A 57671-nucleotide genomic window follows, 5' to 3' on the forward strand; every position below is an offset into this window, starting at 1 on the left:
ATCATGAACCGGATGGTTCACCGATCCGAATTACACCACCCCATGGGGCACTATCATCTTCCACTCCGAACTTGCCGTATGTACCTCGCGGGCTTACCGGGCTTACCGGGCTCTCGTGAGCTCTCCGCGGATGCGGTCTTCGCGGGGTGTTGTGGGGCAACAGTATGGCCGAAAGTTTCTTCGCTGATTTCAAAGAACGAATGCGTCTACCGAACGATCTACTCCACCAAAAGCAAAGCACGACAAGACATCGTCAGATACATCGACGGCTTCTACAGTTCACAACACCGCCATTCGGCGCTCGGGTACCGAACCCCGAACGCTGTCCACTACAGTTACGGGCAGTCCGCAAACGCGGCTTCAGAATAGTCATCTCCAGTGTCGGAAATCCTCGCGGCAGATCAACCCCACGCACGGCATCCGACCGTGATCGTCGGCGAACGCGGGTACAACCGCTGCCGTTGGTACCGTTGGGGTGAACCTCACGCCTCAATAACGTGTCCCTATGGTTTCTGTCAAGCTGCGTGAGCTGCGGGCGGTTGGTACAGGGTCTTGTTCTTGAGCATGGCGTACAGGACGTCGCATCGGCGTCGAGCGAGGCAGATGAGCGCGGCGTTGTGTTTCCTGCCTTCGGCTCGCTTGCGGTCGTAGTAGGCGCGACTGGTGGGGTCGTGCAGCGCGGCGAAGGCCGAAAGGAACAACGCGCGTTTGAGTTTGCGGTTTCCTGATCACGCTAAATGCTCACCTCGGATCGAGGTGCCGGATCGGTGGGTCACGGGTGCGATGCCGGCGTAGGCGGCCAGGTGTCCTGCTGATTTGAATGCCGATCCGTCACCGACTTCGAGAAGGATGCGTGCGGCAGTCCTGACTCCGACGCCTGGCATCGAGATCAGGAGCGAGGAAAGAGGGTGGGCACCGAGCATCCTCTCGACGTCCGAGCCAACTGTGTTGCGTTGCTGCAGTGTCTCTTTGAGCGAGTCCGCCAGTTTGGGTAGAACAGTCTCGGCAGCCGCAGACCCGGGCACTACTACCGTCTGAGCCTCGAGTGCGGCGTAGATCTCCGCAACCAGTCTTGCCCCCATCCTGAGCGCGTTTTTGGCGGCGAAGCGGTCAGTTTCCGCTTACCAGCAGCGCGGATGCCGCCGGGGCTACCGCAGCGGGACAGGATCTCGAGCACTGCCGGGTGTGTCACACGCGGTCCGAGGACTCGTTCGAGCGCGGGGTGAATGCCGGTCAGCAGTCCGCGGATTCGGTTGCTGACGCGGGTTGCTTCACCGGCGAGATCGTCATCGAAACCGATCAGCACACCGAGCTCGGCGAGTGTGTCATCACCGGTATCGACTCGTCGCAGCGTGTGGGGCATGGTCCGGGCCGTGTCGGCGATGTGAACGCAGGCCCGCGCATCAGTTTTGGCTTGCCCTGGATACAGATCTGCGATGCGGCGCATCGACAGACCCGGTAGGGACGCGAACTGGTGCTCGCAGGATCGGGAGACGGTGACCGGCAGGGCGTCGCCGATCGTATTAGGCTGATCGACGACGATCAACAGCGGCCCGCGCGTGGCGAGGCGGTCGAACACTGTGCGCAGGCGGGCCTCGTCATTGGGTAGGGCTTTGCCGTACAGACGGGTTCCGTCGACGGCGAGACCGACGGCGTGATGTTCGGATTTTCCCACGTCGATGCCGCAAAACACGGCGTAGCTCGTGGCCATGAAGCAGTCCTTCGTCCGGTCACCGATCCGACGTCAACACCCGGCGACAGCCCCCCACCCCCCCCCCGGATCATCGATGACAGGGGCGAGAAGTCATACCGGGTCTGGCTACCGTAGCCCTCGGTTTCAAGTATCAGCTAGAAGATAACGGGCCTGGCCCGATAGCGCACACGACGCGGCCGTCGAGCCGAAAACGGTGACCGCGAACATCGAAGGCTTCCGTCGGCGGCTGAATTGTTGTCGGCGCGGGGCAGAGATCAGGGTCTGTTGCCGAGCAACGACACGGCATCGATGCAGCGTCCACCGAGAGGCGTTCGACTGTTCCGTCCGGCAACTCTTCGGTCGTTCGGTGCCTCCGCACGCCTGCGGCGATCCGGCACGAGAGGCTGCAGCACAGTGCGATGCACCGTCTACCGCGCGCCGTCGAACGACGATGGGCATCATCTCGTGATGGCGGACAGCGAGCGTGAAGCAGACTCCAGGGACTCCACCAGGATCAGCTCGAGTGCAGGCAGTTCGGCAGCCGACACGGCCACCGCAGCTGCGCGTGTTCGCACATCGAGACCGCGTTGTGTTCCGGCGCGGGCAGTTTCGGTCCAGGCCTGGGCGCAGTGATCGGCGGCCACCGCGAGGTCTGCGGTAGCGGGATCCCCGGTCAGACGTGCAATCTCGGTACAGCCGTCGGCGAGAAGCCGACGAAAGAGCCCGCCTCCGGTTCCGGCCTTTTCGATGAAGATACCGAGACTGAACAGCAACGTCTCGAGGTCATCGGGCGGAAGGTCGACCCAGCTCTTGACGTCGGTTGCCAGCTGGTCGACCGCGGCCAATCCTTCGGCACCGGCCGCTGGTACGTGGTCGGCTATTCCCGGTGTCGATGGGGCGCGCATGCTGGCGGCGGATCGGGCAAAGGCCGCGGCCGCGGCAGTAGACACGGGCGGCAGTGTCTGCGGCCATGTGATTCGGTACGTGCAGTGACGTGTCGGTTGCGGGAACGAGGTGGAAGATCGCGCCCGAGCGAGCGCGTCGAGCGGGATCTCCTGCACATCGGCCCGATCGTTGTCGACGACCGAGGCAGTCCCCCCGATCTCGTCGTAGCCGATCACCACGATGTCGTGACGACTCATCTGCAGTTTCACCCGTAGGTAGGGCAGCTCAGCGATATCGGCCCAGACCAGACTGGGTCGTCCCGCATCGATGTCGTCGCGAACCCATGACCATCCCTCAGCGGGATCGTCGGTCGTGAGAACCTCGACTTGTCCGCCGAGCCTGCGCGGTAAGTCGATCTCGAAGTCGGCACCGCGGCCGACCAGGTACATCGGTGGGACCAGGTCGTCCGATCGCAGGTAGGACAAACCCAGATCACCACCCAGTGCGAACACCAACCCCTCGTCGGGTGGTCCGTCCCATCCCAGACCATGCCACTGGAGAAGGTCTCGCATTGCACCTGACCCGCAGTGCCCTCCCATCCGGTGGGGATAGTTCTCGATCAGAGTCGTGTGGGTCACTGTGGCTGCCTTTCGGGTGGATGGTCGAGCGCGCGTGTCGGCACGCTCAGCTGTTCCGGATTCTGTCGAGATACGTTCGGCGAGCAGCCATGTCGACGTCCGCGAGGAACACCGAATCTGTGTTCAGGGCCGCACCCAGTCCGGTCGCCAGACGCCGGGGGACGAATTTCACCGCCGCGACCATTGCGCCGGCGAGACGGGTGACGCGGACGAAGGGGCGTGGATTCTCGATCAGATCTGCTGTCGCGCGGGCGATCTCCTCCGGCTCGGCGTTGCGTAATCCCTTTGCGCCGGCGGTTCCGGCGACGAGTTCGGTGTTGGTGAACGTCGGGCGGACTGTGGACAGTCGAACCCCTGACTTGCGGTACTCCAGTCGTGCGGCCTCTGTGAATCCGATGACTGCGAACTTGGTAGCGCAGTAGGTCGCCAAACCAGGTACCGCGAGCTCGCCGGCCAATGACGCAGTGTTGATGATGTGTCCGGTGCGGCGCGGCAGCATGCGCTGAAGAGCCAGTTTGGTCCCGAAGATGACCCCCAGGACATTGATCTCGACTTGCCGCCGGGTTACTGCATCGTCCTCTTCGTGGGCGTGGCCGGTAGGCATGATGCCCGCGTTGTTGATCAGGATGTCGAGGGGTCCGAGTTCACGTTCGACCAGGTCCAGAAACGTTGTGAACGAGTCAGGTTCGGTGACGTCGAGTCGGGTGACGACCTTCACCCCGAGTTCGGCGGCGGCCTCCTTCGCACGTGCCTCGTCGATGTCGCCGATGGCGACCCGGTGGCCTCGTCGAATCAACTCCTTCGCTGTCTGATAGCCGATGCCGCGAGCTCCACCTGTGATCGCCACGGTCCTGGCGGGGGTGTGAGGTGCGTTGTTCATCATGCTGCGCTCCTTGCATAGATAAGAGACATCGGTAGACGCCGTTCGGGCCGCTCTCGCGGTAGCGGCTGCGCACACAGGAGAGGGATATGGGTATCGCGCGGCGTCTCGTGCCCGGGGAGGCGTTCGGATCGGTCGTTCATCGGCCGCAACCCCAGCGGCAGAACGGGTCTCGTCTGTTCGGTGCAACTTCCGGTGCCCGGCCTCAACACGGCCGCGCCGACGAGACAGTCATGTGGCACAGCTCTGCCAGCAGGTGTCGGCTCACCCGATTCGAAGGTGTCCGAGGCGGTCCGAGTGTTCACGATCGCGATTGTTCGCGGAGAGAGCTCCGACCGATCGGCAGTCGGCCGCGATACGGGGTTCGGCGCGTATGTTCTCACCGCTTGTGTTCATCGAGACTCCCGCGGCGAGTTTCGATCCCCGGGAGTTTCGCCCGGCCGGGTGCGGCCGGTGAAAACATCATCGAGTGGGTGAGCGCCCGTGAAGATCGTGGGGCCGTAGGCGTGCCGAAGCACCGTCAAGATCGCGTTCAAGGGTAGGTCATCGAAGACTCCTCGCTCGCGGACATACTCCATGTGCTGAGCTCCGTCTGCGGTGAAGGCATGCATGAGAGCATCGCGATCGCCGTCGAATTCCACTGGCGGCACGCCGAAACGAGCGCACAACTCGACATTGAATGCCGGCGTGGCCTTCAACCACCGGCCCTCGATGTAGAGGCGACTGTAGCCGTGGTAGACGAACAGATCGGTGCCGCCCATCAGCGCGCGCAACGTCTCGGTCTGCAGGTGATTTCGGACGTCGGCGAAACCGAGCAGTGCCGGGATACCCGCCGCCCGGCACACTGCGGTCAACAGCACCGCCTTCGGGACGCAGTAAGCGCGCCCGGTCTCGAGGACGAAGCTCGCTCGATAGTGGGCAGGATCGTCCGACACGGTGTACGGGTCGTACCAGATCCGGTCGCGGACGGCGGCGAAGAGGCGTCTGGCCTTGTCACGGTCGCTGCTCGCATCCCCGATTGCCGCGGCGGTGAACGCCCGCACGGATTCGTGCTCGATGTCGAGGAAGTCCGTTGCTCCCAGATACGCGTGCGGTGGCTGCGTCGTATGTGCCCCGGGCGGGCGGTCTGTCATGGTCATCGCCGATGTTCCCTTCTCTGAGCAAACCGGTTGCTGTTGTGTGCACAACGACCGAAGGATCGGTCAGTTGCGCGCGAGTCCGCCGAGCATCAGGTCTTCGCGTTGGACGGAGAGTCGCTGGGCGATCACCCGTTTGCTGTACATGAACTCGCGCGGGCGACCTATGCAGTCGGCGGCAATGAGCTCACCGGCCTGGAGATAGAAGCAACTGAAATCACTGTCACGGGTGGGATCACCACTGAGAACCACTTCGTCGTATCCAGTGTTGAGGCCGGCGATCTGCAGCTTGAAGTGATACTGATCTGACCAGAACCACGGCAACGCTTCGATTTTTCTGGACTTCCCGCAGGCGGTCGAGGCAGCGACTTTGGCCTGCTCTCCTGCGCTCGAGACGGACTCCAACCGTAGTCGACGGCCGTAACGGGCCATGTCGTGGCTCGCGCAGTCCCCCGCCGCCATGATGTCGGGGTCGTTGGTCCGAGTGTGATCGTCGATCACGATGCCGTTGTCGATGACAAGACCCGCGTCGGCGGCGAGGTCGGTGTTCGGCTCGACGCCGACACCGACGATGACCAGATCTGCGAGGATCGATTCCCCGCTGGCCAAACTGACTTCACGAACCTCACGGTCACCGGACAGGCCTTCGACCATCGCGTTCGTTCTGATGTCGACTCCCTGCTCGCGATGTATCCGCTCGAAGAACGTCGAAACCTCGGGAGCAGTGACCCGCTCGAGCACACGCCCAGTTGCCTCGAGAACTGTGACCTGCACGCCCAGTGCGCGCAGCGATGCCGCTGTCTCGAGTCCGATGTAGCCGCCTCCGACGATCACCACCCGCCGGCCAGGGCCGGTGGCCATACGGATCCTCTCGACGTCCGCTGCGGTACGTAGGTAGTAGACCCCGTGGAGATCGGCCCCGGGAACGGTGAGCCGACGAGGGCGGGCTCCCGTGCACAGCGCGAGCTTGTCGTAAGCCAGCTTCTCCCCGGTGTCGAGAACGACGTTGCCTTCCGACCGAACGATGGCCTCCACCTGCGCGTTCAGGAGCTGAATACCTTGCTTGGAGTAGAAGTCCGTGCTGCGAATGGCGATATCGTCGAGTACGCATTTGCCCGCCAGGTATGCCTTCGACAGCGGGGGGCGTTGATAGGGAGTGGCAGACTCGTTACCGATGAGGACGATCTCGCCTGTCCAACCTTCTTGGCGCAAACTAGCTGCCAGTTGTGCCCCAGCATGGCTTGCGCCGACGATGATCGCCCGTTGCGATGTCATGCGCTGGAAGTAGGCGTCAGGCGCACCATCATCTTGCTGATGCCCCGCACGAAATTCGACTGAACATACTCGGGGTCGCCGACGACCTCGATGTTCTCGAAGCGGGGAAGCAACTCCTCCCACAGAATCCGCAGCTGCATTTCGGCCAGCCGATTGCCCATACACCGGTGTACACCGAATCCGAACGCGATGTGATTGCGCGCATTGGCACGATCGATGATGAAATCATCAGGATTCTCGAAAACGCGTTCGTCGCGGTTACCCGAGGCATACCACATCACCAATTTGTCACCCTTGCGGATGAATTGTCCGTTCAGAACGGTGTCGGCTTTGGCAATTCGGCGCATGTACGCCAAGGGTGTTTGCCATCGGATGATTTCCGAGTTCATGTTGGGGATCAAATCGGGATTGGCCTTCAATTTCTCGAACTGGTCGGGGAATTGGTTCAACGCAAGAACGCCACCGCTCATCGAGTTACGCGTCGTGTCGTTCCCACCGACGATCAGCAGGACGAGGTTGCCCAGAAATTCCATCGGACGATCGATCAGATCCTTGGTGTCCTCGTTGCTCTGCAACATGGTGATCAGATCGAAACCGGACTCTTCCCCTGCAGACCTCCTGGCTGCTTTGTCATGCCAGAGAGCGCTGAGGCCACGGGCCATGTCACGCATGCCCTCGAACACCTCGTCGTTGTCCGAGGGCCCACCGTTGGCTTGCTCCATCGAGGTTGCCAAATCGGACCAGTAGACGAGTTTGCGGCGTTGTTCGTAGGGGAAATCCAGAAGAGTTGCGAGCATCCGAGCTGTCAACTCGATCGAGACATTCTGCACCCAGTCGAACGGCTCGTTCAAGGGGAGGTCGTCCAATACCTCCCGTACCCGCGATCGGATCAGTCCCTCCATCTCCCGGAGGTTCTTCGGTGCGACAACCCCCTGGACGGCAGCGCGCTGCTTGTCGTGGCGTGGCGGGTCCATCGCGATGAACATCTCGATATCGAGAAACCGGGGCGGGACGCCGATGACGATGAACGGTTCGGCCGAGAACACAGCGTGGTTCTTGTCGACGGCCACGATATCGGCATGGCGCGTGACCGACCAGAACGGGCCGAACGGACTGTTGGGTTGGTAATGAACCGGTGCCTCGTTCCGCACGCGCTCGAAGTACGACTGCCACCGCCCTTGTCTGTAGAGAAAGGGGTTACTGAGGTCGATGTCGGCGAGCTCGACATCCTCGACCGGTGGGATGGGACTTTCGACGAAGATCTTCTTGCCATTCGTGCCAGTCACCCACCGTCGGGTCTTGTCGTACAGATGAGCGCCCTGGATCTGCAGCCCTATAGGGATGGTCGACTGGACCTTGTCGGTGATCGACTCAGAAACTTTCATGCTGTCGTGCCTGCCTTTCACACATCACAATTGGAATTCAGGTGTTCGAACGATCAGGCCATCCCACGCTTTTGAGGCCACCATCTGGCACGACAACCGAGACGTGGGTTCACGCTCGGGGTTCATAGCCAGCATCTCCTCCTCGTTGGCACCGGACAGACCCACCTCTCCTGACCACTGCGGGTCGACGATCACATGGCAGGTGCCACAGGCCGTTTCGCCCCCACAGTCTCCATCGATCCCCGGCACAGCATTGTCGGTTGCAATCTGCATCAACGATCGACCTTCGACCAAGCCCGCCTCGTGCTTCCCACCATCGTGGGCGACGAAAGTTACAACTGCCATGTCAACTCCTCAATTTTCTTCGCGATTGATAACAGTGTCGCCGCAAACGTGAATGGCGGCCATGTTCCGTAGAGTCAAAAACTTGTGAATTCGGGTCAGACGGTTCGCCCCAGAGATCCGACCTGAGTCCACTCCAGATGTGGAGTGCGACAACTCTGCGCTCCGCACGAAGGCATCGAGCGGCTGGGCTCCTGTTTCGAAATGCGCGCTCACCAAGTACTTCTTTCACCGCGAAGCCGTCTCACCGGCGACCAGATGGCCATTTCGGATCTCGACGATAGGCAATCTCAGCCCACCCGGAGCGTCCACCGGAACAACGGGCGAGTTGGGGGCGATGGGATCGAGCCGCTGATACGGAAGCCCCTGTGCCGGACGAAGATCGAGCTCGCCCTTGTTCGGCCACAATGCGGCGGACCGCTCGGCCTGCGCGCTGATGGTCAGCGACGGATTGACCCCGAGGTTCGCCGACACAGCCGCCCCGTCCACCACGCTCAGCGTCGGGTATCCGTGGACGCGGTGGTACGGATCGATGACGCCGTGCGCCGAATCCGAGGCAATGGCGCACCCCCCGAGGAAGTGCGCGGTGAGCGGGATGTTGAACAGCTCTCCCCAGGTGCCTCCAGCGACGCCGCCGATCTTCTTGGCGATGCGCCGGGTGGCGTCGTTGCCCTCGGGGATCCACGTCGGATTCGGCTCGCCGTGGCCCTGCCTGCTGGAAATCTTGCGGCCGAACGGCCCACGCTTGGTGAATGTGGTGATCGAGTTGTCGAGGTTCTGCATCACCAGCGCGATGATGGTGCGCTCGCTCCAGTGCCGGACATTGACGACGCGAACGAACTGAACCGGGTGTGCGATCAACGCGAACACGAACTTGAGCCAACGCGGGATCTTTCCGCCGCCGTCGGTCATCAGGGTCTGCAGCATTCCCATCGCGTTCGAGCCCTTGCCGTAGCGGCACGGTTCGATGTGCGTGTTGGGGCTGGGGTGGAACGAGGACGTGATGGCCACTCCGCGCGTGAGGTCCATGTTCGGATCGACCGCAAGCTTGGCCGCTCCGACGATCGACTCGGAGTTGGTGCGAGTCAGTTCGCCGAGTGTGTCCGACAGCTTGGGCAGCGCGCCCGTGTCTTTCATCTTGTGCAGCAAATTCTGGGTGCCCCAGGTGCCCGCGGCCAACACGACATTGGCTGCGCTGTACGTCTTCTTGCCCTTGCGGAGCCGAGCGCCGGTGCGCTCGGTGTCGACGTCCCAGGTGCCGTCGGATCGCGGAACGAGACCGGTCACGGTCGTCATCGGCACGATCTCGGCTCCCGCGCGCTCGGCCAGGCCGAGGTAGTTCTTCAGCAGGGTGTTCTTGGCTCCGTGGCGGCAACCGGTCATGCACTCACCGCATTCGATGCATCCGGTGCGCTCGGGACCTGCACCGCCGAAGTACGGGTCCGGGACGGTCTTGCCGGGCTCGTCTCCGAAGAACACTCCCACCGGCGTCTGAATGAAGGTGTCGGCGACGCCCATGTCCTCGGCCACCGACTTCATGACCTCGTCGGCCGGGGTCATGTGTGGGTTGCGCACCACGCCCAGCATGCGGGTGGCCTGGTCGTAGAACGGAGAGAGCTCACTGCTCCAGTCGGTGATGTGCGCCCACTGCTTGTCCTCGAAGAACGGTGCCTGCGGCTTGTAGAGAGTATTGGCGTAATTCAGGGATCCACCGCCCACTCCGGCACCGGCGAGGATGAGGCAATCGCGCAGCAGGTGCACACGCTGGATTCCGTACAGACCCAGCTTCGGTGCCCACAGGAAACGCTTGAGATCCCAGCTGTTCTTCGCGAAGTCCTTGTCCTCGAAGCGTTGCCCGGCCTCGAGGATCCCGACGCGGTACCCCTTCTCCACCAGCCGCAGCGCGGTGACACTTCCGCCGAAGCCCGAACCGACGATCAAGACGTCGTAATCGATTGAACTGCTCGGTGGCGTCGCCATGGCGTCTCCTTCTGGTTCTTCAAACCGGATAACTGCTCCTCGCCCCAGGGGCCGGGACCCAGCGCGAGAGTGCGCCCCCTCGACGGTGAGACCAAAGCCGACCGCCTGCCTACCCGGGCACACTACTATACAGACGATGACTTTTTGTCCAATTAATTGACAGATGCAGCCTGCGTGTACAGATACTAGTGGTGCAGCTCATTAACCACAAGCCGCTGACGCTTCCGTCACCGGCGAGCCGAACCGAAAGGAGCCGGTGCGTCAGAAGCCAGCAAGGAGGGCTCTGACGAGAAGCCGAGGTGCACAGGCGGCGGGGCAAGCCCCGAGATCGACAAGGTAGATCCGCAGCGATCGTCACCGAAATGGCGCGCCGCTCCAGAATTGAACTACCAGGATAGGTATGACACTAAAATGATATCGACTCATTTGATGGAAACACTTGTGGACGAGATGGAGGACAGAAAGGCAGAGTTGACGGAGAATATCTCTTCATTCATAAGTGCATCAATCCATGAAATGAACGGCAATGCAGACGCAACCGGACTTCTACACACCAGCGTGAAAGCCAACATCAATGCGGCTATCGACTTCCTGGCCGACAGGACTGAGCACGACAACTTGCGAGCTCCGCATGCCGCCCTGTGCCATGCTCGCGTTCTCGCACACACGCATGTCCCGCTGACGGCGCTCGCGCGCGCTTATCACCTGGGCCAATCGAGATTTCTTGAGCATGTCCTGTTCTCGCTCTCGCGTGCTACGCACACGTTGGCCGCGAATCAACTTGCGCATCTGGTCAGCAGGTCTGCCGTCTTCATAGACCGCGTGTGTCAGGACGCATGTTCAGAATACGAAGCGGAGAAATCGAAGATACGTGAAGAAAATAGTTCTGTAAACACGGAACTCGAACGCGCAATGTCGACATCATGCACAGATTCTTTGGGCGCATACAAAATCGATTCATATTACAATCTCACAGGAAACCATATTGCCATTGAGTTTTGGACGAATGACCGGGAACCATTCCCGAGAAAGTCCTGGCACCAGCTCGTAGATACCGTTGGCGTCAGACTCGGTACGATCGGTCGACCGCAAGTCAACAGTAAAGGCGATGCCCGATCCCTGGTTTGGTTTCCGATAATTCACGCCGGAAGGATTTGCCTTGAAAGCGTTACAGACGTTCTTCAGAAGTACGGCCGAATTCGAGCAGCAATTGGAACCGTGCAGAGTGGTGAAAATGGTTTTCGGAAGACAGCCAGGCAGGCAGAGCGCGCGGCCCGCGTAGTTTCGGACGGCAAGGTCGACATCAGTCCGGTGGTAACTTTCGAGGAAGTTGCAGCCATCACTCTTCTGCTCGAAGATCCGGAAATCCTAAGGGATCTAGCGGAAGACTCACTCGGAGGCTTGCTTCTGGACAGTGCGCGGAACCGCAGGCTCCGCGAGACCTTACGAGTCTACCTAGCAAACAACTGTAGCGTTACCGCGACCGCTCACGATATGACGATCCATCGAAACACGGTCAAATACCGCATCCGACAAGCAGCGAAAGAGTGCGGTTGCAAGCTGGACGATGCCGGCATCCTCATGAACCTCAGGATTGCGCTGGATGCCGCGTGGTGGACACCCAGCACAGTACTCAAGTTACCCATACCGCTCGGCTCAGCAGACGCACGGTTGACGGTTTGAGCAGGGTGGCTGCGACCCGGCTCAAACCTTCCAGGTTTCCAGCGTCACGTTCGTCAGACTCCATTGCCATGCTGATTCACGATTGTTGCTATCAGAATATCGAATGCCGCATTCGGTGAAAGCGACTTGATTCGGTCATTCATATCCATTTCTTTGCCCTCGATTCCTTCACCTGTCGCAATGTTCGCCGCATTTGATTCGACAGATCCTTCGGACGTCTCCAAGATTCGACCGGCCCACACTCCGACTGGCGAAGGATCAGTAGCAAGATACTGCTCGCAGTCGGTCAGTATATGACATTTCATGCAAGAGTCTGCTGCAGTTTTATGACGCGCAGCTCGCTGAGCAACCGTCTCGTAGGGTGGATCGGATTCGTAGTCCCACAGTTCGGGCTCCCCCTGGCAGGGTGTGACCAGCACCCGACCACGAACTGCGAGACGGTCCAATGCTCGATTCAAGGTTGATTCCTTTAAGTACGGGAGCGAACTCGATACGACCTAGTTGTACGATAGCTATTCCTCATGTGTCAAAGAGGGAAGGATGATTTGTGCATAAAGAACAAGGACTCCTTGCGACTTTGGCCAACTTGGACATATCACAGAACGGTGCCGATCCAGTACGATCGACACCACGACGACGGCCCCTTCAGGCCTCCATGGCTGCAGTGGAAATCGAGGTATCGTGCTGGATTTTGCATTCTTCACATTGACACCGCTCCTACTGTTCATGTTGGCACCCTCGTGGAATCCGTTGACCTACCACGGTGCGCGAGTCGGATCGAACGCCGAAATATTCGCGACGTGAAAATCAGCCAGATGTAGGTCGAGCTACGCAGACGAGGGGTGTGCGTAGCCGACCTCTGCAATGGAGAGCTTTTCTGACGCCACACGCCGGCAGTTGTGCCGAATTGCATGCTCTGCGTTCGCTGCACGCCGCTCGGGAAACCTACCGAAAGAACAGATGAGTTCTTCGTAGGTGTTCGGCTCACCGCTGCGCCTGGTTCGTTCGCCCGCAGATAACGCCAATGGTCGCATCGCTGGCAGCATCGACGCGCTGGCGACAGCGACATCATCTCCCACCACCAATGTCCGAACGCGCCTAGACTTCTATTCATGAGTTCCGTCCACACTGCGCGCCCTGATGGTGGCTACCGGACAGCGGCAAGCACTCTCCTTCGTGCGACCGCGTTAGACGCATTGAGCGCTCTCCTGCTGCGGCAGAGCTGGAAGTCCGTGACCATGTCCGAGGTCGCGAAGGAAGCCGGTTTGTCTCGACAGACCATCTATAACGAGTTCGGGTCCCGGCGCGGTGTGGCGGAGAGCTACGCGATACGACTGACCGATCAGCTGGTCAGTGTGGTGGACGATGGCCTCTACACTTGCGTTGGTGATATCAGATTGGCGCTCGGCCGAGGCTTGGCTGCGTTTTTCGCCGTCTCCGAACGTGACCCATTGGTCAGATCGCTACGAGAAGAAGACGCATCCGCAGACCTCCTGCGGCTCATTACTGTTCACAGCACCCAGCTTGTCGAGCGAGCCGCAGATCACCTCTCTGCCACATTTCAGCGATGCTGGGTGCAAGCCCCGAAACGCCAAGCCGATATCCTGAGCACGTCCATCGTTCAGATGGCCTTGGCGTATGTCTCACGGCCCCCGACTGACGCAGCCCAGACCGCCACCGATATCGCAGACCTACTCGCTCCGTACATCGAGGGGTTCCAAGATTTTCAAGCCAATCCAGAGTTGAGCAAGACGACTCGATTCGGTCGACCGTAGCGACAGCGGTGTAGCGCCGCTAGCGTCGGTGTCACGCAATATTCCCATTCTCAAGACAAACGAACTTCCGGACAAGAATCCGTCCAGCTTGCCACCACCTCAGTTCCTGGCGTGATCGACGAAAGTGTCGTCGCAAACGTGGGTGACGGCTATGTTCGGTGGAGTCATAAACTTGTGAATTCGGGTCAAAGGAATCACCGTGAAGCTGAGCGACGAGGGCGTGCCACCGCTTGCGTTCGTGCAACTGCTCGAACGCCGCGCACTCGACCCTGACGCCGCCGCGCGCCTTCGTGCAATCATGCACCGCGAAGGAACCAGTGAAGCGACGCTCATTCAGCATGACGTCCAGGCACCGATACGGTGGTTTCGGGAGGTCTATCCCGAACTCGATATCGCCCACGCCACTCGACTCGGACTTGCGTTTGCCGAGCAGGCCCAGTTGACATCGTTCGGGCCCCTGAGTTCACCTTTGATCAGCGCTGGTTCGGTCGCCGAGATCGTCGATCTCCTGACATACCTGCCATTGATCTCCACGGCGTTGAAATCGCAGTTCCACACTGGCGACTACGGTCTGATCGTCGGGCTCACTGCGCACACAGGCGATTCCGCACTGGACTGCTTGGTCATCACCTACGGCGGGTCGGCGTTATTACGACTGCTGGACATGCTCGCCGGTGACATATCGCCGGTGACACTCCATCTGAGCTGGCCGGAGCCGACCGAGGTGAGCCACGACAAAGGTCCGGGGGCGAATCGCCGGTTCTTCGACGCTCCGATTTCCTTCGTCCACGTACCCGAGGACACACTAAACAAGGCTTGTCGGTTCTCGGACCCTCTCGCATATCGACTCGCTATCACTGATCTGCAGCGGACACTCGCCCAGCGGAGTGGGTCCATGTCATCCGCCGAGAAGGTGAGGCAACTGTTGGAAAAGGACCTCGGACAGCGAACCAACCATGATGTTGCACAAGCATTGTCGATGTCGAGCAGCACGTTGAAACGGCGGCTTGCCGAAGAAGGAACCACCTACAGCAAGGTCCGCCACACGCTGCTGTACGAACGCGCGATGCTACGGCTCCTCGATCGCTCGGTTTCGGTCAGCGAGATCGCTTCCGAACTCGGATACAGCGACCTCGCCAACTTCTCTCATGCCTTCAAACGCTGGACCGGGCGCTCTCCGAAAGATTTCCGAAACCCACGACTCTCGGACGACCCGGATTCGACGTAGACCACAGACGGGGTCAGATCGATGCCTCGTTCGTTCGCGGCCTGGTCGATCTTCATCTCGGAGATGTCGGAGACGTCACCGCCTCCCTGCCGTGAGAAGAAGAGTGTGTGCAAACCCGAGTACCAACCACTTGTCACTCGACGGTGTCGGCCGGCACGCGTGCGGTCTCCGATTCGAGAAAGTCGACGAGAGCTTCCAACAGGCTGTCCGCGCGGGTTTCGACATCGGCGAGGACGGAGTCCACTTCGTCGAGAAGACCGTGGGCGTGTCTACGCGCAAGCGTTCCGCGTTCGTAGTAGCCGGGGTCGAGTAGGACCCGCGGTACTGGATCCGGTGCCGCGATCTGCTCCGGATGTTGTGACCGCGCAGTGGGCTGCAGGTGGGTGGGTGCCCGTCCGTCCAGGTGCATTCGCACGATGCCCGCTACCGCACGGGCGGTCAGCGGGGTCGCAGCCAACGGGGTGTGGCCCCACCGGTCGATAGGAGTCGACAGCGGCTGTCGATCGGCCGGATCGAAATACCGGTCGTATCCGCCGAGCCCGGTACCGTCCACGGCATCGAGAGCGTCGGCGAGCATTCGGGTGCTCGCATACCGGGTCTGATGGCCGAGCACCTCACACCAGCGCTGGAACACCGTGCGCGGAGAAATGCCCGTCCCCGCCAGCGCGAGGGAGGTGAGGGTACGAACGCCGCGGCCTGTCTCGACGCGAAAGGCGTCGAGACCCGCATCGGCGGTGACATCGCATGCCCGCAGGGCCGCGATCTGCGTGTACGGCATCCGCAGGTGCCCCAAATCCTCAATGGACGACTCGGCGGGTTCTTCGCCACTTCCTGTCTATGCGGTCATCGCCTCACCATTCCTCGATGTCGCTGAAGACCGGCGTGGCGGTGCCGCCGTCCGCTCGAGGCTCCACCGGCGGGTGGATCGCCGGGATCGGTGCACACGCGGCGGCACCGGTGAGATGCATGCGGCGGGCACGGTTGCGCCGGGCTTTGCGGGTGGCTTTCTGCGAGCGGTCGGTGACCTCGCGCATCTGCTCGATCATCGAAAACAGAGCGCTCTCATCGACGTTCGACCGACCTTGTTCGCGGAGACGGGCGATAGCAGCTCGGTGCTCCCACAGTGTCACCGCGGGATGTGACATCGTCCGGTACGGCACCTCGACATAGCCGGCACCGTCTGGTTCGAGGACCCAGATTCTGCTCAAATCGCGTGGGTCACGTCGTATCACGAACCGCCCCAAATCCTCTCGCCGCGCAACCCACGGTTTGAGCGCGTTCGAGAAGTAGTGCACGTGATCGAGAACGAAGCCCGTCCGCGTCAGACGTCGCCGGATGACGGGAAGAAAGTCCACCAAGAACGCGGTTTCGCCGAGCACCACACGAGGGGCATGACCAACTGCGGCGACCCCACCGGCCCACACGGCGGCCGGAGTGTTCCCGATCCCTGCGTGAACGCTCGCGTGATACGAGGCTATAGCCAGGACCAGCCAACGCTCCAACTCACGCAATGTCAACGCCGCGTGCTTGTCCGAGTCGTAACTTCCTCGGTCCGCTGGGTTCGAGAAGGTGGTCCCAGGCAGCTCGTGCACCGCCGTCATCGCCGTTCCGATGATGCGTTCGACGATCCCGCCGTAGTGCGGTCGGCCCGGAGGACGGTACTCGAGGGTGATGGCGTGCTGGGCGCATCCGCGGCGCAGCGCTTCGCTTTTGAACTCGGAGGCGTTGTCGAGATACAACTGCTTCGGCTTCCCCGCCATCGGCCACTGCACCTGCTCCGCCAGCTCGCATGCCTCCAGCCACGTCTGCTTCCCGCAGCACACGCGGCCCAGGCACAACCCGACCGATATCGACGACGGCGGCTCCAGAGTGACGACGAACCCGAGTACGGAACGGCTGAAGACATCAACGGCGATCGTCAGGTAGGGGCGGCCGATCGGTTACCGCTCTTACTCGTCAACGACCATCAGATCGACGACGGTGTGGTCGATCTGGACCTGATCGAGAATCCCCGAAACCGTCGGTGGAACGTCGCCGGCGGACTGACGTGGGCGGGCGGCATCGGGTCCTCCGCCTGACCTGGCCACCGATGCCGGAGGGAGCGCGGCGATACGCGCAGTGACGGTATTTCTGGCCGGCACCGGCAAACCCGCGCGATGACACGCCAGTGCTATACGTCGGTGCAGCGCAGCGACACTCAGCTTCTGGCGGTGAAGAAAATAGCGGGTGAGATGATCGCCGATCACTTCCTCGACCTCAGCCGCTACTCGGCTGCGGCCACGCCCTCCCGACGAGACCTTCGTCAGAAGATCGGTGACTGTCCCCGTCCCGTTCCTGAGCCTGCCGACCAACGTGTAGACCTGCCGCCTGGACAATCCCAACCGTTGCGCGGCATCGTCGACCGCTTCCGAACGCACCGAATGCATCTCCAGCAAGGGAGCCAGGACAGCGAAACGGGCCTCGGCCTGGGACCACCGCTCCCCCGACGCTGTCAGCACACCGGTCTCCACGACGTCGAGCTTGTCGGGGTCCACCACAAGCCTCCCTGTCACCGAGAGCCGAACGTGCGACCGTGCACCGCACTTCTGACATCAGAATGTCAGAAGACACGTGCACTCACCCTCGAAACGCCTGCAAAGAGTGCAGCCGTCTTCTGAAGTTGACACCTCGGGACAAACAGGGTCGTTCGACGGTCTAGTCGACGTTCATGACTGCCGTGCAGCCCCACCCCCTACTGCAACCCGTACGCGACCCCAGCGGCGGCGACGCGGCAGCGGCGTGGGCGGCGATCGTGCGCGAGGAACCGCGGTATCCGCGAGTGTCGGTATCGGCGAACGTTCGTATCCCGATGAGCGACGGCACAGCGCTGCGCGCGTACGTCGTCCGCCCCGCCGACGCATCGGGTAAGGCGGTGACGGGGAGTTTTCCCACCGTCCTGAATCTGACGCCGTACAACAAGCTGCTGATCAAGAGCATCGACACGATCCTCGAGACCCCTGTTCTCGGTCGTGCGATCAGAGCCTTCTCGTCCGCGTTCGACCTCACCGGAACCCGTTTCGACGGCATCACCGAGATCACCCGAGTGGTTGCAGGCGGGGCGGCGGACCTGCTGTCGGTCAACCGGCACCTCGTCCGCAGCGGGTACGTTCAGATGATCGTCGATGTCCGCGGCACCGGCAGTTCCTCGGGCACCTGGGACGTGCTGGGCACCCGCGAACAACTCGATTCCCTCGAGGTGATCGACTGGGCCCGACGCCAGTACTGGTGCAACGGCAGGGTGGGAATGGCCGGCATCTCGTACTCGGCGATCAATGCGCTGCAGGCCGCAGCCAAGCAACCCGCCGGGCTCGACGCGATCTTCGCCGTCGAGGGCTCGGTGGACATCGTCCGCGAGATCTTCGCAACCGGAGGGGCCACCTCGGCGTTCATCCCGCTGTGGCTCACCGCCGTCAACGCATTGAAGTGGGCACCGGCCATCGGCGGCATCGACACGTTCACCTGGCTCCGCGATCGCACCCTGTCCCCCGCCACCAACCTGTTCGATCTGGCCAAAGGCTTTGTCACAGGACGAGATTCACGAATCTACGACGACGAGTACTACGACACCATCGACGCCGCCATCGAGGACATCGCGGTGCCGACATTCTTGTACGGCTGCTGGCACGACATCTTCGGCGGCTCCGCCCCCGACATCTACAACCGGCTGTCCCTCGAACGCGGATCGAAGCAGTTGCTCGTCGGTGACGGGTACCACGGCAACCCCGGAATCGGGTTCGGCGAACCGGGCTTTCCACCGCGTCTCGATATGCTCGAGCGAGCCTGGTTCGACAAGTGGCTACGCGACATCGACAACGGAATCGAGAACTACGGCCCCGTCACGTTGCGTCAACAGGGCGGCAATTGGACTGCGCACGGCCGCTTTCCGGCTCCGCGGGCGCAACCACGCAGGCTGTACCTGTCGGCGACGCCCTCAGGAACGGCAGCCCACGCCGTAGCCGACGGCAGCCTCACGACCGAACCGGCCACGTCCCGCGACATCCTGACGGTGCGGCCCTCGTTGCGGGCCGTCGTCTCGCGTGACACCACCCAGGTACTCGCCGGCGTGACGGCAGTGTTGGGGGGCGGATTCACCTACGACAACCGGTTCGCCGAAGGTGCCGCAGTCACCTTCACCACCGGTCCGGCCGAGTCGGACGCCGTTCTGTCCGGTCCGATGAATCTGCATCTTCGAGTGGTCTGCCACGCACGGGAAGCGTTGTGGGCCATCATGATCTGCGACGTCGCTCCCGACGGGACCTCGACGGTGCTCAGCAACGGCGCTCTTCTGGCCTCGCGTCGAGCCGTGGACGACGAACGTTCCTTGTTCGCGCCGAACGGCGACTACACCCGGCCCTACCACCCGCTCACCGAAGCGGCGCTGCTTCCGGTACCCATCGGCGAACCCATCGTTCTCGATATCGACATTCTCACCACCGAGGCCGTCATCGCCACTGGCCACCGACTCCGGGTCGACGTATTCGCCACCGACACACCACGGTTCATCCCGATCTTGCCGGACCTACTGCGCACTCGACTACGCAAACAGGACATCAGCATCGACCCGGAAAGCCCGAGCTACCTGGTGGTGCCCATACTCGGTGAGCCGGGCTGGTAGGAACGACATCATGAGAATCGAACAAGGCATCGCGCCGGCGAACTCCGTCGAGATCGCGTACGAGGACATGGGTTCGGTCGATGACCCTGCGGTCCTGCTGATCATGGGCCTGTCCGCGCAATTGACGTTGTGGCCCATGGATTTCTGTACCCGCCTCGTCGATGCGGGATACCGAGTGATCCGCATCGACAACCGCGACATCGGACTGTCCACGAAGATGACCGGGCAAAAGGTGCGGGGATCCCAGATCCTCCGAATGATCCGACACGAGCTCGGGATGTCTTCCGACGTGCCCTACACGATCGTCGACATGGCCGCCGACGCCGTAGGAGTACTCGATCACCTCGGCATCGATACCGTGCACGTCGTCGGTGCATCGATGGGAGGCATGATCACTCAGGTCTTCGCCGGTAGTTACCCCGAACGAACCGAATCGGTGGGCATTCTCTTCTCGAGCACCAACGAGCCGTTCCTGCCTCCGCCGGACCCACGCGCCCTGCTGCCCCTGCTCGGTGGCGTCGGGAAGGACGCCACGAAAGAGGAAATCATCGCGCATTCGGCAAAGACGTTGTCCACCATCGGCTCTCCCGGCTTCCGCACTCCGCTCGAGGAACAACTGGAGATCGCGCAGGTGATGTACGAGCGGAACTACAACCCCTCGGGCGTCGTGCGGCAGATGGCTGCGATCACCGGCACCGGCAGCCTGCGGCCGTACGCGAAGAAGATCACCGCGCCGACGACCGTCATTCACGGGACCGCCGACAGACTGGTCCGACCGTCGTGCGGCAAGGCCATCGCCCGCGCCGTTCCCGGTGCCGAGCTGACGCTGATAGACGGCATGGCCCACGACCTACCCGCCGCGTTGCTCGACCGCATCAGCGGCATCGTCCTGGCCAACTTCGCTCGCGCGAACGCGGCCTAGATCCTCGGCAAGACCCTACGACGAAGGCCGGCCTCCCTGGGGAGACCGGCCTTCGTTCGCAGATACGAAATTACGCGTTCGCGTCGTCCTCGAGGAGGTTGCGCGTGCGGTTCGGATCGACCTGGACGCCGGGTCCGGTGGTGGTCGAGACGGTGACCTTCTTGACGTAACGACCCTTGGCCGACGACGGCTTCGCACGCAGGATCTCGTCCAGCGCTGCGCCGTAGTTCTCCACCAGCTTGGTCTCGTCGAACGAGGCCTTACCGATGACGAAGTGCAGGTTGGCCTGCTTGTCGACGCGGAAGTTGATCTTGCCGCCCTTGATGTCGTTGACGGCCTTGGTCACATCGTTGGTGACCGTGCCCGTCTTCGGGTTCGGCATCAGGCCACGCGGTCCGAGGACACGGGCAATGCGGCCGACCTTGGCCATCTGATCGGGGGTGGCGATCGCGGCGTCGAAGTCCAGGAAACCGCCCTGGATGCGCTCGATCAGATCTTCTGCTCCGACGACGTCGGCTCCTGCTGCCTCGGCCTCTGCAGCCTTCTCACCAGCGGCGAAAACAATAACCCGAGCGGTCTTGCCGGTGCCGTGGGGAAGGTTGACGGTGCCGCGCACCATCTGATCCGCCTTGCGGGGATCGACGCCGAGTCGCACTGCAACCTCGACGGTGGGGTCGAACTTGCTCGACGCGGTCTCCTTGGCCAACTTGGCGGCTTCGAGAGGAGAGTAGAGATTGTCCTGGTCGATCTTTGCGGCCTGCTCGAGGTAGGCCTTGCTGCGCTTTGCCATGTCTTGCTGTCCTTCGTTCGAGTTCAGTGTGGTTGACGAGCCTGGCCGGCTCTCCCACGTGTACTTCGGTTACTGCAGAGAGCTGGTAATCAGCCTTCGACCGTGATGCCCATCGAGCGAGCAGTGCCGGCGATGATCTTCGCGGCCTGATCGATGTCGTTGGCGTTGAGGTCTTCCTGCTTGGTCTTGGCGATCTCGCGCACCTGATCCATGGTCACCTTGGCGACCTTGGTCTTGTGCGGCTCGCCGGAGCCCTTTGCCACGCCTGCAGCCTTGAGCAGCAGCTTGGCAGCGGGAGGAGTCTTGAGCTTGAAGTCGAACGTGCGGTCTTCGTAGACCGAGATCTCGACCGGTACGACGTTGCCGCGCTGCGACTCGGTCGCGGCGTTGTACGCCTTGCAGAACTCCATGATGTTGACGCCGTGCTGGCCCAATGCGGGGCCGACGGGCGGTGCCGGGTTGGCGGCACCGGCCTGGATCTGAAGCTTGATGATCCCGGCTAGCTTCTTCTTCTTCGGGGGCATTTCTTTTTCCTTGTATTCGCTCGGGTTTCTTGCGGTTGCTACTGCAAGTCTGTGCGCGCGGCTTCTAGATCTTGGAGACCTGGGTGAAGCCGAGCTCGACCGGGGTTTCACGGCCGAAGATCGATACCAACACCTTGAGCTTCTGCTGCTCTGCGTTGACCTCGCTGATGCTGGCGGGGAGAGTCGCGAACGGGCCGTCCATGACGGTGACCGACTCGCCGACCTCGAAGTCGACCTCGATGGTCGGCTTCGACGTGGTGTCGCCGCTCTGGTCGCTTGCGCCTGCGGTCGCTTTCGCGTCCTTCTTGGCACCTTCCTGCGGCATGAGGAACTTGACGACTTCGTTGATGGTCAACGGTGACGGACGCGACGTCGCACCGACGAATCCGGTGACGCCGGGAGTGTTGCGAACCGCTCCCCATGACTCGTCGTTGAGTTCCATGCGCACGAGGATGTAACCGGGCAGAACCTTGCGGTTGACCTGCTTGCGCTGGCCGTTCTTGATCTCGGTTACCTCTTCGGTGGGAACTTCCACCTGGAAGATGTAGTCGCCGACGTCGAGGTTCTGCACGCGAGTCTCGAGGTTTGCCTTGACCTTGTTCTCGTAACCGGCGTACGAGTGAATGACGTACCAGTCACCGGGAGCGCGGCGCAGAGCCGCCTTCATCTCGGCGACGGGATCCTCGGGCTCGGCTGTCACGTCGGCGTCGGCTGCCTCGCCGTCTTCGGCGGGAACGTCCTCACCGGCGGCAGCGGCAACGTCGGCCTTGATGGCTTCGTCGGTTTCGCGGTCCTGAGCGGCCTGCTCCGCTTCGAGGCCCTGCTTGGTCGCCTCGACATCGGCGTCGAATGCGGCCACTTCGGTGGCGTCGTTGTGCGGCGTGCTCACGTCAGCACCCTTTCTCTAGTTTCCTGCTCGGTTCGATCGTCGATAAGTCACGCAGCTGCGATCGGTCAGCCGAACAGCCAGCCGACGCCCTGGATGAAGAGCAGGTCGAGGCCACTGATGTACGCGACCATGAACGTCAGGAAGACGAGCACGACGCTGGTGTAGGTGACCATCTGCTTCTTGTTCGGCCAGATGACCTTGCGAAGCTCGGCGACGACCTCACGGAAGAACTGCAGCAGACGCATGAACACGTTCGGCCGCTTGTCGGCTTTGACCTTGCCCGATCGGGTCCTGCCGGTCTTGGTCTTGGCCGGCGCGGTGGATGCGGCCGGAGCCTTGGACATCGACACGCTCGAAGCGCTTCCGCGGGACCTGCTGGTGGATCGCTTGCCGGTGGGCACCACGGCGTCTGCAGCGGATTCACCGGCAGTGGTGTCAGCATCGGAAGGACGGCCCTCGGAGCCAGGTGCGACGTCGCCCGAAGCCGAGGAGTTCTCGAACTCCTCCTCCGATCGACCGTCGCGCTTACCGCGCTCCTCGCTCACGTCGTTCCTCTCAGTTGCTGACACCTTGGGCAGGGGCGACAGGACTTGAACCTGCAACCTACGGTTTTGGAGACCGTTGCTCTACCAATTGAGCTACGCCCCTTCGGCCGAAACTTCTCGGCCGCTCTGGTGTCCATCCGGCACTACACGGCCCACGCAACCTCCGGAGGAGGACGCGGGCAGCGCGGAGCGCCGAATTACCCCAGAAATCTCAGTGTACTGCACACCCTTCGGAACAGATAAATCCCGTCGTCCCGGCGGCGAACGACCTCCGCCGGATCGACCATGCTCAGGCCAAGCGCACCGTTGCGGTCGCTCGCCCGAAAATCTTCTTGCCCGCGGACTTCGCGACGATGGCGACGATCGCGGTTCGCTCGTCGCCATCCACGGACTTGATCTTGCCGGTGAATTCCACCGAAGCCGGGGCATCGGCCGGGACCAACACCGCACTGGTGAAGCGCACGTTGTACTCGGTGACCGCACCCGGGTCGCCGAGCCACGACGTGACGAAACCGGCACCGAGGCCCATCGTGAGCATCCCGTGCGCGATGACGTCGTCCAATCCGGCCAGCGCGACGACCTCGTCACTCCAGTGGATCGGGTTGGGATCGCCGGACACGCCTGCGTAGTTGACCAGGTCGCCGCGGGTCAGGGACACCACTCGCTCAGGCAGTTCGTCCCCGACCGATACGTCGTCGAAGTTACGAAGCGCCATGCCTGATCACTTCCTTCACCGCATGGGCGATGTTCTCGTCGATCTCCCCGCCGGTTCGCGCGACGATCGTCGTCCACGTGGTTTGCACGAGGTCGCCGTTCTGATCGGTGATGATGTTCTTGGTGGTCATGATGTCGCTGCCACCCATCTGCCGGAACGACTCGAGATACACGTCGCAAAAAATTCGATCGCCGACCTGGATCGGGCGATGGAATTCCAGTTTTTGATCGGTCTGCAGAATCTGACTCGGGTCGTAACCCGTGATGACCTCTTGCAACATCCGGGTCTGCGACATGATCCCGAGCAGGGAAACGAAGGTCAAGGGCGCGAGGAGACCGTCGTAACCGAGGCCCTTCGCTGCGTCCTCGTCGTGATGCGCGGGATGAAAATCCTGGACGGCACGCGCATACTCACGGACCTTCTCGCGGCCGACCTCGTAGAAGTCGTCGACGCGGAAATGACAACCGACCATGGACGCCGCGTGAGCGGATGCATCCATGGCCGGTACGTCATGTGGAGCTTGTGACACGGTGGAGACCTTTTCTACCCTGGACGCAAGAGCCGTTAGGGAAGAAAATGCGACCTAACGCCGGGCGCCGACGAAAAATCGGAACTGCGAACCAGCGAGCCGAGCAGACTAGCGAGATTCGCGGTGCGCCCGATGCGTTCCGCAGTTGGAGCAGAACTTCTTCAGCTCGATGCGGTCGGGGTCGTTCCGACGGTTCTTCTTGGTGATGTAGTTGCGGTGCTTGCAAACCTCGCAGGCCAAGGTGATCTTGGGCCGCACATCGGTGGAGGAGGCCACTGGACGCCTACTTTCGGGTAAATCTGATCAGGGTCAATCAGGACTGTTCATGAGTGCTACTGGTCGTGCTTGCCTACTGTGTAGCGGTGACCGGACTTGAACCGGCGACGCAACGATTATGAGTCGTTTGCTCTACCAACTGAGCTACACCGCCTCAGGTGCTCACCGTCCACCATCCCACGCGGGGAACGCGACGTCGAGCCATCCAATCCAGCGAGCCCCCTAACGGAATCGAACCGTTGACCTTTTCCTTACCATGGAAACGCTCTACCGACTGAGCTAAGGGGGCGGGATCAGAACACATCGAGCCGTGCGCTGAAGCCTTCAAGAGGTTACACATTCGGAGCGCCGACTACCAAATTGCGTGGTCAGCGAGCCGTTCCTGTCCCTCTTCACATGGAAACCCCAGCGAGAGAAATCCTCGCCGGGGTTCCAGGTGTGGCAGATGTAGGATTCGAACCTACGTAGGCATAAGCCGACGGATTTACAGTCCGCTCCCATTGGCCGCTCGGGCAATCTGCCGTGATGCGATCGAAGCCCGTACTGCTCTTCGGCGCGGTGAGAAGAATACAACGAACGTCCCCCCGGAACGCAAACCGGGTGGATACGGTCGGTAGCGGGCCGATAAAGTCCCTGCGGGATGTGGACCGACACCACCGCCAAACCAAATTTTCGATTCGACTGGAGAGTGTGAGAAGTGGCTGATTCGTCCTTCGACGTAGTGAGCAAGGTCGACCGACAGGAAGTGGACAACGCCGTCGGACAGGCCGCGAAGGAGCTGGCGACCCGCTTCGACTTCCGCGGATCCGACACCAGCATCGAATGGTCCGGTAGCGGCGAGTCGGAGACGATCGTCATCACCTCCGAATCCGAGGAGAAGGTCAAGGCCGCCCTCGACGTGTTCAAGGAAAAGCTGATCCGACGGGACGTCTCCCTCAAGGCCTTCGAGACCAACGATCCGGCCGCGTCCGGCAAGGTCTACAAGGTCACCGGCAAGCTGGTGCAGGGCATCACGACCGAGAACGCCAAGAAGATCTCCAAGAAGATCCGCGACGACGGCCCCAAGGGCGTCAAGGCGCAGATCCAGGGCGACGAACTGCGCGTGAGCAGCAAGAAGCGCGACGATCTGCAGGCCATCCAGCAGTTGCTCAAGAACGAGGACTTCGGCATCGCGCTGCAGTTCGTCAACTACCGATAGAGCGGCTTCTCACCTGGGTCGTTCGGCAGGCTCCACTCCTGTGCCGCATGTGAACGGAACCTCGTAGTGGACTACGAGTTTCTGCTCACATGCGGCGCGGCCGCTCAATACGGCCGGTGGCCGGCCATCCGCTCGAGTCGCTCGATGCGGTCGGCCATCGGCGGGTGGGTGGCGAACAGCTGCCCGGCCTTGTCGCCCATGCGGAACGGATTCGCGATCATCAGATGCGACTCCGCCGCCAACCGCGGCTCGGGCGGCAGCGGTGCCAGCTGCACTCCCTGCTCGAGCTTGCGGAGCGCCGACGCCAGCGCCAACGGGTCACCGGTCAGCTCGGCCCCGGACTGGTCGGCCTGGTACTCACGCGACCGAGAGACCGCGAGGCGAACCAGGCTGGCCGCAACGGGCCCCAGCATCGACACCAGCAGCAACGCGAGCGGGTTCGGGCCCCCGTTGCCACGTCCGCCGAAAATGTTGGCGAAGAAGGCCAGGTTCGCCAGACCCGAGATGACCGACGCCATCGCACCGGCCACCGACGAGATCAGGATGTCGCGGTTGTAGACGTGCGAGAGCTCGTGCCCGAGCACCGCGCGCAGTTCCCGCTCGTCCAGGATCCGCAGAATGCCCTCGGTGCAGCACACCGCAGCGTTGCGGGGGTTGCGGCCGGTGGCGAACGCGTTGGGGTTGTTGGTGGGACTGACGTACAGCGCAGGCATCGGCTGATGAGCGGCCGTCGCCAATTCGCGCACGATGCGATACATCGCCGGCTGCTCGAGCTCGGTCACCGGGACGGCATGCATCGACCGCAGGGCCATCTTCGCGCTGTTGAAGTACGCGTAGCCGTTGACGCCGACTGCCAACACGATGGAGCCGATGAGAATGGTCGCGTTACCGAACAGCGAACCGATGAACACGATGAGCGCCGACATCCCGACCAACAGGCCGAAAGTCTTCGCACCGTTCGCGTAACCGTTCATGACTGAAGATGCCTCCTCGTACCGGGTCTTCCTACCCGATTCAACGAAAACACCTGGACCGGCAGTTCCCGGCCCGAAGTCCGAGCCGACTACCCGACGCGCTCGACGGTGTAATTCACCAGGCGGCCGAGGGCATCGTTGGCCGGACCCTGCGGCAACAGGGCGAGTTCTGCGTGTGCCCGCGCGGCATATTCACCGAGTGTCTTCTTTGCCGAGACCATGCCGGGTGAGCGCTGCAGCAGCTCCAGAGCCTCGGTGACCAGCGCGTCTTCGGTGACCGGACCGGCGAGGATCTCGCGCAGCCGATCGCCGTCGGAACCTTCCTCGCGCAGCGCGAAGAGCACCGGCAGAGTGTGTACGCCCTCCCGCAGGTCGGTACCGGGAGTCTTTCCGGACTGCTCGGTTGCCGAGGAGATGTCGATGATGTCGTCGGAGATCTGGAAGGCTGTTCCGACGGCGTCACCGAGGCGCTCGAGGCGTCCCACATGTTCGGCGTCGCCGCCGCTGAACGTTCCGCCGAAGCGTCCGCAGGAGGCGATGAGCGATCCGGTCTTCTCCCACACGACCTTCAGGTAGTGCGCGACGGGATCGTCGGTGCTCTTGGCCCCGATGGTTTCGCGCATCTGACCGGTGACGAGTTCTGCGAAGGTCTCGGCGATGATGCGGACGGCGTCGGGTCCGAGGGTGGACACCAGACGAGACGCATGGGCGAACAAGTAGTCGCCTGCGAGGATCGCCACACTGTTGCCCCAGCGTGAGTTCGCGCTCTCGGCACCTCGACGCATCGACGCCTCGTCCATGACGTCGTCGTGATAGAGCGTCGCCAGATGAACCAGCTCGACGACCGTGGCCGCGGTGACGATCGCCGGATCGGTCGGCGACGGTCCCAGCTGACCGGTCAGCACGGTGAACAGGGGTCGGAAGCGCTTTCCGCCGGCCTTGGCCAGGTGCAGAGCGGCCTCGGTGAGGAACTCCTCACCGTCGGAGAGCTCGCTGATCATCAGTTCTTCGACGCGTGCGAGGCCGTCGGCGACGGTTCGCGCGAGCTCCGGGTCACCCAGGTCGACTCCGGCAACGACCGTTGCTACGGCAGCGTCGTCTGTACTCACGATGTTGGTCCCTGTCCTGTCGTCGACATGCCGGCGGCAGCGGCGAAGCGCCACTGCTCGCCTTCTACCGTAGTGAACCTAGCGTGCACACCGGTGGGACGGTGTCACCGACCACAGGTGACGCTTCACACGGCATCGACCGAAGGCCCTCGGCGCACCCGTTCGTAGAAATCGGGATACTGGAACACGTGACCTCTTCCCACCCGGCCCCACCCACCGCGACCGACGTTCTGGTCGTGGGCGCGGGCCCCGCAGGATCGTCCGCTGCGGCATGGGCCGCGCGATCCGGCCGCGACGTCGTCCTGGCCGACGCGGCAGTGTTCCCCCGCGACAAGACGTGCGGCGACGGGTTGACGCCACGCGCCGTCGCCGAGCTCGATCAGCTGGGTCTGGGCGAGTGGGTGCGCGGCAAAGCGCGCAACCGAGGACTGAGACTGAGCGGATTCGGGCAGGAACTGGAACTCGAGTGGCCGAGCAAGTCCCTTCCCACCGTCGGAAGTGCAGTTCCCCGAACCGAATTGGACGACAGGATTCGCGTCGCCGCAGTCGAATCCGGAGCCGTGATGGCCGAGGGAGCGAAGGCTGTCGCCGTGACCCGCGACGGCAATTCGGTCCGCTCGGTAACCCTGCAGACCGCCGCCGGCGCACACGAGATCTCCTGTCGTACACTGATCGTCGCCGATGGCGTCCGCTCGACTCTGGGCAAGCAACTCGGGCGGCAATGGCATCGCGACACCGCATTCGGCGTCGCCGCTCGCGCCTACATCGACTCGGGCCGCAGCAACGACGAATGGATCAGCTCGCACCTCGAATTACGTGACGCGGCAGGCACTCTGCAGCCCGGCTACGGCTGGGTCTTCCCGCTGGGCGACGGAACCATCAACATCGGCGTCGGCACCTTGGCCACCGCCAAGAGGCCGGCACCCGGAGCGCTGCGGCCACTGCTCGATCTCTACACCCACCAGCGCCGCGGCGAATGGGACCTCGGCGGGGAGTTGCGTTCGGTGGCGTCGGCGCTGCTGCCGATGGGCGGCGCGGTCTCGGGAATCGCAGGCACCAACTGGGCCATCATCGGCGACGCCGCAGCCTGCGTGAACCCACTCAACGGCGAGGGCATCGACTACGGACTCGAAGGCGGTCGCATGGTCGTCGACCTGCTCGATCACCCCGACCTCACCGACGCCTGGCCGACCCTGCTGCGCGAGCACTACGGGCAGGCCTTCTCCATCGCTCGACGCCTCGCCGGACTGTTGACGGTGCCGAGATTCCTGCCCGCGGCGGGACCGGTGGGCATGCGCTCACGGGCGCTGATGAAAGTCGCCGTCCGCTGCATGGGCAACCTGATCACCGAAGCGGACAGCGATCTCGTCGCCCGAACCTGGCGGGCATCGGGAACCGGATCACTGAAAATCGATTCCCGGCCGCCATTTACCTGAATCGCGTCAGGGCCGAGTTGCCTTGTGTAGAGCCACGATTCCACCGGTGAGGTTGCGCCACTGCACGTCGGTCCAGCCGGCGTCGGCAATGCGTTGCGCCAATTGCTCCTGCGTCGGCCACGCGCGGATGGACTCGGCCAGGTAGACGTAGGCGTCGGGGTTACTGCTCACGGCGCGAGCGACTTTCGGCAACGCCTTCATCAGGTACTCCATGTACACGGTGCGGAACGGACCGAACACCGGCGTTGAGAATTCCGAGACGACGAGCCTGCCGCCCGGCTTGGTGACGCGAGCGATCTCGCGCAGTCCGGCGTCGAAGTCCGAGACATTTCTGAGGCCGAAAGAGATGGTGGCTGCATCGAAGCTGGCGTCGGCGTAGGGCAGTGCCATCGCGTCACCTGCGACCATCGGAACGCCTCGTTGCAGTCCTGCCTGCAGCATGCCCTTGGAGAAATCCGTGGCCACGCACCAGGCTCCGCTGCGACCGAGTTCGACGGTGGAGACGCCGGTGCCTGCAGCGAGATCGAGTACCCGCTCACCAGGTTTGAGATCGAGGGCGCGCCGAGTCAGTTTGCGCCAACTGCGGTCCTGCCCGAACGAGAGAACCGTGTTGGTGATGTCGTATCGACGGGCGACGCCGTCGAACATCGACGCCACCTCGTGGGGCTCTTTTGCCAGGGTTGCGCGTGATGTCTGGGCCACGAAGTCCAGACTACTCAAGCAATCTTCTGCACCCGCGGCGCTGTGATGCCTTGCACGTCGTAGTAGTGCGAGATCAGCTCGTCGCAGATGGCAGGCCAGGTGCGGTGCAGTACCGATTTGCGGGCTGCGTCGCCGAAGCGGGCGCGGGTGGTGGGTTCGGCGAGCGCTCCGACGGCACTGGGCAGCAGTTCGGTGAACTTGTCGACCGGCAGCAGGTATCCGTTGCGGCAGTGCGAGACCAGATCGCGCGGGCCTCCCGCGTCGGGCCCGATGACGGGGACGCCGCTGGCGAGGGCCTCTTGCACTGCCTGGCAGAAGGTTTCGTGTTCGCCGGGGTGGACGAAGACGTCGAAGCTGGCGTAGGCCCGAGCGAGTTCGTCGCCGCCGAGTTGGCCGGTGAAGATCGCCCCGGGCATCAGGGTCCGCAGTGCCACAGTGTCGGGTCCGCCGCCGACGATCACCAGCTGGATCGACGGGTCTGCGGCCAGTACGGCGAGCCGCTCGACGTGTTTCTCCGGGGCGAGCCTGCCGACGAAGCCGACGATCAGCTTCTCGCCTGCTCCCCACTGACTTCTGAGCGTCTGCGATGCGGCCGAGGGTGCGAAGCGAACGGCGTCGACTCCCCTGGCCCACCGGTGCACGCGCGGAATGCCGTGCAACTCCAACGCGTCGACGGCCGAGGTGGACGGGGCCAGAGTGCGGGCCGCGCCTCTGTGCAGTCTCCTGGTCCAGCGCCACGCGGCCTTCGAGGTGAGGCCGAGGCCATAGCTGGCGGCGAAACCGGCGACGTCGGTCTGATAAACGGCGACCGCGGGCACGTCCAGTCGGTTGGCGGCGGCCAGCCCGCCCGCTCCGAGCAGGAACGGTGACGCCAGATGTACGACGTCGGGAGCGAAGGCGCGCATCGCCGAGACCATGCCGAGCCCGGGCACGCCGACGGGTAGCGAGCTCACTTTGGGGACCATGACGGACGGCACCCGGTGCACCGAAACGTTGTCGTGCCACGTCGCGGCTCTGGGACCGGACGGATTGTCCGGAGCGATGACGATGGCGTCGTGCCCCGTCTTGTCGAGGTGTTCGAGGACACGGATCACCGAGTGGGTGACGCCGTTCATGTTGGGCAAGAACGATTCCGCAACGATGGCTACTCGCACGATCCTCAGTGTGGGCGGCCCCGCCGTCGGCCAGGTATGGACAACGTTACGTGTGGGCCAACGTCACACGAATTGCGCGAGCACCCACGACGGATCCGGGTTGGTGCGATGTTCGGAGCCCGCGAACACCGTGGGAACCGTCTCGTTGCCGTCGTTCACCGATCGCACTCGCGCGGCCGCAGCGGGGTCCTGGCGGATGCTCGCCCACACGGCTTTCTTTCCGCGCAGCAGCAGCGCCACCCGCAACCGCAAGCAGAAGATGCATCCCGGACGCCAGTAGATCAACGGCACCGATTTCTCCGTTGCCTGATTGCGCGACGCGTCGTCGGACAGAGATCGCGGATACAGCACCGGCGTCGTCAGGACGAGAACGAACACCACGGCGAGCACCATCACCACGATCGAGGACGCAATGTTTCCGAAGTTCACCAGCGCGAACCCGGCGACCGAACCGAGGGCAGCGAGGACGAAATGCTTTGCGTTACGCATTCTCGGCCTCCTTGCGACGTAACCAGAACAGCGCCGGACCGGCGATCAGCCACGTGACGACGATGACGGATCCGGCCGGAACGATCGCGACGGTGGCGTCGCGGCCCGCGACGCGAACCAACTCGACGTCCGGGTCGGCCTTGTAGTACTCGACCTCGATGCGCTGGCCCGCGACGAGATTGGTGGGGTACAGCACGCCGAGAGGGGGGTTGTGCGTCACGCCGTCGGGGGTGATGAAGCTGACGGCCGAGCGCAGCTTGCCCGCGGACAGTACCTCGGCGGTGGCGGTGCCCTTGTCGGAGTCGATGGTGACGTCGTTGCGCCAGGCCCCGATGACGAGAAGCACGGCGAGGACAGAAATCGCGACGGCGACCACCAGCACGACCAGCCGGGCCCTGTGCAGCGTTCGGCTGCCTCTGTCGGTATCGGTCACAGCGATCAGGTTACTTCGCAGCCGACGCGACTCGGCTCGGGTAGCGTCTGGACTCATGTCGCGCAGCTTCGAGTTCACCGTCGAATCGTCCAATCCCCCCGCTGACGTGCACGCAGCACTCACCAGCGAGGACCAGTGGATGGCGCGCTTCGCCAAGGCGAAGAAGACCGACGGGTACGAGCTGACCAAGCACGACGACGGTGGCCTGACCGTCGACATCTCCGAAGAAGTCGGCACGTCCGAACTCCCCGGCTTCGTCACGAAGGTGATCAAGGGAAAGCTGATCGTCTCGCGCACCGATCACTGGGGGCCGCTCGAGGGCGACCACGCCGAGGGGACGTTGACCGGCGGCACCACCGGTCTGCCCGCGAAAGTGAACGGCACCCTGTCGTTGCGCCCCAACGGCACCGGCGCGAAACTGATCGTCAAGGGTGACTCGACCGTGAAGATCCCCATCGTGGGCGGCAAGATCGAGGACCTGATCAACAAGATGATCAAGGACATGATCGACCAGGAAACCGGCCAGACCCTCGAATGGGTTGCAGCGCAGGAGAACTAGAGACGCGCCCGAATCGCTGCGTGTAGATCACGCAGTCCCGATCGCTCCGTGGTCACTTCCAGCACCCTGATTCCCGTGGCATGTCCGGTGAGTTCGGTTGCCAGATCGGCCAAGTCGACCAGCCGATGCTCCACGCGGTAGGCACCGCACAGCGCGCCCAGGTCCATGCCGTGGGGCGTACCGAACACTCTCTCGAACACCCCCGCGTACTGAGGATCGCCCTGTTCGAGGAGCTCGAAGATGCCGCCGCCGTCGTCGTTGGCGACGACGATCGTCAGGTCTTCGGGACGCGGTTCACCGGTGCCGATCAGCAAGCCCGCTGCGTCGTGCAGAAATGTCAGATCACCGAGAAGTGCCACGGTGCGCCGCTTTCCGGCCATCGCGGCACCGATGGCCGTCGAGACGGTGCCGTCGATACCGGCCACGCCGCGGTTGGAGAGAACCTTCACGTCCGGGTTCGGAGTCGCCACCAGGGCCGCGTCGCGCACGGGGTTGGACGCTCCGAGCACCAGCTGATCTCCGGGCTGCAGCGCAGACATGACCACGTCCGCCACGTGCAGTCCCGTCGGCTTGGGGTGCTCTCGAAGTTGTTGATGCACAGCCAGTTCGGCTCTCTCGGAGAGCGCGGCGCAGCGGGCGATCCAGGCGGGGTCGGGCGCGCCCGTGGTGACCGCTCTGGTGCCGGTGGCCAGCACGTTGCCGGAGACGTCGGGCCAGCGCGGACCGGTGGTGAGCGCGATGACGTCCACGGCCGGATCGGCCAGCAGCGCCGAGACCTGCCTGTGCAGCGTCGGCCGCCCGGTGATGACGGCCTGGCGCGGCTTCAACTGCGCAAGAGCCAAGGGATGCAACGGGATTCCGTGCAGGGGGGCGGTCGGCTCGGCGACGGTCGGCAACCCGGCCAGCTCCGGACGCACGGCGCCGCCGTGACCGGAGACGACCACGGTGTCGACCGTCAGATCCAGTTCGACGGGGACGTCCAATGTCGCCTGCGTGGTCGAGGTCCACGGCAACCCGTCGGGCCGACCCTCCGGACGCGCGCCGGGGTCGCCGATCGCAGGCACCAGTGGCTCGCGCAGCGGGATGTCGAAGTGCACCGGACCGGCGTTGCCGGAGCGTGCGCCGCGCGCTGCGGCGATGACGCGGGAGACGGCGCTGCGCCACTGACTGTTCTGCTTGGGTCCTTCCTCGGCGAGTCCGAGGCTGATCGTCGCGCGTACCTGAGATCCGAACAGACCGAGCTGCTCGATGGTCTGGTTCGCGCCGGTGCCGAGCATCTCGTACGGGCGGTTGGCGCTGATGACGATCAGCGGGATGCGCGCGTAGTTCGCTTCGAGAACCGCAGGCCCCAGATTGGCGACCGCGGTTCCCGACGTCATGACCACAGGAACGGGCTGACCACTGCCCAGGCTCAGGCCGATGGCCAGAAAGCCCGCGGTTCGCTCGTCGATCCGCATGTGCAACCGCAAGCGGCCGGCAACGTCCGCCTCCTGCAACGCGAACGCCAGCGGGGCGTTCCGCGAGCCGGGGCACAACACGACGTCTCGGATCCCGCTGCGCGCCAGTTCGTCGACGACTGCGGTGGCCTGTGCGGTGGACGGATTCACAGAATCCAGAGTGTCAGATGCGTCGGTCAGCCGCCGCAACCGGGCTTTGACAGTATTGACGTGTGCGTACAGTCTTCCGGCCCGATGAGGTCTCCCCCCGCCGCTTCTACCAGCTCTTGACCGCGTCGGTGGTCCCCAGGCCGATCGCATGGATCTCCACCGTCTCGGCCGACGGTGTGGCGAACCTCGCGCCGTACAGCTTCTTCACGGTGTCCTCGGTGGAACCGCCGGTCGTGCAGTTCACCTCGGTGAGCCGCAAGGACAGTCTGCGCAACATCGAGGCCACCGGAGAGTTCGTCGTCAATCTGGCGACGGCTCCGTTGGTGGATCAGGTCAACGGCAGCTCGGCGAGCTTCGATCACGGCGTCAGCGAATTCGAGGAGCTCGGGATCGAGAGCGAACCCAGCACCGTCGTCACACCACCGCGCGTTGCGGCCGCTCCGATCGCCATCGAGGCGAGACTGCATCGCGTCGTCGAGGTGGGCAACTGCTTCGTCGTCATGGGCACCGTCGTCGCCCTGTCCGTGCGTCCCGAATATCTGGCCGAGGACGGACTGCCCGAGTTCGACGCCATCGCTCCGCTCAGCCGCCTCGGCCGTACCGAGTGGGGGTTGCCGCCCGAGGTTCGTGACATCGAGCGCCCTTCTTGATTCGCTGGTCGCTGCTGATTCTCGTCACGGTCGGCCTGACCGTCGGCGCGGATGCTCTGGGGATTCCGTCGGCAGCACTGTTCGTCGCGCTGCTGGTGGCGATGATCTTCGCGCTCGCCGGCTGGGCACCGACCACGGGAACCGAGCGCGCCCCGCTGCCGCGCCGACTCGGCATGGTGGCTCAGGCGGTGCTGGGTGTCGAGATCGGAACGCTGGTGCAGCGAGACACCCTCAGCTCACTGGGCGACGCCTGGTTGCCGGTGCTGCTGGCATGCGTCGGAACGCTCGTGTTGTCCATCGCTGCGGGCGCGCTGCTGGGACTGCGTAAGGACATCGATTCGCTGACCGGTGCGCTGGCACTGGTCGCGGGCGGCGCGTCGGGGCTGGTGGCCATTGCCCAGGAACTCGGCGGCGACGAACGCGTCGTGGCGGTGGTGCAGTACCTGCGGGTCGTTCTCGTCACCACCACCCTGCCGCTGGTGGCGACACTGGTGTTCCGCGCACAACCCGGTCAGTCGACGATGCTCGCCGATTCCGGCGCTCCGCTGTACGTGGACCTGGCCTTCGTTCTGGTCTGCGGCGGGGTGGGAGTCCTGCTCGCACTGGCACTCCGATTTCCCGCTCCGGCGCTGCTGGGCCCGCTGATCGTCGCCACGTGCGCCGACGTTCTCGGGTTCTCGTTCGACGCCAGTGTTCCCACGTTGCTGCTGTGGGCGGCGTACATCGTGATCGGGTGGCAAGCCGGTCTGCGATTCACCGTCGCGAGCCTGAAATCCATCTCGCGGGTGCTGCCGTCCGCGTTGCTGCTCATCATCGCCGTCACCGTCGGGTGCGCGATGTTGGGGCTGTGGTTGGCCTCGGCGACGGGCACCAGCGGATACGAGGGCTACCTCGCCACCACCCCGGGTGGGGTGTACGCAGTGTTGGCCATCGCGGCATCGACCGGTGCGAACGTGACGTTCGTCGTGGCCGCCCAGGTGATCCGAGTGTTCATGATGCTGTTCGCGGTGCCGATGGGAGCGAAGGTGGTCCAGCACTATCGGCGAGGGCGGCCCGAGTGAATCGACGCGACCCCATTCGTAGTTAGGGTCCACTAATCTCACCGGCATGGCCAAGTACCTCAAACCCGAGCACCCGGCGTTCTACCGTCTGCACGTTCTCGCAGCCGATCGGATCAGTTCCGGGTTCGTCAGAATCACCCTCGGGGGCGAGTCGCTCTCGAACTACCGGTACATGGGATACGACCAGTGGTTCCGCCTGTTCCTGCCGCAACCCGGCCAGCGCGAACCCCGCATCCCCAGCTCGACCTCCAAACTCTGGTACGCCCAGTATCTGACCTTCTCCAAGGACACCAAGCCGGTGGTCCGCAACTACACCGTCCGCAACTACCGGCCCGCAGGCCAGGGCACGTTCAGCGAGGGTGCGGAGATGGACGTGGACTTCGTCGTACACGGCGGCGAACACGGCGGTGAAGCAGGTCCAGCGTCGTCGTGGGCTGCGCACGCCGTTCCAGGGGACCGCGTCGCGATTCTCGACGAGGGACGCATCTACAACCCGGACATCGAGACCCCATGGCAACTGCTCGTCGGCGACGAGAGTGCAGCTCCGGCGATTCTCGGAATACTGCGATCCTCGCCCGAGGACCTGCGGGCCGTGGTGTTCATCGAAGTCCCCACCGAGGCCGACGTCCAGGATCACCACGTGCCGCCGGGCGTCGAGCTGAATTGGATCGTGCGCCCCAACTCGCACGCCAAGCCCGGTGATGCGGCGCTGGCCGCCGTGCAGAAAGCCGAACTTCCCGGCGGCACCCCGTTCGTCTACGTGGCGGGCGAGCAGGGCTTGGCGACGGGCTTGCGCAGATACCTGGTGAACGACCGCGCAGTGCCGAAATCCAGCATCTGCTTCACCGGATACTGGAAGTTCGGTAAAGCCGCCGGATAGCACTGGATTAGTGTCATCTCACATGTCCGGCTTGGGAAAAGGTCACACGGTCGTCACCGACTCGGTAGATGTAGACAGCGCGTCGTTCGCCTCGCTGCGCGCCCGTCCTCTCCCCCGCGCCGAACGCTACGAACTGGGTCGACGCCTACGCGAGAAGGTACCGATCGCCTCCCTGGGTGACTGGACCCCACCGGCGGATCGACCCGACCCGGTCAAGCAGATCGAATACTCGCACCAGGGCCGCATCGAATGGCTGATACCGACGCGCCTCGAGCGGATGGTCGAGTCCCCGTACGGATTTCTGCGGGGCACGGCCATCGTCATGGCTCGGGACGTGGCGATGCTGCCGTCGACCGGCATCAACCCGGTCATCAGTGGCGACGCCCACCTCGGCAATTTCGGCTTCTACGCCTCACCCGAACGCGACCTCGTCATCGACCTCAACGACTTCGACGAGGCCCACCCGGGTGCCTGGGAATGGGATCTACGACGCCTCGCCGCGAGCATCTGGGTGGCCGGGCGGCAGAACGGCCGCACCGAGGATCAGTGTCGTGATGCCGTCACCGCCTGTGTGTCCGCGTACCGAATCGAGGTGGCCAGACTTGCCGACGAGCCGCTGATGTCGCGTTCGTTCCAGCGTCTGACGGCCGAGAAGCTGCAGCGTGACGCCACCGAGGGGTCGTTGCGCAAGGAGATCAAACGCGCCACCAAGAAGGCGCGTCGACGCACCAGTGACCGCGTTCTGCCGCGTTTCACCGAGAAGCACGAGGGCAAGCGCAGAATCGTCGAGGAGCCGCCGATCACCACGCGCATCTCGGCGAAGGACGAGGAACTTCTCGCCGTCGGACTGGACGAGTATCTGCTCACCCTCACCCCGCACTGGCGTCGAGTGCTCGGTGGATACACGTTGATCGACGTGGCGCACCGCGTGGTCGGCGTCGGCAGCGTCGGCCTGCGGGCGTACGTGGCTCTGCTCGAGGGCACCAGCGAGGACGACGTCGTGTTTCTGCAGCTCAAGCAGGCCAGACGCTCGGTGCTTGCGCCGTACGTGCACGGCGAATCGGCCTGGCACGATCATCAGGGGCAACGCGTCGTGGAGTATCAGCAGGATCTGCAGACCGTCAGCGATCCGCTGCTGGGCTGGACGACCATCGCCGGACGGCAGTACTACGTGCGGCAGTTCCGCAACATGAAGGGAACGATCGACCTGTCGTCGATCGATGCACCCGCGCTGGTCGACTACGCACGGGTGGTGGGCCGACTGCTGGCCAAGGGACATGCGCGTACCAGTGGCGCGTCGATGATCTCGGGATACACGGGCGATTCCGATCAGCTCGACGTCGCTTTGGGCCGATTCGCGCAGCTGTACGCGGATCAGACGGAAGCCGACTGGGAGCGATTGAGCGCTACGCGCATGTGAGCGGAACTTCGTAGTCCACTACGAGTTTCCGCTCACATGCGGCGAAGCCGCTCAGGCGTGCTTGGCGACCAGGTCACCCACGCGCGGCAGTGCCTCGGTGACGTTCTTCTTCGCCGAGCCACGCAGGCTGCCGTAGAACTTCTTGACGACGGACTTGTCGGTCTCCTCGATGCGCGCATCGGTGACCGAGAGCAGCGCGTCGGATGCGGCGTCGCCGTTGGCGGCGAGGTACTGACCGAACGTGCCCTGCGGGGCAGCGTTGTACGACTGCCAGAACGGGTCCAGCTTGTCGACGAAATCGGGCCACAGAGCCGAGACCGCATTGTCGATGTACGACGGCCCGACCTTCTTCACCGCGCCGTATCCCCCCTTGACCGCGAGTCCACTCGCGCCCTTCTTGTCCGCGACCTCGGCGTCGATCAGTGCCAGGACATCGACGCGCAGAGCGTCGGCCTTCGACTCGTCGAGCAGCGAATCCTTGAGTGCAGCAACCACTTCGAACTTCCTCCCAGATGTGTCAGCGGCCCCACGCGGACCGGGCGCAAGACTACCGCAGAAGGGCGTGGCAGCGCCGAACTCGATCGATCCACCACTGCGTGCGATCGGCGTCGGCATCGAGCTCGATCAGTGCCTCGGCGTCGGGTTCGAGGCTGCCGACCGGATACGTTCCGTCGATCACCTCCGGCGCAGGTGCGACGTCTCGAACGAACAGTGCGCCCGTTCCCAGACCGCAGGCGAATTCGAGGTGCGGCAGCGCAGCGGCTGCGGCCAGCCCGGACGAGATACCCACCGCCGAGTCCAGAGCACTCGACACCACCACCGGCACGCCGTACTCCCCCAGCTCTCCGGCCAGCTCGAGCAGAGCCCGCATCCCGCCGAGCGGAGCCACCTTGAGCACCGCGATGTCGGCTCCGCCTGCTCGGACGACCTTCATCGGATCCTCGGCCCGGCGAATGCTCTCGTCTGCAGCGATCCGCACCCCGGGCACCCGACGCCGAACTTCGACCAGCTCCGGTACGGACGCGCACGGCTGCTCGGCATACTCGAGCGGACCGTCGGCGGTGAGAGCCGTCAGAGCCGCCACGGCCTCGTCGACGGTCCAGCCCCCATTGGCGTCGACCCGTACCCGCGGAACCAGCTCGCGCACGGCACGCACCCGAGCGACGTCATCGGCGAGGGTCTGCCCCTTCTCGGCCACCTTCACCTTGGCCGTCTCGGCACCGGGAGACCGGCTCAACACCGCTGCCACGTCGGCGGCCGCCACGGCAGGAACGGTCGCGTTCACCGGGATGCGTCGGCGCAACGGGCTCGGCGGGCCGTCCCACGCGGCCTCGATCGCCGACGCCAACCACGGAGCCGACTCGACGTCGTCGTACTCGGGAAACGGTGAGAACTCACCCCACCCGGCCGGTCCGTGAACGAGCATCACCTCGCGGGTGGTGATGCCGCGGAACTTGGTCCGCATGGGCATCGAGAGCACATGCGCGCCGTCCAGAACGTCGTCGATCGCGGGAATCATTGCTGCCCCGGGAGCAACTGCACCATCAACGCCTCGCAGTCGGCCAACAGGTTGCCGTCCAGATCCGTGAGCCGAGCGTTGATGAACGTCTTGCGTCCCTCGACCCGATCCACCGCGCCCTCGACGATCAGCTCGGTGTTCAGCGGCGTCACCTTGCGGTAGTTGATGTGCAGGTACGCCGTCCGGCTGATGGGCCTGCCGTAGGCGTGCTGGACGAGACCGAAGAGGTCGTCGAACAGCAGTGGCAGCGTGCCACCGTGCGCGGCGGAGTTTCCACCGAGATGGAAACGACGGAACATCCCCCGACTTCGGACACCGTCTGCGTCGATCTTCTCGATGATCCACGGCATCAGCAGCAGCGAACCGCGACCCGGCAGACGTGGAACTCGCCCGGCGGTCTGGCGGCCCTCGGCCACCACGTGCGGGGTCAACAGCTCGATCAGTTCCCGAGCCTTGTCCGCAGCTGCCTCGGTCACTTCGGCCGGCAACGAGGTGGACACCGCGAGATCCTGCACCGTGCGCAGGGCCTCGAGCAGCTGCCCGTACTCCGGCCCCACCTTCGCCGGCACGAAACGCGGGAAGCCTCCATGGTGGTCGTAATCGCGGTCGAGCTCGATCGGGTCGGTCATGACTGCACGCTAGCTGCACCGACCGTTCGGCACGGAGCCAACCCCGGCCACCGTTAAGCTGGCGCCCGTGACCTTCACTCCCGCACTGTGGCGTCCCGTTCCCGGCTTCGAAGATCTGACCGACATCACGTATCACCGCCACGTGTCCGACGCGACCGTCCGGATTGCGTTCGACCGTCCCGAAATCCGTAATGCATTCCGTCCACACACCGTCGACGAGCTCTACCGCGCCCTCGAACATGCACGGGTGAGCTCCGACGTGGGAACGGTGTTGCTCACCGGAAACGGACCGAGCAGCAAGGACGGCGGCTGGGCGTTCTGCTCCGGTGGCGATCAGCGCATTCGCGGTCGCAGCGGCTATCAGTACGCAGACGGAGAGACGGCCGACACCGTCGACAAGGCCCGCGCCGGGCGCCTGCACATCCTCGAGGTGCAGCGTCTCATTCGATTCATGCCCAAGGTGGTCATCTGCTTGGTCAACGGCTGGGCAGCAGGCGGCGGACACAGCCTGCACGTGGTGTGCGATCTGACGCTGGCAAGCCGCGAGCATGCGCGATTCAAGCAGACCGACGCGGACGTCGGCAGCTTCGACGGTGGTTACGGCAGTGCGTATCTGGCGAAGATGGTCGGTCAGAAGTTCGCCCGCGAGATCTTCTTCCTCGGCGAGACGTACTCGGCCGAGGAGATGCACCGCATGGGCGCGGTGAACAAGGTGGTCGATCACGACGAGCTCGAGAACACTGCAATCGAGTGGGCTGCGAAAATCAACGCGAAATCACCTCAGGCACAACGAATGCTGAAGTACGCCTTCAACCTGCAGGACGACGGCCTGGTGGGTCAGCAACTGTTCGCCGGTGAAGCGACCCGCATGGCGTACATGACCGACGAGGCGGTGGAGGGTCGCGACTCCTTCCTGGAAAAGCGCGAGCCCGATTGGTCGCCGTTCCCTCGGTATTTCTGACGCACTGGTGAATTCCACCCCGCACGGCCGCAGTCACGGCAGTTCTGCGGGTGCTGTCCGAGCCTGGTTCACTCAGCCCTACGACTACCGCTGGATGGCGGACTTCCAGAATTCCCGGCCCGCCGGAAAGCTCGTCCGGTGGGTGATGGCATGCCTGACGCTCAATTTCGGTGTGCTGGCGGTGGTGTCGCTGTTCTCCGAGGACACCTCACTCAGCCCAATTGCCGTCGCCTGGAAAGCAGGTCTGGTGGTGATGGTCGTGGCCGTCAGCGCCGCATGGATCACCAGACCGTTTCCCGGCCGACTCGGGGTGGTGGCTTTTGCGGTCTTCGCCGATCTGGGGACGGCATCGACGCTGTTGATCAACCCGCTCGCGGACGCCCTGCTGACGTGCACGCTGTTCGCCGTGATCGGGACGTTCTGCACGTTCTGCCTCAGTCCCCGCTGGATGGTGGCGCACCTGGTGTTCGCGGTGGCGTGCACGCTCGTTGCCGCGGCAGCGACGTACTCCAGCGAGGAGGTGGGCATCGCATCACTGATCTTCCGGACGAACGTCGTGCTGCTCACGATCGCCGCAGTTCCACTCGTCTCGCATCTGCTGATCACCACGTTGACCGACGATGCCCGCCGTTCGTTGCTCGATCCGCTCACCGGTCTGCTCAATCGTCGCGGTCTCGACGCGGCCATCGACGACGTGTGGCCACTGGGCCGAGAAGCCGATCAGTGCTCGGCGGCGGTGATGATCGACATCGACCGCTTCAAATCCGTCAACGACCTGTACGGGCACGAGGAAGGTGACGCGGTCATCGTGCGCATCGCCGAGCGTCTGCGCGCACACCTGGGCGAATACGGCGTGATCGCGCGCACCGGCGGAGAGGAATACCTCGCCGTCGTCTCGACGTCGCGACTCCACATCGATGCACTGGTTCATGGGGTACGCCGAGCACTGCATGATCCCGAGGATCCCGTCGCGGTGACGGTCAGCGTGGGGGCCGCGATTCTGCACGCGGATTCACCTGTGTGGGATCAGAACGTCGACATCGTGACGCGAGCAACGCGGGTGGCGGACTCGATGATGTACGAGGCGAAGGCCGCGGGCGGCAACCGAATCGCGACGACCATGCTCTGACCCACCACGTGGTATCCATGCGGGGTGGACATCCTCGCTTCTCGGACAATTCTCCGGCCCGTCGATTACCAAAGGACTCTCGAGTTCTACCGTGACGGTCTCTCGTTGGCGGTGTGTCGCGAATACCCCGGAGGGACGGTGTTCTTCGCGGGTCAGGGCCTGATCGAGGTCGCTGCGCACCATCGCGGCGACGAATCGGGGTCGTTCTCCGGTGCGCTGTGGTTACAGGTACGCGATATCGACTCTGCTACAGCGGAATTGACGGCCGCCGGCATCGAGATCGTGCGTGAGGCCCGAACCGAGCCGTGGGGTCTGATCGAGATGTGGATCGAGGATCCGGACGCGATTCCCATCGTGCTGGTGCAGATCCCCCAGGATCATCCGCTGCGGCGGGACAACCGCTAGCCCGTCGACGCGTCGTCGGCGATCGCGCGCAGTACGGCCGTTGCCGACTGCGGCCGCGACCACAGATACCCCTGAGCCAGGGTGCAGCCGAGTTCGAGTGCAGCGTCGGCCTGTTCGCGGCTCTCGATGCCTTCGACGATCATCGTCAGGTCGAGGTCTTTCGCCACTCCGGCCAACGACCTGATCATCGCCCGTCCGGCCACGGTGTCGACGAACCGCGTCAGGTGCCCGTCGATCTTGATGCCGTCGGGCTGCAGCGTCACCAGCCGTTCGAGTGAGGACCAGCCCGAACCGAAGTCGTCCAGCAGCACCCGAAAGCCCAGCCGATGCACGTCGTCGATGTGCCTGCGCAGCAGCGGCCCCGGCGTCACGGCAGTGGTCTCGGTGAGTTCGAGCGAGATCGACGACGGCGACACCCCGGAGGACGCGATGGCGCGCTGCAGCTGGCTGACGCCGTCGGGATGCGCGAGGTGGCGTCCGGAAATGTTGACGGTCAGCCGCAGGTCCGGACGGTGGACGTGCCACTTCTTCATTTCGGCCGCGGCCTGCGCGAGCACACTGAGGTCGACGTCGATGATCAGTTCACTGGCCTCGGCGAACGGTACGAAATCCGCAGGCACCACCATCCCCCGGGTGGGGTGGTGCCAACGCGCCAACGCCTCGAAGCCGACGATCTCCTCCGTCCGCAGATCCACGATCGATTGGAACCAGGGAACGATGTGGCCGTCGGCGATGGAGTCGGCGATGTCGTTGTCGCTACCGAGCCGGATGACGCCCGATCCGACGCGGCGGTGCAGGTCTAGTTGCTCCTCCAGTACCGACGCGAACTGTTCGAGTTCCTGCATCTGCTCACCCGAGAGCGAGCGCGGCGTGCGATCGAGCAGGCAGAGTGTGCCGATCACCAGGCCCTCGCGCCCGCGCAGCGGAACCGACGCGTAGGACGCGATGCCGTTGTCGTCGAGGATGGCGCGCTGCCGGGTGGTGGCGTGGACGCGTCCGTGCGCCACCACTGCGGGTTCGCCGGAGCGCACCACGTCGTCGCAGAGGGTGTCGGCCCGTACCACCGTGGACACCGGCGGTCCGCCGACGTTGACCAGCGTGTACTGAGTGTCTTCGTCGAGCACGTTGAGCTGGGCAATGGCGAATCCGACGCTGCGTGCGGCGAATTCGACCGTCGATCGCAGAGCGGGCGTCGTCGCCTCGACATCGAGGTATCGACGAGCGGAGTCGCTCTGCCGGCGAGACTGGGAGCGCGCGGTGTCCGCGACCTCACCGTCCACCGGCATCACCTCGCAACGAACAGCCGGGCCCGTTCTGGAACCGGATCCAGGTGAGCTTAACCGTGCCACATCTGCAGTTTCGACCGATAGCCCATCCGAGAGCGGTCACAACGACGGATAGCGAGTGTGCAGCAGCCGATGCCGCAGCACCGCCGCGGCGAGTCGCTTGCCTTCGTCGGTCGCGACCGAGCCGACCGGCTGCAGCCTCGACGCCTGGCCCGGGTCCGGCAACTCGAACGCCCCGAGGGCGCTCAGTTCGGCAACCAAGGTCCGAGCAAGCGGCTCGGCGTGCTCGGCAGCGGGCTCCTCGCCGGAATGAGTCCACCCCTCGGCGCGCAGCAGACGCGCCAGGTCGTCTGCTGTCGATTCCACGTCGGCGACATCGTGACCGACGATCATGCGGGCCAGAACGACCTCTGCGGCAATCGTGTCCGGGTGATATTCGGTGCCGACGATGCCTGCGGTGAGCACACGCCAGAGCCCGTCGGAGCTGAGCTGTCGAGTTCGGGCCGTCGGTACCAACCGCCCGGCGGAACGACGCAGCAGACGCACCCTCATCAGGAGGCGTCGGACGATCAGGACTTTCTCCGTGTCGAGTTCGCGGCCAACATGCGAGGGCCGTTCGGCCGCAGGAAACACGGTGTTCGCGATGCTCGCCACCAACTCGTCCGGCAGGTACCCGGCGTCGGTCAACGCGACCCCGTCCCCGATGCATCCGATGAAACTCTCGAGCCTGCGCACACAGCCGTACACCGGCTCGACGGCCTCGTGCAGCGTCTCGCGCAGCCCCAGATACAGCTCGGCCCGCGGTGCGCTGTAGTTGCTCCACAACTCGATGCGGTGGTCGAGAAGCTGTTCGAGCAGGACTGCCTCGGAGTCGTCCTTACCCCGATCGGACGTCAGCACAGCATCGGTGACGCCGCGTCGACGCATGGCCTGCGCGTTGGCACCGAGCGGTCGCCCACCGGGCTTCGACGGCTCGAACTCGCCGGCGATGGTCGCCACTTCCAGTGTCTCGCCGATCTTTTCGACGATGGCCCGCTCGACGCCGGTCGGGGCGTCCTGCCAGGTGACGAGCTCGGTATCGACGGCGCCGATGCCCGATTGTTCGGTGGCGGCGCGATAGTGCTGCAACCACTCGGCGTCGTCGGGTGTTCGCACGAGCTCCTCGGTGACGGCGCTTCGGGCGATCTCCGCGTACCCGACGCGTCCGAGCCGGTCGAGCAGGTCGCCGAGCGCACGGGCGATATCTACGGCGCGATCGGGCCCCTCGGCCGCGTGGCGCAGGTACACCCACAGGTAGGTCTGCACGGAATGTTGCGTCGGGCCCGCGGGCGGAGACACGTCGACCAGACCGTCCCACCCCAGGCGCGCGTCGGCGGCGAGCGCGGGATCGACGGAATCGAAGTACGACAGAGCTGCCCACACCGCGTCGTCCATGCCCGATCCCTTCACGGTGTTCCACTGTTCCACAGCGACTCGATGTCGGGTGACAACCGCGGGTGCGCCCGTCCGCGATCGAGCCGAGCGACTAGCCTCGAGTCCGTGCTCGAGAGCGTATCCATTCCGTCGGGGCCTGCAGCGGCGGAGATCATGCCGCGGCTGAGTCGCATGCTCGCCGGCGACGGCCCGGCCCTGCTTCCCGTGCCCGCCGACGACCCGCGTGAGACCGAGCGCCTGCACGACGCACTGACACCGGGAACCCCCATCGACGACGGCATCGCCCTGGTCGTCGCGACCTCCGGGACGACGGGTGTCCCCAAAGGGGCCATGCTGTCCGCGTCTGCACTGGTGGCGTCGGCGACGGCCACCGAGGAGCGACTCGGCGGACCAGGGTCGTGGCTGTTGGCGTTGCCCGCGCATCACATCGCCGGAATGCAGGTGCTACTCCGCAGCGTGCTCGCCGGAACCTCGCCCGTCGTCATGGACGTGTCCGGTGGTTTCGATCCCTCCGCTTTGATCGACGCGGTGGGATCGATGTCGGGACCCCTGCGCTATACCTCGCTGGTCCCCGGGCAGCTGGTGAAGGCATTCCAGATCCCCGAGGCGGTCGCGGCACTCGCCTCACTGGACGCAGTGCTGCTCGGCGGGGCCGCGACGCCGGTACCACTGCGAGAGAAGGCACACGACGCAGGAATCCGGTTGGTGCGAACCTACGGAATGAGCGAAACCGCCGGCGGCTGCGTGTACGACGGAGTTCCTTTACGCGACACACTGGTTCGAATCCACGACGGCCGGGTCGTGTTGGGCGGCAAAACCGTGGCCTCGGGCTATCGCGGACTACCCGACCATCCGGCCTTCGCCGAACCGGGATGGTTCCGCACCGACGACGCCGGAACCATCGTCGACGGGGTTCTCAGCATCTCCGGGCGACTCGACGAGGCAATCTCTACCGGTGGACTGACCGTCGTGCCGCAGGTGGTCGAAGCCGCACTGATCACGCATCCCGCGGTACTCGAATGTGCAGTCGTGGGATTGCCCGACGAGCGACTGGGCCAGAAAATCGTGGTCGCAGTCGTCGCCTCTGCTCCGGTGACATTGGCGGACCTGCGCTCCCACGTTGCCGCCTCGCTGGACATCACCGCCGCGCCACGAGAATTGTTTCTGCTCGACTCCCTACCCACACGAGGTCCGGGAAAACTGAATCGGGCGGAACTGCAAACTGTGCTGGAGAAGCGCTGAGTTGAGTCCCGTTCGGCGCTGCGTCCCGGGTTTGGCGCTGCGCCCCCGGTTGACCGCCGCGGCCTTCAGTTGACCGCAAACGCGCGCGCGTTCGTCAGGTGCGCGCGGAATCGTCAGCGAACCGGTGGCGAAACTGCGCGCGTTCAGCAAATACGCGCGCGTGTGCGCCGGAACGGTCATTGAGGCGGCGTGCCTTGATGGTGCACCAGTTCCCATCCGGTGTCCGTGCGCCGCCACAGCGAGGTTCTACGAGCGCGCATCTCCGACGTTCTCGAAATCCACTGCAGCAGAACATAATCTGGACCGATCACCCGTCCGACGGGTTCGATCACCTCGATCTCGACGGGGCTTTCGCTGCCGAGCATGTCGAGTATCGACGACTTGTCCCACATCGTGCCCGAGGCTCCGACCTCGGTGAAATCGTCGGCGAGCAGACGGGTCAGTCGCTCGCGATCGCGTCGACATTCGGCAGTCTGCAGCTCTCGTTCGAGCGCGAGAACCGTCGACAGGTCGTTGTCAGCGCTGGGTCGACCGGCGGAGGCAGGCGGCATGGGATGCGCTGTCTCACGCACGAATGCGCGGGCGTTTGTCAGGTGCGCGCGGAATAGACAGCGGACAGGTGGCGAACGTGCGCGCGTTCGGCAAACGCGCGCGCGTTTGCGGCGGAGGTGGGTAGGCGGTGGGTAGGGGCGAGCGGCGGGGGTCCGGCAACCGAGCAACCGCTCAGCCCGCCATCTTGTCGTACAACCGCTTCACGTCCGTCTCCGTCCAGCCCGGCGGCTCGAGGATGTCGGCCCACATGTTCACCGCGTCGGCTCCGTAGCTGTGGCCATGTCCGTCGTCGACGTTCGTGGAGAAGACTTGATCGAAGGTCAACTGCCAGAAGGTCACGAACGGGAACCACTGCACTCCGGGGTCGACGTCGGCACCGCGCGGTTCTCGTAGCCAGTCGGGCCGGTTCAGGATCAGATCCGGCGACCACCACACGATGGGATCGGATGCGTGCTGCCAGTACACAATTCGGGGCTCTTCCCACCGACCACCGATGTCGAGATCCCCGGACGAACTCGCGAAGCGAACGTGCTCTGCGCCGTCGACGACGGGCAGGATCTCGCGGGAACCGGCGTCGCGTCCGGCAGTGATGCGCGCCCACTGAGGCGTGAAGTTCGGGTTGCCGACCCACAGGGCACCGTCGATGCGCGCGATCATGTCCTGCGCGCCGCTGAACGCATCCTGTCCGCCGTAGGCTCCGAGACTCTCGCCGAACAGCACCAGCTTGGGTCGCGAATCCTCGGGGAGTTCGCTCCACACTTCGTACACCGCCTCGAAGAGGGCTCGTCCGGCATCCTGCGGAGTCTGCCGGTCGGCCAGAAATGCCATCGGGCTCGGCAGAAACGAGTACTGCATCGACGCGATCGCAGAATTGCCGTCGTACAGGTATTCCAGAGGGCGAGCGACGGATTCGTTGACCCAGCCCGTTCCAGTGGTAGTGGCAACGGCGAGTACCGGGCGCGAGAACGCGTCGGTGCGTTCGAGCTCGGCGACCACTCGGTCGGCGACACCCTCGATGGTCTCTGCCGACTCGACACCTGCGTACGCGCGAATCGGTTGCACCGCGGGCCTACCGGTGAATGTGCTGATCTCGTCCACGGTGGCACCGGACGCGACGAACCGTCGCCCCTGTTGGCCGAGCGAATCCCACGGCTCATTCGACGCGTCCGAACCGGAAAGCTCCACAGCGCTCGGCTGTTCCACTCCCTCGTCGGTACCACGATCGGCCGTCGAAGCCGACCGTTCGGCGACCGCCACGATGCCGCGAACGAGCGCGCCGTTGACGGCGAACACCACCAACAGGGCCACGACGATCACGCTGGTGATCCTTGCGACCGGCTTCGGCACGTACTGCTTACCCCACCGCGTCAACGCCTGAGATGCTCGCCGCAGCAGACGACCCAACGCCAGCACAGCCACGGCCACCACCAGGGAGACCACCAGCACCGCGATGTACAACGGCCTGCCGGGATCTTCCACGCCGACGAGCTTGCGGACGATCTGCTGCCACCACGATCCCAGGATCAGGAACAGCGGAATCACCACCGCCGCAACAACGGCAAACGCCCACCACCCGCGTCGACGCCACTGCTCGGACCAGTCCGGTGACACCCCACAGCGTCGCACCACCCACGCGATGAGGCATCCGACGCCGTATCCGATCGCGACGCTGATACCGGTGGCAACAGCCTGTAGATACCAGACGCGGGGCAACAGCGACGGAGTCATCGACAGCGCGAAGAACACCACGGCGAACAGCAGGCCCACGGGATGCAGCGCGCGGCAGTACCGATCCCCTCGCGAGCCCCGCCACCACGAACCGATCCGGGCCGACTGCCGTGTAGTCACTACCAGATCGTATTTCTCCGCCGACTGGGCTGCACCCACTTCGACGTGCAAGCATTCAGTACATGAGTGTCCTGGTTTGCTTCCACGCACATCCCGACGACGAGGTGTTCGGTACCGGTGGCGTGATGCGCCTCGCCGCCGATGCCGGCCACCGCGTCGTCCTGGTCACCGCGACCGACGGTGCCCTCGGCGAGTACCCCGACGGCATCCTCGCCGAGGGCGAGACGTTGGCCGAGCGCAGGCGCATCGAGCTGGATCGTTCGGCCGCCGCTCTCGGAGTCGCCCGCATCGTGCGGCTGCACTATGCCGATTCCGGAATGGCCAGTACTGCAGAGAACGCGAACCCGGACGCGTTCTGCAACGTCGACGTCGGCACTGCGGCACAACGATTGGCCGACGTACTGCTCGAGGAGCAGGCCGACGTCGTCACCATCTACGACCCTAACGGTGGCTACGGTCATCCGGACCACATCCAGGTGCACGTCGTCGGCAAGCGCGCCACCGAGATCGCCGGGACTCGTTTCGTGTACGAGACCACCACCAACCGCGATCACATGCGCAAGCTGATGGAAGCCAATCCGCACTGGGGCGAAGAAGCGTCACCGCCGGACATCGAGACCTTCGGCCTGCCGGAAACCGAGATCACGACGGTGGTCGACGTGTCCAGCGTGATGGCCGCCAAACGGGCAGCGATGGAAGCCCACGAAACGCAGGTCGGCGACTTCGGACCGTTTCTGCAGATGTCTCTGGAGGACCTCGCCACCACGTTCGGCACCGAATGGTTCAGAAAGCTACGCGGCACCGGGGGCGTCGGCCTCACGGAGACCTCGCTCCCGCTCTGAACTGGCCGGACAGCGGACGCAAGCGCGATGTACGCGTCGTGCAAGCGCCCGGGGTCATCGTTGGCCCCATGACCACACCAGCAATCGAGGCCCAGAACCTCGTCAAGACATTCGGTAAGCAACGTGCCGTCGACGGCGTGAGCCTGACCGTTCCCACCGGGGCGGTCTACGGCGTCCTCGGTCCCAACGGCGCGGGCAAGACCACGACGGTCCGCATGCTCGCCACCCTCCTGCGGCCCGACGGCGGCTCGGCTCGCGTCTTCGGCCACGATGTCGTCGCCGACGCCACCGCCGTCCGGTCACTCGTCGGCGTCACCGGCCAGTACGCGTCTGTCGACGAGGACCTCACCGCAACCGAGAATCTCGTCGTCTTCTCCCGCCTACTCGGGCTCGGTCGCCGCGAGAGCAAGGCCAAAGCCGTCGACCTCCTCGAGGAATTCGGGCTGACCGAGGCGGCGTCCAGACCATTGAAGAAGTTCTCCGGCGGCATGCGTCGACGCCTCGATCTGGCAGCGAGCCTCATCTCGGCACCACCGCTGCTGTTCCTCGACGAGCCGACCACCGGCCTCGATCCCCGCACCCGAGCGCAGATGTGGGACACCATCCGACGCCTCGTCGCCGAGGGCTCGACCGTCCTTCTCACCACCCAGTACCTCGACGAGGCCGACCAGCTGTGCGATCGAATCGCCGTCATCGACCACGGCCGCGTCATAGCCGACGACACCGCCGACGGGCTCAAGTCCTCGGTGGGTACATCCGCTCTCGCACTGACTCTGACCGACCGACACCAGATCGACGACGCACGAGCGTTGGTTGCCGAGCAGCTGGGCGTCGAGGTGGCCGTCAGCCCCGAGTCGGCTCGCCTCACCGCACCGATGGCCGACACGTCGATCACCCCCGACATCTTGATTCGCTTGCGCGATTTCGGAATCGACGTCAACGAAATCACCGTCACCAAACCCAGCCTGGACGAGGTCTTCCTGACCCTCACCGGCAAGAGCGCAGACGAGGACGCAGCATGACCACCACACTCACCCCGCAGTCTTCGACACACATCGACCCCGCCAACCGACCTGTCGTGCGCCACATCGGCCTGACCCGCACCGCCGCGCAGTCCGTCACCATGAGTTATCGGGGTCTGCTCAAGCTCCGGCACAACCCGGAACAGCTCGCCGATGTGGTCTTCCTACCGATCATCTTCACGCTGATGTTCAGCTACATCTTCGGCGGCGCGGTTGCAGGCGACGTCACCTCGTACCTGCCGTTGATCGTGCCGGGAATCCTGGTGCAAACGGTCATCACCGGCTCCGTCGTCACCGGTACCCAGCTACGCGAGGACATGGACAAGGGCGTCTTCGACCGATTCCGATCGCTCCCTATCGCCCGAATCTCGCCGCTCGCAGGCGCATTGATGGCCGACGTCATCCGCTACCTGATCGCCGCGGTCGTCTGCTTCCTCACCGGACTCGCGATGGGCTACCACCCGGCCGGCGGTGCGCTCGGTCTCGCTGGAGCGGTACTACTGGTGATGTTCTGCGCTTGGGCGATCAGCTGGATCTTCGCACTGCTGGGCACCCTGATGAGCAAAGCCTCGTCGGTTCAGGGCATCTCGATGCTGGTGTTGTTCCCGCTTACCTTCCTGTCCAATGCCTTCGTCGACACCAGCACGATGCCGAGCTGGCTAGGCGCATTCGCCGATGTCAACCCCGTATCCCACCTGGTGACGGCCGTTCGTGAACTGGCGAACAACGGACACTTCGGAATTCACGTCGTGTACTCACTCGTCGGCGGCGCCGTCATCGTCGCGATCTTCGCCCCACTGACCGTCCGAATGTACATGCGCAAGGCCTAGACAAGCGGAAGCAACCGCAGAATCTCCTGCAGCGCAATACTTCTGGTGAATACTGCGGCCCGAGCGAGCCCGGCGTCGACCTCACGGTCACCGGCAATCGCTCGGGCCGCAGCGACATGTCGATCGATCCGCATCGACGGAAAGTCCTGCCGACCCACCGCCCTGCTCGACACCGCCAGCAACTGCATCCCCAACGCCCGGTCTCCGCGGTGAATCTCGAACGAACCCACCGCACACGCAACTGCGCCGAGCATCGGAGTGTCGTAGAAACCGCCCGGCACCAACATATTCCACGGCTTGCGCGTCAGCGCCGCCACCGCATCGGCCATATCCTCGCCGCAACCGTGCAGAACGTGCGCACCCACGGCCGCACACACCAGAATGGTCATGAACGGATCACTCGGATCCTCCGACGGCCACCCACCCAACGCCAACGCGGCACGAAAACCCTCGAGACCCTGCTCGACGGGACCGTCCTCGAGATCCGCAGCAGCCCGCGCCGCCGTCAACGACGCGGAATTCGACCGCTGCTGAGCGCGATCCCAGCGGGCGCCGACGTCAGTGTCCGAGGGTGAATCGAGGGTGATCTCCTGCCCCTGCGCCGAGGCTTCCAACTCGTCGATCAGTCCCCGTCCCTCGTCCACGCGACCGGCTCCGATCAACGCCACCGCCAGAAAAGCGCGCGTCTGCATGCTCTCCTCGAACGCATGCATCTCCCACATGACGTCGGCCGAGGTTCGGTAGTACTCCACGGCCCGCGCGTAGTCACCCGACAGCCCGTACGAGCTGGCCAGCGTCTGCGACGTCGAGCCAACGGCCCACAGGTCGCCCCGACGCCGTGCGATGACGAGCGCCTGCTCGCCGTCTCGGATCGACTCGTACAGGCGGCCCGAGTTCTGAGCCAGCATCGAGCGAACGACGTATGCGTTGCAGCGAACGTCGTCGTACTCGGATCGAATGGCCAGGGCCAGTTTTCGGGCCAATCCTCGACCCCCGGCGTGGTGGACCACAACCTCCGAGTTGAAGCGCAACCCCGGCGACATCCCGGCTCGACTGTTCAGCAGGTGCCGGAGATCCATGCGAATGCGAGCTACCCGACGAAGATCCCCGCCGTAGGCGAAGTGGGCTGCCAGCACCAGCAGGGCCATCGCGGCATTGTCGTCGGGCGTGCCGACCATCCCGCCACGCATGCTTCTCGACACCCGGTCTGCCCAGTTGAGCACCTCCGAATGCGCCCCGCGCATGGCCCAGAAGTAGCCCAGTACCGAGAACAACGTGCACACGTGGTCCGAAAACTGTTGCACATGAGAATGTCTCATCACCGACAGCAGGTTGTCGTGTTCGGCCTCCATGAGCGCTACCATCTCGGCCGGACGCCCACCGGAATAGCCGGCGGACACCCGAACCGCGACGGACGTGGACCACTCACGCAGTCGTGCTGCGACTTCTTGGACCTCGCCGCTGGCGTCGAGCTGCTCCTCGCCGTACTCGCGCACCGTCTCGAGCATGTGGTACCGAATTCCGGTCGTCGTCTCGACCACGCTGAGCATGGACTGATTCACCAGACCGTCGAGCGCAGCTGAAACATCCTCCACTGCAGCCCATTGCGCCACCTGCCTCGCTGCGTCGAGATCGAATCCCGCTGGGAACCGGCACAGTCGACGCAGCGCCGCCTGCTCGGAGGCGTCGAGCAGATTCCAACTCCAGTCGATGACGGCGTGCAACGTCCGATGCCGTTCGGGCCTGGTTCGATCCGCCGATTTCAGTAGCGTGAAGCGACGGTCGAGCCTCGCGTCGATCTCCTCGACGCTCATCGACTTGACCCGTGCCGCAGCCAGTTCGATCGCCAACGGCAATCCGTCCAACGTACGGCACAGGCGGGCCACCGCGTCGGGTTCGAGGTGCGCCGACGGCCGGACTGCCCGCGCTCTGATGCAGAACAGTTCCGTCGCAGGCGAATTCGAGCCGATGAGGCCCAGTGACGGCAGCGGAAAGACCGACTCGGCCGTGATCCCCATCGGGGAACGCGACGTCGCCAGCACCGTCACCGCGTCGGTCGACGCAACCAGGGCGTCGACCACCACCGCGACCTCGTCGATCACGTGCTCGCAATTGTCGAGAATCAGCAAGCCCCGCCGCGTCGAGAAGACGTCGACCAGTCGTTCCCGAATCGAATGGACCCGGGCGACCGGAAGCCCACCGACCTTGACGTCGGCCTCGGTGAGGCCCAGGGTCGCTCCGATCGCCGAGGCGACGTCCTCCTCGCTGCGCAGCGATGCCAGTTCGACGAAAGCTACCGACATGTGGGCACCGGCGCGGCGTCCGAGTTCGTGTGCGATCCGCGTCTTACCCGCGCCGCCGGGACCGAGGACCGTGGTCACACGAGAACTGCCGAGCAGTACCTCGATCGCGTCGACGTCGTCGCCTCGTCCGATGAGTGCGTTCGGTGCGGCGCGCAGACCGATGGCCTGCAGCATCTTCGGTGTGGTGTGTCCCAGAATCTCGGTGTTCAACGCGGTCACGGCCGGCGATGGGTCCGTTCCCAGACGTTCGGCGAGTTCGGTTCGCAACGCCGCGAACAGCGTGAGGGCTTCGTTGGATCTGCCTGCGCCGTGCAATGCACGCATGAGGTCGGCGGTAGCAAGTTCGTCGGTTGGATCTGCGGCGACTCTCGCCCGAGCAAGCGGGATGGCGTCGTCGAAACGGCGCAACCCGAGCAGCGCCGAGATCTGTATGGACCTCAGCGCGACCTCGAGCAGTTCGGCCTGCACTCGGACCGATTCCGCAGGCTCCCCTCGCCACAGCCTCAGGGCGTCGAGCACACCGTCGAGAGCGTCCTGCCACTGCGAAGAAGCGAGCCGACCCTCCGCAGCGCGAGTGAGGACACGCGCGCGGCCGAGGTCGGTGTCGTCGGAGTCGAGAGCCAACCGATAGCCACCGCGGTTGCTCTCGAGAACGCCTGCGGGCAACACCGACCGCAGCCGAGAGATCTGCGTCTGCAGAGCGTTCTTCGGCGAACGGGGAGGCTCGTCGGGCCACACCTCGTCGATGAGCGCCTGCGCCGACCGCATCCGCCCCGGTGCCAGCGCCAAGGCCACCAGCAGGGCCTGCGCTCGCGCACCCGGTACCGCAACGAGATCGCTGCCGATTCGGGTCGCGACCACGCCGAGGATCCCCACCACCGGGAGATCGGTCGTGAGGTGATTCGTCCGAGGATGCGCGATATCGATGGGCACTGCCACCAGATCGTAGGCCGATGATGTGACCCCATCGACCTGACCTTCGGATTGTTTCGAGCCTCTAACCAAACCGCGAGACGGTACAGTGTTCACGTCGCCTGTCATGAGGGCGAGTTCTTCAGACCTGAACACCGTCACCGAAATGGAGAGGCCGGAGAAGCGATGCGTTCGTCAGTGGGGGTGTCCCTGGGCACGTGCGGCATTCGCACGGCACGGACCACCGAAGACGGCGCGTGGACCGACGGCACCCAGTTCGACGATTGGCAGCTCTCCCCCACCGCGTCCGACGTCGCGCGCGTCGTCCGCGGCATCGTCGACAGTCCGGACGCGCCCCAATCACTCGGCGTCGCGTATCGCACCCCCGAGGAACGCACCGGGATCACCGACGCGCTGGCCGAGGAGTACGTCTCCGACGTCCACCTCATCGACAGGACGGGCGCGGCAATGGAGTACCTGCGCCCGGGGCTTCCCTCCCATCACCGAACGGTCGCGCTGTTCGACGCGGGCGAGACCGGAGTCGACGTCGACATCGTGGACGTCGAATCCGGCCGCTCCTACGGTTCGGCGCGGACCACCGCCATGAGCGGTGCCTCCTTCGACGCTGTGGTCCGTGAACACATACTCGGACTCGGCATAGTGCGTCCGCCCCAATCTCCGGACGAAGACAGTGCGCTCACGGCGTTCTGCCGCGGGATCAAGGAAGCGCTGTCCTCGCACCTGACCACCAGCACTCCCGACGGCGAGCACATCCTCCTCGAGCGGCACATCTTCGAGTTGTCCATTGCACGCTCCACCGAAATGGCCGCCGAAACGGTGCGTCAACTCGGCCTCGAGGCCGAGTTCTATCCCGACGCCGTCATCGCCATCGGCGGCACGTCCAACGTTCCGTTGGTCCGTGCCACCCTCGAACGCTTCCTGCAACTGCCGGTCGTCGTCCCGGACAGACCAGAGCTGGTCGTCGCCGGCGGTGCCGCGGTACACGCCACCCACGTCGACGCGACCCACGTGCCGCCCCTCGTCTCGCACCGCCCCGCGTTGGCACGGCTGGGCATGATCGCACTACCGATCGCGGGCGTCATCGCCGCGATCGGACTGTTCACCGCACTCGGATCCAGCGACGAGAGTCAACCGCTGAGCACCCCCGCCAGCGTCGGTGAGTCGGTTCCGCAAACCACGACGCCTGCCGCCACCAGCACCACGACGGCCACATCGTCGCCGCCCCCCGACATCCCACCTCCCCCACCGACCACCACCGCACCTGCACCTGCTGCCGCCGATGCAGCGCCCTACGTGCAATACCAGCAGCCGCACTACTACCCGCCACCACCTCCGCCTCCCCCCACGGTGCCCCTCCCACAGATTCCCGGTGTCCAGATGCCCGTCATCCCGCTGCCGGTATTGCCGCGCCTGCCGTTCTGACCGGCCGCGTTCTCACCCGTCGGACAGATACGGAAAGATCGTCGCTCATGGCCACCACTGCGCAATGGATCGAAGGTGCGCGACCGCGCACACTCCCGAATGCGATCGCCCCCGTCCTCGTCGGCACCGGTGCGGCCGTATCGCTGGACGGAGGAGTGTGGTGGAAGGCGCTGCTGGCGTTGGTCGTCTCGCTGGCTCTGATAGTCGGCGTCAACTTCGCCAACGATTACTCCGACGGAATCCGTGGCACCGACGACGATCGAGTCGGGCCCCTGAGACTGGTCGGCTCGAAGGCCGCGTCCGCCGGGGCAGTCAAGAAGGCCGCCATCGGTTGCTTCGCAGTCGGCGCAGTGGCCGGACTGGTCCTGGCTGCGACCAGCGCGTGGTGGCTGGTCATCGTCGGGCTCGTCTGCATCGCCGGTGCCTGGTACTACACCGGCGGCTCGAAGCCGTACGGCTACAGCGGTTTCGGCGAGATCGCCGTGTTCGTGTTCTTCGGTCTCGTTGCGGTTCTCGGCACCCAGTTCGTGCAGGCCGAGCAGATCGACTGGGCGGGAGTGTTGGCAGCGGTGGCTGTCGGATCGTTCTCGAGTGCAGTCCTGGTCGCCAACAATTTGCGCGACATCCCCACCGACACCGAATCCGGGAAACTCACTCTCGCAGTGCGATTGGGCGACACCCGCACTCGCTACCTGCATCTCGCGTTGCTGGTGGTGCCGTTCGCGATGACCGTCGTTCTGATCGCTCGCACCCCATGGGCGTTGGTCGGCCTGCTCGCGCTTCCCTTCGCGGCTCGCGCGAATTCCCCGGTACGCAAGGGAGCTCATGGATTCGAGCTGATTCCGGCGCTGCGCGATTCGGGCCTGGCGATGCTCGTCTGGGGCGCGAGCACCGGCGT

54 protein-coding genes, 4 tRNA genes and 1 pseudogene (1 of these 59 running past the window's edge) are annotated in these 57671 nt (G+C 64.2%); 21 read left to right on the top strand and 38 right to left on the bottom strand.

Annotated features, from left to right (window positions below):
* Nucleotides 1-515: 515 nt before the first annotated feature.
* The 8 genes and pseudogenes from QM615_RS20800 to QM615_RS20835 all read right to left on the bottom strand — a co-directional run bounded on the left by QM615_RS20800 (nucleotide 516) and on the right by QM615_RS20835 (nucleotide 10214).
* A pseudogene (locus QM615_RS20800) lies at nucleotides 516-1711 on the bottom strand (IS110 family RNA-guided transposase).
* A gap of 440 nt (nucleotides 1712-2151) precedes the next feature.
* Nucleotides 2152-3216, bottom strand: coding sequence for a BtrH N-terminal domain-containing protein (locus QM615_RS20805; RefSeq protein ID WP_027498261.1), 1065 nt, complete (start codon nucleotides 3214-3216; stop codon nucleotides 2152-2154).
* 46 nt (nucleotides 3217-3262) lie between these two features.
* The gene (locus QM615_RS20810; protein WP_068046070.1) at nucleotides 3263-4099 is read right to left on the bottom strand and encodes an SDR family oxidoreductase; all 837 of its coding nucleotides are present in this window, start codon (nucleotides 4097-4099) and stop codon (nucleotides 3263-3265) included.
* A gap of 389 nt (nucleotides 4100-4488) precedes the next feature.
* The gene (locus QM615_RS20815; RefSeq protein ID WP_054186661.1) at nucleotides 4489-5229 is read right to left on the bottom strand and encodes a transglutaminase-like domain-containing protein; all 741 of its coding nucleotides are present in this window, start codon (nucleotides 5227-5229) and stop codon (nucleotides 4489-4491) included.
* 69 nt (nucleotides 5230-5298) lie between these two features.
* Nucleotides 5299-6507 (bottom strand): NAD(P)/FAD-dependent oxidoreductase, encoded by a 1209-nt coding sequence (locus QM615_RS20820; protein ID WP_068046072.1) that lies wholly within the window; start codon nucleotides 6505-6507, stop codon nucleotides 5299-5301.
* On the bottom strand, nucleotides 6504-7892 hold the full coding sequence (locus QM615_RS20825; RefSeq protein WP_027498265.1) for a cytochrome P450: 1389 nt from the start codon (nucleotides 7890-7892) through the stop codon (nucleotides 6504-6506). Before QM615_RS20825 ends, QM615_RS20820 begins: the two co-directional genes overlap by 4 nt.
* A 24-nt stretch (nucleotides 7893-7916) precedes the next feature.
* Nucleotides 7917-8237, bottom strand: coding sequence for a 2Fe-2S iron-sulfur cluster-binding protein (locus QM615_RS20830; RefSeq protein WP_068046075.1), 321 nt, complete (start codon nucleotides 8235-8237; stop codon nucleotides 7917-7919).
* Between the two features lie 225 nt (nucleotides 8238-8462).
* A complete protein-coding gene (locus tag QM615_RS20835) occupies nucleotides 8463-10214 on the bottom strand; it encodes an FAD-dependent oxidoreductase (RefSeq protein ID WP_068046078.1) in 1752 nt (583 codons plus the stop codon).
* Between the two features lie 429 nt (nucleotides 10215-10643).
* On the opposite strand from QM615_RS20835, the gene QM615_RS20840 reads away from it, so the two are divergent.
* A complete protein-coding gene (locus tag QM615_RS20840) occupies nucleotides 10644-11897 on the top strand; it encodes a PucR family transcriptional regulator (protein ID WP_183130532.1) in 1254 nt (417 codons plus the stop codon).
* Between the two features lie 53 nt (nucleotides 11898-11950).
* Here the strand turns inward: QM615_RS20840 and QM615_RS20845 are convergent, their stop codons facing one another.
* Complete coding sequence (locus QM615_RS20845) at nucleotides 11951-12355, bottom strand: hypothetical protein (protein WP_147458399.1); 405 nt, start codon at nucleotides 12353-12355, stop codon at nucleotides 11951-11953.
* 654 nt (nucleotides 12356-13009) lie between these two features.
* Here QM615_RS20845 and QM615_RS20850 point away from each other — a divergent pair.
* Together QM615_RS20850 and QM615_RS20855 are read left to right on the top strand one after the other, a co-directional pair.
* A complete protein-coding gene (locus QM615_RS20850; RefSeq protein WP_045840684.1) occupies nucleotides 13010-13672 on the top strand; it encodes a TetR family transcriptional regulator in 663 nt (220 codons plus the stop codon).
* Nucleotides 13673-13871: 199 nt separating this feature from the next.
* Nucleotides 13872-14900: a helix-turn-helix domain-containing protein gene (locus tag QM615_RS20855; RefSeq protein WP_068046087.1), complete on the top strand. Its 1029-nt coding sequence runs from the start codon at nucleotides 13872-13874 to the stop codon at nucleotides 14898-14900.
* A gap of 133 nt (nucleotides 14901-15033) precedes the next feature.
* Here the strand turns inward: QM615_RS20855 and QM615_RS20860 are convergent, their stop codons facing one another.
* The 3 genes from QM615_RS20860 to QM615_RS22490 all read right to left on the bottom strand — a co-directional run bounded on the left by QM615_RS20860 (nucleotide 15034) and on the right by QM615_RS22490 (nucleotide 17434).
* Nucleotides 15034-15678 (bottom strand): hypothetical protein, encoded by a 645-nt coding sequence (locus tag QM615_RS20860; protein WP_068046090.1) that lies wholly within the window; start codon nucleotides 15676-15678, stop codon nucleotides 15034-15036.
* A 73-nt stretch (nucleotides 15679-15751) separates the two neighbouring features.
* The gene (locus QM615_RS20865) at nucleotides 15752-16837 is read right to left on the bottom strand and encodes a transposase (protein ID WP_502941901.1); all 1086 of its coding nucleotides are present in this window, start codon (nucleotides 16835-16837) and stop codon (nucleotides 15752-15754) included.
* 12 nt (nucleotides 16838-16849) lie between these two features.
* Nucleotides 16850-17434 carry a hypothetical protein gene (locus tag QM615_RS22490; protein WP_228139278.1) on the bottom strand — a complete coding sequence of 195 codons (585 nt, stop codon included), beginning with the start codon at nucleotides 17432-17434 and terminating at the stop codon, nucleotides 16850-16852.
* A 173-nt stretch (nucleotides 17435-17607) separates the two neighbouring features.
* Here QM615_RS22490 and QM615_RS20875 point away from each other — a divergent pair, with 173 nt between their 5' ends.
* Both QM615_RS20875 and QM615_RS20880 read left to right on the top strand, forming a co-directional pair.
* Complete coding sequence (locus QM615_RS20875; protein WP_094665462.1) at nucleotides 17608-19554, top strand: CocE/NonD family hydrolase; 1947 nt, start codon at nucleotides 17608-17610, stop codon at nucleotides 19552-19554.
* A gap of 10 nt (nucleotides 19555-19564) precedes the next feature.
* On the top strand, nucleotides 19565-20476 hold the full coding sequence (locus tag QM615_RS20880; RefSeq protein WP_057475224.1) for an alpha/beta fold hydrolase: 912 nt from the start codon (nucleotides 19565-19567) through the stop codon (nucleotides 20474-20476).
* Nucleotides 20477-20546: 70 nt separating this feature from the next.
* Here the strand turns inward: QM615_RS20880 and rplA are convergent, their stop codons facing one another.
* From rplA to QM615_RS20935, 11 genes are all read right to left on the bottom strand, one after another.
* Nucleotides 20547-21266, bottom strand: coding sequence for a 50S ribosomal protein L1 (rplA, locus tag QM615_RS20885; protein WP_027498276.1), 720 nt, complete (start codon nucleotides 21264-21266; stop codon nucleotides 20547-20549).
* 89 nt (nucleotides 21267-21355) lie between these two features.
* Nucleotides 21356-21790, bottom strand: a complete 435-nt coding sequence (gene rplK / locus QM615_RS20890; RefSeq protein ID WP_008713829.1) for a 50S ribosomal protein L11 — start codon at nucleotides 21788-21790, stop codon at nucleotides 21356-21358.
* A gap of 64 nt (nucleotides 21791-21854) precedes the next feature.
* Nucleotides 21855-22679, bottom strand: coding sequence for a transcription termination/antitermination protein NusG (gene nusG / locus QM615_RS20895; RefSeq protein WP_149406694.1), 825 nt, complete (start codon nucleotides 22677-22679; stop codon nucleotides 21855-21857).
* Between the two features lie 65 nt (nucleotides 22680-22744).
* Nucleotides 22745-23224, bottom strand: coding sequence for a preprotein translocase subunit SecE (secE, locus tag QM615_RS20900; protein WP_149406693.1), 480 nt, complete (start codon nucleotides 23222-23224; stop codon nucleotides 22745-22747).
* 30 nt (nucleotides 23225-23254) lie between these two features.
* Nucleotides 23255-23327, bottom strand: a tRNA-Trp gene (locus QM615_RS20905).
* Between the two features lie 186 nt (nucleotides 23328-23513).
* Nucleotides 23514-23939 carry a (3R)-hydroxyacyl-ACP dehydratase subunit HadB gene (gene hadB / locus QM615_RS20910; RefSeq protein WP_149406692.1) on the bottom strand — a complete coding sequence of 142 codons (426 nt, stop codon included), beginning with the start codon at nucleotides 23937-23939 and terminating at the stop codon, nucleotides 23514-23516.
* Nucleotides 23926-24438 (bottom strand): (3R)-hydroxyacyl-ACP dehydratase subunit HadA, encoded by a 513-nt coding sequence (hadA, locus tag QM615_RS20915; protein ID WP_068046265.1) that lies wholly within the window; start codon nucleotides 24436-24438, stop codon nucleotides 23926-23928. Before hadA ends, hadB begins: the two co-directional genes overlap by 14 nt.
* Nucleotides 24439-24576: 138 nt before the next feature.
* Complete coding sequence (rpmG, locus tag QM615_RS20920; RefSeq protein WP_027498281.1) at nucleotides 24577-24744, bottom strand: 50S ribosomal protein L33; 168 nt, start codon at nucleotides 24742-24744, stop codon at nucleotides 24577-24579.
* An 81-nt stretch (nucleotides 24745-24825) separates the two neighbouring features.
* Nucleotides 24826-24898: transfer RNA gene (locus QM615_RS20925), tRNA-Met, on the bottom strand.
* A gap of 62 nt (nucleotides 24899-24960) precedes the next feature.
* A tRNA-Thr gene (locus tag QM615_RS20930) sits at nucleotides 24961-25033 on the bottom strand.
* Between the two features lie 150 nt (nucleotides 25034-25183).
* Nucleotides 25184-25266, bottom strand: a tRNA-Tyr gene (locus QM615_RS20935).
* Nucleotides 25267-25441: 175 nt separating this feature from the next.
* On the opposite strand from QM615_RS20935, the gene QM615_RS20940 reads away from it, so the two are divergent.
* On the top strand, nucleotides 25442-25942 hold the full coding sequence (locus QM615_RS20940; protein WP_008713817.1) for a YajQ family cyclic di-GMP-binding protein: 501 nt from the start codon (nucleotides 25442-25444) through the stop codon (nucleotides 25940-25942).
* A gap of 104 nt (nucleotides 25943-26046) precedes the next feature.
* Here QM615_RS20940 and htpX read toward each other — a convergent pair whose 3' ends face one another.
* Nucleotides 26047-26916, bottom strand: coding sequence for a zinc metalloprotease HtpX (htpX, locus tag QM615_RS20945; RefSeq protein ID WP_068046268.1), 870 nt, complete (start codon nucleotides 26914-26916; stop codon nucleotides 26047-26049).
* Nucleotides 26917-27005: 89 nt separating this feature from the next.
* On the bottom strand, nucleotides 27006-28025 hold the full coding sequence (locus QM615_RS20950) for a polyprenyl synthetase family protein (RefSeq protein ID WP_068046271.1): 1020 nt from the start codon (nucleotides 28023-28025) through the stop codon (nucleotides 27006-27008).
* A 188-nt stretch (nucleotides 28026-28213) separates the two neighbouring features.
* Here QM615_RS20950 and QM615_RS20955 point away from each other — a divergent pair, with 188 nt between their 5' ends.
* Nucleotides 28214-29461: a geranylgeranyl reductase family protein gene (locus QM615_RS20955; protein WP_283347883.1), complete on the top strand. Its 1248-nt coding sequence runs from the start codon at nucleotides 28214-28216 to the stop codon at nucleotides 29459-29461.
* 6 nt (nucleotides 29462-29467) lie between these two features.
* Here QM615_RS20955 and QM615_RS20960 read toward each other — a convergent pair whose 3' ends face one another.
* The 4 genes from QM615_RS20960 to QM615_RS20975 form a co-directional block, all read right to left on the bottom strand.
* A complete protein-coding gene (locus tag QM615_RS20960; protein ID WP_082073920.1) occupies nucleotides 29468-30163 on the bottom strand; it encodes a demethylmenaquinone methyltransferase in 696 nt (231 codons plus the stop codon).
* Nucleotides 30164-30177: 14 nt separating this feature from the next.
* On the bottom strand, nucleotides 30178-31317 hold the full coding sequence (locus QM615_RS20965) for a glycosyltransferase family 4 protein (protein WP_283347884.1): 1140 nt from the start codon (nucleotides 31315-31317) through the stop codon (nucleotides 30178-30180).
* 63 nt (nucleotides 31318-31380) lie between these two features.
* Entirely contained in the window at nucleotides 31381-31806 is a 426-nt protein-coding gene (locus tag QM615_RS20970) for a glutaredoxin domain-containing protein (RefSeq protein ID WP_149406690.1), read from the bottom strand.
* Entirely contained in the window at nucleotides 31799-32239 is a 441-nt protein-coding gene (locus tag QM615_RS20975) for a DUF3592 domain-containing protein (RefSeq protein ID WP_068282362.1), read from the bottom strand. Before QM615_RS20975 ends, QM615_RS20970 begins: the two co-directional genes overlap by 8 nt.
* Nucleotides 32240-32294: 55 nt before the next feature.
* On the opposite strand from QM615_RS20975, the gene QM615_RS20980 reads away from it, so the two are divergent.
* Nucleotides 32295-32798, top strand: coding sequence for a DUF2505 domain-containing protein (locus QM615_RS20980; RefSeq protein WP_269596806.1), 504 nt, complete (start codon nucleotides 32295-32297; stop codon nucleotides 32796-32798).
* Here the strand turns inward: QM615_RS20980 and menD are convergent.
* Nucleotides 32795-34405, bottom strand: coding sequence for a 2-succinyl-5-enolpyruvyl-6-hydroxy-3-cyclohexene-1-carboxylic-acid synthase (gene menD, locus QM615_RS20985; RefSeq protein WP_269596805.1), 1611 nt, complete (start codon nucleotides 34403-34405; stop codon nucleotides 32795-32797). The genes QM615_RS20980 and menD overlap by 4 nt on opposite strands.
* Nucleotides 34406-34467: 62 nt before the next feature.
* Between menD and QM615_RS20990 the strand changes: the two genes are divergently transcribed.
* From QM615_RS20990 to QM615_RS21005, 4 genes are read left to right on the top strand one after another with little or no spacing between them, the layout of a single operon-like run.
* Entirely contained in the window at nucleotides 34468-35055 is a 588-nt protein-coding gene (locus QM615_RS20990) for a flavin reductase family protein (protein WP_283347885.1), read from the top strand.
* Nucleotides 35052-36116, top strand: coding sequence for an AbrB family transcriptional regulator (locus QM615_RS20995; protein WP_283347886.1), 1065 nt, complete (start codon nucleotides 35052-35054; stop codon nucleotides 36114-36116). The genes QM615_RS20990 and QM615_RS20995 overlap by 4 nt, the downstream gene beginning before the upstream one ends.
* 46 nt (nucleotides 36117-36162) lie before the next feature.
* Entirely contained in the window at nucleotides 36163-36996 is an 834-nt protein-coding gene (locus QM615_RS21000; protein ID WP_149406686.1) for a siderophore-interacting protein, read from the top strand.
* Nucleotides 36997-37018: 22 nt separating this feature from the next.
* Entirely contained in the window at nucleotides 37019-38416 is a 1398-nt protein-coding gene (locus QM615_RS21005) for a DUF2252 domain-containing protein (RefSeq protein WP_149406685.1), read from the top strand.
* A gap of 51 nt (nucleotides 38417-38467) precedes the next feature.
* Here the strand turns inward: QM615_RS21005 and QM615_RS21010 are convergent, their stop codons facing one another.
* Genes QM615_RS21010 through QM615_RS21020 form a run of 3 tightly spaced genes read right to left on the bottom strand, consistent with a single transcriptional unit; the run spans nucleotide 38468 to nucleotide 40564 of the window.
* On the bottom strand, nucleotides 38468-38911 hold the full coding sequence (locus QM615_RS21010; RefSeq protein ID WP_037187084.1) for a DUF6918 family protein: 444 nt from the start codon (nucleotides 38909-38911) through the stop codon (nucleotides 38468-38470).
* A 52-nt stretch (nucleotides 38912-38963) separates the two neighbouring features.
* A complete protein-coding gene (locus QM615_RS21015; protein ID WP_149406684.1) occupies nucleotides 38964-39935 on the bottom strand; it encodes an o-succinylbenzoate synthase in 972 nt (323 codons plus the stop codon).
* A complete protein-coding gene (locus tag QM615_RS21020; RefSeq protein WP_121873430.1) occupies nucleotides 39932-40564 on the bottom strand; it encodes a PaaI family thioesterase in 633 nt (210 codons plus the stop codon). Before QM615_RS21020 ends, QM615_RS21015 begins: the two co-directional genes overlap by 4 nt.
* Nucleotides 40565-40631: 67 nt before the next feature.
* On the opposite strand from QM615_RS21020, the gene QM615_RS21025 reads away from it, so the two are divergent.
* Genes QM615_RS21025 through QM615_RS21035 form a run of 3 tightly spaced genes read left to right on the top strand, consistent with a single transcriptional unit; the run spans nucleotide 40632 to nucleotide 43059 of the window.
* The gene (locus tag QM615_RS21025; RefSeq protein ID WP_121873431.1) at nucleotides 40632-41525 is read left to right on the top strand and encodes a 1,4-dihydroxy-2-naphthoyl-CoA synthase; all 894 of its coding nucleotides are present in this window, start codon (nucleotides 40632-40634) and stop codon (nucleotides 41523-41525) included.
* Nucleotides 41526-41532: 7 nt separating this feature from the next.
* The gene (locus tag QM615_RS21030) at nucleotides 41533-42654 is read left to right on the top strand and encodes a GGDEF domain-containing protein (RefSeq protein ID WP_188078711.1); all 1122 of its coding nucleotides are present in this window, start codon (nucleotides 41533-41535) and stop codon (nucleotides 42652-42654) included.
* Nucleotides 42655-42678: 24 nt separating this feature from the next.
* Complete coding sequence (locus QM615_RS21035; protein WP_121873433.1) at nucleotides 42679-43059, top strand: VOC family protein; 381 nt, start codon at nucleotides 42679-42681, stop codon at nucleotides 43057-43059.
* Here the strand turns inward: QM615_RS21035 and QM615_RS21040 are convergent.
* A complete protein-coding gene (locus QM615_RS21040; protein WP_262498467.1) occupies nucleotides 43056-44339 on the bottom strand; it encodes a sensor domain-containing phosphodiesterase in 1284 nt (427 codons plus the stop codon). The genes QM615_RS21035 and QM615_RS21040 overlap by 4 nt on opposite strands.
* 105 nt (nucleotides 44340-44444) lie before the next feature.
* A complete protein-coding gene (locus QM615_RS21045) occupies nucleotides 44445-45794 on the bottom strand; it encodes a hypothetical protein (RefSeq protein ID WP_149406743.1) in 1350 nt (449 codons plus the stop codon).
* Nucleotides 45795-45932: 138 nt separating this feature from the next.
* Here QM615_RS21045 and menE point away from each other — a divergent pair, with 138 nt between their 5' ends.
* Entirely contained in the window at nucleotides 45933-47021 is a 1089-nt protein-coding gene (menE, locus tag QM615_RS21050) for an o-succinylbenzoate--CoA ligase (RefSeq protein ID WP_262498477.1), read from the top strand.
* Between the two features lie 176 nt (nucleotides 47022-47197).
* Here menE and QM615_RS21055 read toward each other — a convergent pair whose 3' ends face one another.
* Both QM615_RS21055 and QM615_RS21060 read right to left on the bottom strand, forming a co-directional pair.
* A complete protein-coding gene (locus QM615_RS21055) occupies nucleotides 47198-47572 on the bottom strand; it encodes a nuclear transport factor 2 family protein (protein WP_149406681.1) in 375 nt (124 codons plus the stop codon).
* A 172-nt stretch (nucleotides 47573-47744) separates the two neighbouring features.
* Nucleotides 47745-49421 carry an alpha/beta hydrolase gene (locus tag QM615_RS21060; RefSeq protein ID WP_262498466.1) on the bottom strand — a complete coding sequence of 559 codons (1677 nt, stop codon included), beginning with the start codon at nucleotides 49419-49421 and terminating at the stop codon, nucleotides 47745-47747.
* 62 nt (nucleotides 49422-49483) lie between these two features.
* Between QM615_RS21060 and QM615_RS21065 the strand changes: the two genes are divergently transcribed.
* The 3 genes from QM615_RS21065 (at nucleotide 49484) to QM615_RS21075 (ending at nucleotide 52115) form a co-directional block, all read left to right on the top strand.
* Nucleotides 49484-50263, top strand: coding sequence for a PIG-L family deacetylase (locus QM615_RS21065; RefSeq protein ID WP_149406680.1), 780 nt, complete (start codon nucleotides 49484-49486; stop codon nucleotides 50261-50263).
* A gap of 68 nt (nucleotides 50264-50331) precedes the next feature.
* Nucleotides 50332-51285 (top strand): ATP-binding cassette domain-containing protein, encoded by a 954-nt coding sequence (locus tag QM615_RS21070; protein ID WP_149406679.1) that lies wholly within the window; start codon nucleotides 50332-50334, stop codon nucleotides 51283-51285.
* Nucleotides 51282-52115: an ABC transporter permease gene (locus QM615_RS21075; protein WP_149406678.1), complete on the top strand. Its 834-nt coding sequence runs from the start codon at nucleotides 51282-51284 to the stop codon at nucleotides 52113-52115. Before QM615_RS21070 ends, QM615_RS21075 begins: the two co-directional genes overlap by 4 nt.
* On the opposite strand, the gene QM615_RS21080 is transcribed toward QM615_RS21075, so the two are convergent.
* Complete coding sequence (locus QM615_RS21080) at nucleotides 52112-55357, bottom strand: AfsR/SARP family transcriptional regulator (protein WP_262498465.1); 3246 nt, start codon at nucleotides 55355-55357, stop codon at nucleotides 52112-52114. The genes QM615_RS21075 and QM615_RS21080 overlap by 4 nt on opposite strands.
* Nucleotides 55358-55516: 159 nt before the next feature.
* On the opposite strand from QM615_RS21080, the gene QM615_RS21085 reads away from it, so the two are divergent.
* Nucleotides 55517-56773: a DUF7159 family protein gene (locus QM615_RS21085; RefSeq protein WP_149406676.1), complete on the top strand. Its 1257-nt coding sequence runs from the start codon at nucleotides 55517-55519 to the stop codon at nucleotides 56771-56773.
* Between the two features lie 47 nt (nucleotides 56774-56820).
* Nucleotides 56821-57671, top strand: the 5' portion of a protein-coding gene (locus QM615_RS21090) for a 1,4-dihydroxy-2-naphthoate polyprenyltransferase (RefSeq protein ID WP_121873440.1). The gene runs 19 nt beyond the window's last position; the window shows 851 of its 870 coding nt (coding positions 1-851); its start codon is at nucleotides 56821-56823; its stop codon lies off the right edge, out of view.

It is taken from the genome of Rhodococcus sp. IEGM 1341 (genome assembly GCF_030056895.1).
GTDB lineage: Bacteria > Actinomycetota > Actinomycetes > Mycobacteriales > Mycobacteriaceae > Rhodococcoides.

Bases quoted from the DNA above. Each gene is read 5' to 3' on its own strand.
- menE (WP_262498477.1), top strand. From the start codon at position 45,933: ATGCCGCGGCTGAGTCGCATGCTCGCCGGCGACGGCCCGGCCCTGCTT.
- QM615_RS20835 (WP_068046078.1), bottom strand. From the start codon at position 10,214: ATGGCGACGCCACCGAGCAGTTCAATCGATTACGACGTCTTGATCGTC.
- QM615_RS20880 (WP_057475224.1), top strand. From the start codon at position 19,565: ATGAGAATCGAACAAGGCATCGCGCCGGCGAACTCCGTCGAGATCGCG.
- QM615_RS21000 (WP_149406686.1), top strand. From the start codon at position 36,163: ATGGCCAAGTACCTCAAACCCGAGCACCCGGCGTTCTACCGTCTGCAC.
- hadB (WP_149406692.1), bottom strand. From the start codon at position 23,939: ATGGCGCTTCGTAACTTCGACGACGTATCGGTCGGGGACGAACTGCCT.
- QM615_RS21065 (WP_149406680.1), top strand. From the start codon at position 49,484: ATGAGTGTCCTGGTTTGCTTCCACGCACATCCCGACGACGAGGTGTTC.
- QM615_RS20840 (WP_183130532.1), top strand. From the start codon at position 10,644: ATGGAAACACTTGTGGACGAGATGGAGGACAGAAAGGCAGAGTTGACG.
- QM615_RS20810 (WP_068046070.1), bottom strand. From the start codon at position 4,099: ATGATGAACAACGCACCTCACACCCCCGCCAGGACCGTGGCGATCACA.
- QM615_RS21075 (WP_149406678.1), top strand. From the start codon at position 51,282: ATGACCACCACACTCACCCCGCAGTCTTCGACACACATCGACCCCGCC.
- QM615_RS20850 (WP_045840684.1), top strand. From the start codon at position 13,010: ATGAGTTCCGTCCACACTGCGCGCCCTGATGGTGGCTACCGGACAGCG.
- QM615_RS20970 (WP_149406690.1), bottom strand. From the start codon at position 31,806: ATGCGTAACGCAAAGCATTTCGTCCTCGCTGCCCTCGGTTCGGTCGCC.
- QM615_RS20825 (WP_027498265.1), bottom strand. From the start codon at position 7,892: ATGAAAGTTTCTGAGTCGATCACCGACAAGGTCCAGTCGACCATCCCT.
- rplA (WP_027498276.1), bottom strand. From the start codon at position 21,266: ATGGCAAAGCGCAGCAAGGCCTACCTCGAGCAGGCCGCAAAGATCGAC.
- QM615_RS21005 (WP_149406685.1), top strand. From the start codon at position 37,019: ATGTCCGGCTTGGGAAAAGGTCACACGGTCGTCACCGACTCGGTAGAT.
- rplK (WP_008713829.1), bottom strand. From the start codon at position 21,790: ATGCCCCCGAAGAAGAAGAAGCTAGCCGGGATCATCAAGCTTCAGATC.
- QM615_RS20820 (WP_068046072.1), bottom strand. From the start codon at position 6,507: ATGACATCGCAACGGGCGATCATCGTCGGCGCAAGCCATGCTGGGGCA.
- QM615_RS20830 (WP_068046075.1), bottom strand. From the start codon at position 8,237: ATGGCAGTTGTAACTTTCGTCGCCCACGATGGTGGGAAGCACGAGGCG.
- QM615_RS21015 (WP_149406684.1), bottom strand. From the start codon at position 39,935: ATGATTCCCGCGATCGACGACGTTCTGGACGGCGCGCATGTGCTCTCG.
- QM615_RS20815 (WP_054186661.1), bottom strand. From the start codon at position 5,229: ATGACAGACCGCCCGCCCGGGGCACATACGACGCAGCCACCGCACGCG.
- QM615_RS21070 (WP_149406679.1), top strand. From the start codon at position 50,332: ATGACCACACCAGCAATCGAGGCCCAGAACCTCGTCAAGACATTCGGT.
- htpX (WP_068046268.1), bottom strand. From the start codon at position 26,916: ATGAACGGTTACGCGAACGGTGCGAAGACTTTCGGCCTGTTGGTCGGG.
- QM615_RS20860 (WP_068046090.1), bottom strand. From the start codon at position 15,678: ATGCCGTACACGCAGATCGCGGCCCTGCGGGCATGCGATGTCACCGCC.
- QM615_RS21020 (WP_121873430.1), bottom strand. From the start codon at position 40,564: ATGACCGACCCGATCGAGCTCGACCGCGATTACGACCACCATGGAGGC.
- hadA (WP_068046265.1), bottom strand. From the start codon at position 24,438: ATGGATGCATCCGCTCACGCGGCGTCCATGGTCGGTTGTCATTTCCGC.
- QM615_RS20875 (WP_094665462.1), top strand. From the start codon at position 17,608: ATGACTGCCGTGCAGCCCCACCCCCTACTGCAACCCGTACGCGACCCC.
- QM615_RS21085 (WP_149406676.1), top strand. From the start codon at position 55,517: ATGCGTTCGTCAGTGGGGGTGTCCCTGGGCACGTGCGGCATTCGCACG.
- QM615_RS21055 (WP_149406681.1), bottom strand. From the start codon at position 47,572: ATGCCGCCTGCCTCCGCCGGTCGACCCAGCGCTGACAACGACCTGTCG.
- QM615_RS20980 (WP_269596806.1), top strand. From the start codon at position 32,295: ATGTCGCGCAGCTTCGAGTTCACCGTCGAATCGTCCAATCCCCCCGCT.